This window comes from Oscillatoria sp. CS-180 (assembly GCF_028330965.1).
Lineage (GTDB): Bacteria > Cyanobacteriota > Cyanobacteriia > Phormidesmidales > Phormidesmidaceae > Halomicronema.
Map to the genome: position 1 here is coordinate 1 of NZ_JAQMUB010000092.1, position 57,671 is coordinate 57,671.

Genomic DNA, 57,671 nt, shown 5'->3' on the forward strand with positions numbered 1-57,671 from the left:
CAATTGCGTTGGAGGATGGCACAACCGCACCGGAGATGATGTTGTTGCCATACATCAGAGAACCTGCAACAGGCTCACGGATGCCGTCGATGTCGACGGGAGGGGCTGCGATGAACGCAATCACGTAGCAAGCGGTAGCAGTTACAAGCGTAGGAATCATAAGCGTACCGAACCAGCCTACATAGAGGCGATTCTCGGTGCTGGTGACCCACTGACAGTAACGCTCCCACAGGCCCGCATCATTGCGGGTTTGAAGTGTAGAAGTCATAGTGATGATTGCCAGATAAATACGACAAAACGAGTGAAAACGTGTAGCTATTAAGTACAGTTTTTCACCTATTGAACAGCGTAAAGATTCGTATTAGGCTTCTGTTCATTTTGTATAAAAAACTTCTACTTCTGACATATTCCGTAATTTCTTTCCGAGTAATAATTGATAGTCGTATGACTTCAAAGATTTCTGTCTCGATTTATTAAGGTGCTACCCACTTAAAGTGCAGGTCTATATTACGAAATCGCAACAGTAAATACTAAGTCAGATACCCCAATCCGTTTATTGAAGGGTCTTTCAGGCTTTTGGTTTAGCCTGGAGGCCATTGAAGCGATCGCCCACCTAACAAGTGCATATGCAAATGAAAAACTGTTTGCCCTCCATTCTTACCCGTGTTAATAACCACTCGATAGCCGTCCTCAGCAATTCCCATTTCTTCTGCTAAAGACTTAAGTGTCAGCAGCATATGACCTAACAATTCCTTATCGCCACTTTCAGCATCAGCAAGTTTTGGAATCGGTTTCTTAGGAATAACCAAAACGTGAGTCGGGGCTTGAGGAGCAACATCCCGAAAAGCAAGACACAAATCATCCTCATAAACAATATCAGCAGGAATTTCACGGCGAATAATTTTGCCGAAAATAGTGTCTTCACTCATAGGGCAGCGCCAATTCAAAGAATGTCCCTATTTTAAGGGCTGAAACGAAAAAGAAGATATAGCTTTAGCCCTCACCTATCCACCCTCTCCTCCCATTACTCCTTCACCCAAAGTGCCAGTCCACCTCCTCGCCCACGAGCCGCTATGTAGTCATTTGCTACCGCAAAAAAGGCAAAGAAAGGCAACTGCGCGATTGTGGTTTCCTCGAAGGGTTTGTCTGCTCGTTTTTGGCGGTTGACGGTCCCTTGGTAAGCTGTCAATCCAAAGCAAGTCACACGCAAGTGGGTAAAGTCGAACATCAGCAAGTTTTTCTTACCCAGATAACGGGCAGGTCCAGTAAAGCGAATGTGTAAAGGACCTACGTTGAGCTGATTAGCAATTGTCAACGGGGCGTCGTTGCTGTCGTCTGACGAAAAGGAGATGCGGGCGATCGCTAGCTTCGGCACATAGAAACCACTCCCTATCGGTTCACCAGACTGAAACTTTGCCTGCTTGCCCGCACTGAAACACAGCCGCCACGTTCCCAACAGTGACTCCAGCGAAATCGCCTGTTTCGCCTGCTTTGTTGATCGCTCCTGCTCTAGCAAAGCCGCTGTCAAGGTTCGACCGTTAGGCCGCTGAACGCCTGACCGAGTGAAACCTTGAACAGCTTTGTCGAGGATGGCAGCATGATGTAAGCCGGCAGTTGAAGACATGGTTGAGATGGTTATGGCAGTGATCGCTCCAGTTCCATCAGAAACTGGCAAAATTTTTGAACATCCTGAATGAATAAAGGATGACAATTCGCAAGCTGTTCAACTAACTCGCTCACGCGATTAGGACGAAGCTCAAAACCATAGCGATGCATGACACTGTTTGAGTTCATTTTGTAAGCGAGCAATAAGCACACGATACTGACTCATAAGAGCGTTCCTTGAGCGATCGCGGCTCGGATAGGGGGACTTGCCAACTCTACAGGCACCAAATCAATTGAAAATTCCGATAGCGCTAATAATTGGGCGACAGCGGCGAAGTAATGCTCAGGATCTAAGTTCCAGACGGCTAGATCCAAATCGGACTGCCCATGAAAGGCGGTCTCATCAAGCACTGAGCCAAACACAACAACATGGCTCACTCCGAATGCCTCCCGTAGCAGAGTAGCTGCTTCCTGAGCTACCCGTAATCCATGCAGACGCCTCTGACGCAGCTTTTCGCGCTGTTGCTGCTGGCGTCGTCGAGCGGTTTCGATATAAGGCTGCATGTCCACAGGCGATCAGTTCTTGGTACACCTCAGAAGATTGGAAAACTGTTTTGATTTGACTCGAAATACAGATGAAGATAAGCGTAAAGATGAAAACCGAACTCTCTCATCAGCATCACGCCAAATGTAGATGTTCGGTTTTCTCGCTACAGTTAGTCTCAGTTTGAACCTATACCAACTGGCAGGCACCACCTAAGCCACAACTCAATTCTTCCATGGTGACCTTGCCGTCATGATCCATATCTAAGGCATCAAAAACAGCATCAGTCCCCATCCATTCTTCGCGGGTGATGAGGCCATCTCCATCCAGATCATAAGCGGCAAAAAGATCCTGAGAGGCATGGTTTGCCAACTCCTCGCCCTTGCCAAGCTGATCCAAGCGATCAGCCAACAGCCCTTCCAAAGTCTCTAAAGCCTTGCTGAAGCCCTTAATGCCCTCGTCAAGTTTGTCAGACGCCATTCGATCTTCAGAATGCATCTTGTCGAAGGTCGCTTTGTCCATAGCAATCTTGTCGATGGCCATATCCTTGGCCTTAGCCGGATCAAGCTTGCGTTCCAGCGTGCCTTCTTTGTCCTGGAGTTGAGCTAGCAGCTTGGGGGAGATCGTCAGCAAATCGCAGCCTGCTAGTTCTTCGAGTTCGCCGACATTGCGGAAGCTGGCGCCCATCACCTCAGTCTCGTAACCAAACTTCTTGTAGTAGTTGTAGATCTGGGTAACGGACTGTACACCGGGATCTTCTGTAGGGGTATACTCCTTGCCCGTTTCTTTCTTATACCAGTCCAGGATACGACCCACGAAGGGTGAAATCAGAGTGGCTTTTGCTTCGGCACAGGCGATCGCCTGATGCAGCCCAAACAGCAGCGTCAGGTTACAGTGAATGCCGTCCTTCTCCAAGACTTCAGCAGCTTTGATACCTTCCCAAGTCGAAGCGATTTTGATCAGAACGCGATCGCGGCTCATACCCACAGCTTCATATTGAGCAATGAGATCACGAGCCGTGGCGATCGTTGCTTCAGTGTCGTAGGACAGCCTGGCATCCACTTCAGTAGACACTCGACCCGGCACAATCTCTAGAATCTTGAGGCCAAAAGCAACCGCCAATCGCTTGAAGGCCAAGTTAGCAATTTCTTTATCTGAAGCCCCTTCTCCGGCTTCTTGCTTCGCTTTCAGCAGCGTCTCGTCGACAATGCCGTGATATTGAGGCATTTGGGCAGCGGCGGTAATCAAAGAGGGATTCGTGGTGGCATCACGCGGCGTAAATTGCTCGATCGCTTGCAGGTCGCCAGTATCAGCAACTACAACAGTCATGTCGCGCAGTTGCTCTAACAGATTCTGAGCCATATCCCTTACCTCATGGTTGGAAAGCATAGATGCCTTTAATTGTAGAGACGAGGATTTAAGTTCTCATTAAACAAAAATAAGGAATCGCCGCTCAACTAACAAAAGACCATTAAGCAAAATGCAACTATTTGCATAAAAATAGTGGATTCGATAGGATATATGCAAATAGTTGAATAAGGTGGTTTCCATGGCTAACCCCTCACAACAGACTCTTCCGCAATCGGTACCGCTAGCAAGATCTCAACAGTATTCTCCTGAAGCAGTGCAAGGTATTTTAAGCAAAGCACTGGAACTACGCTCTCAAGAAAAGTATTCAGCTCAGCAGTTAGCAGAAATGGCAACTGAGCTAAACGTAACGCCGGAGTTATTGAAGCAAGCTGAAGCCGACTGGCGATCGCAGCAAATTGAAACCGCTTCTCGACAAGCCAAGAGTGCCGAACGTCAGCGCAATCGACGGGACTCTTGGCTGAAATATCTTGCTGGAAGTGCTTTGCTAGTCGGGATCAACGTCGCTACGGCTGGAACCGTTACTTGGGCAGTTTTCCCTGTGATGGGCTGGGGATTGGGCGTTGTATTCGGTGACTGCGATCAGCCCTGTTCTAAATCTCACAGTTCCAAATCTCATAAAAAGCCCTCATGAGCTAACTTAGAGATGTCTAAAAATATCCGGCTATAGTGCATTACGCTGCGCTAATGAGACCTTACCAACGGTAAATTCTTTCCTGGAGATTTCCTTCTTCGTGATTTTTGGTAAGCGCTACAGAGAACGGCTTTCAACTTGCTCTTGCAGTTGCTCAACGCGCGTTGCCGTCACCTGGGCCAGACAAGCACTATCATCACCACTCTCAAAGGCACAGTGAGCATTGCGATAGTCAATCCAGGCAAGCTGCGCATCAGTCAACTGGTCTTGATCAGCCGCATCCAAATAGGTCTGTAACTCCTGATAGACTGCATTAAGTTCTTCGTCAGCAGCCTCATAGCTGATGGCAGCACCTTTGTTTTGCTGCAACTCTGCTGTGCGATCGCTCGTCAACCGTTCCATACAGCTGTAGTAAATAGTAGGCTGAATCGAGCCTCCCTCAAACTGGGACTGAACAAACTCGCAGTAAGCATCCCGGTAAGCAATCCAAGCTCGCTCTGCTGCAATCAGCTGATCTTCTTTCTGTTCACTCAACGAAGCCTTAACAGCCTGATAGGCATTGTTTAGCTGCACATCGGCCTGATCGTATTCGGCCTTCGCACACTGATTCATGAGCGCTTGAGTTTGCGGCTCCGAGCATTCTGCGGGCAAAGGCGGCACTGGCTCAGGCTCGGGAGCAGCTTGTCCCGTTGTCGTTGATTCTGAGGCAGTAGGGGATGTCGTCTCTTCAGGGATTTCTTCTGGTGACTGAGCAGCGGACGGCTCCGGTGGCGTTGTCTGCTCTGGGACAGGCTCAGGAGAGACACCGGGCTGCTCAGCAGTATCAGTGGTTTGTTGACAGGCCGCGATCGCGCCTAAACATAAGCCGACCGCCAGTCCTAACCCTATTCTTCGAGTAACTCCCTGCATGTTTTTGCCCCTTCCCACGCTGCAATGTTATCAAGCATAGCTTGGGCTTTCTGCAAACAGATGGCCTCAAGCAGGTGCAATGTCTTAATGTCTTGCGGATATTTGCAAAATGCTGACGAATAATAGTTGGTGAGTAGACAAAACCCCAGCTAGACTACATCTGGTAATGAGGTATGGCCGTCGTCAGTTCCGTGAGGACAGACAGCGAGCCATTCGGCTATTGTGCTCAGCATTCAGATGCGATGGGTGCACTAGCCTAGACAGCTAAAGCTATACGTTGCGGTCGGCGCAAATTGTGCCATCAGCACGGCACGCTAAGGAGACATTATGATGACAGCTCGCATAGGATCCGCGATCGCGATCGGAGCCAGTATTGCATTCTCAGGTTTGCCTGCCCGTGCTCAATCGCCAGGGCTATATTATGCGTGGCGGTCCATTAATGATGACGTTATGGTCTGCCTTGATCGCTCTACGGCAGCACTAAGCAGCCAGGGAGTGGGTAACATTCAAGTTGAGGGCAATAGCGTCGCAGGCACCACGGACGAAGCCACCGCCGTTTTTGTGTGCTTAGACAATGCAGACGCCACAACAGTCATGATTATGGTGTCTAGCAACGACGATGACATTGCCTTTGATCTAAGGGAGACTCTGAAGACAGTCTTCTAACAGGCTGCTTTGGCTCTATCGGTTTCTGCTTTTTGCTGTAAGGTGAGTATCCTGGTCAATTGTTACTGCTAGGAGCGTTATCTGTGGCTGCTGTTCGAGTTCGACAACATGTGAATCCGCTCAGCAATAAATATCAGACAGACTTCTCCGCACCTGATTGGGCAAAACTATACGATAATCCAAATCAGCCATTACATATTGATATTGGCTGTGCCAAAGGCCATTTCGTGACCCAGATGGCAACGCTACAGCCTGACTGGAATTTTCTGGGATTAGAAATCCGGCTCCCCCTAGTTGATTACGCCCTACAGCAGCGGGATCAATTGGCACTGAAAAACCTGCACTTCCTATTCTGCAACGCCAACACCTCGTTAGCCGATTTGCTTGCGAACCTACCAGCAGGCGCTTTACAGCAGGTTAGTATCCAGTTTCCAGATCCGTGGTTCAAGAAACGTCACCAAAAGCGGCGGGTTGTGCAGCCTGAACTCGTCCAATCGCTTGCCCGATTTTTGCCGAATACCGGGCGAGTTATCCTCCAGTCTGATGTTGAAGAAGTCGCTCAGGACATGTGCGATCGCTTCAGCGAAAACCCAGCCTTTCAGCGAACCCATCCAGATTGGTTACCTGACAGTCCTTTTCCCGCTCAAACTGACCGCGAAACCTTAACGTTGAGCAAAAAGCTCCCCGTCTTCCGCGCTATCTTCATTAAGCCCAAACCCTAAAAACCGTCCCAGCGAGAAACCGACATGTCACAACCCGATCTTCGTTGCTATGCACCTGCGACAGAACGGAACCGAGAACCTATCCTCACCATCCTTAAATCAGTCCTCCCAGCAAATGGCACAGTTCTTGAAATCGCCAGTGGCACAGGACAACACGCCGTCTTTTTCGCCCCTCGCCTTACCCCTCGCCATTGGCTGCCCAGCGATCCCAATCCCTCCGCCCGCAATAGCATCACGAGCTGGATTGCAGCAGAGGACATAGAAACGCTGTATCCTCCTCTTGATATCAACGTCACTCAGCAAGATTGGGAACGGCAGATCATCGATTGGCAAAGCCATCATCCAAAGCAGGCCCCTGCGATCGCAGCCATCGTCAATATCAACATGATCCATATCTCCCCTTGGGCCGCCAGCGAGGGACTGTTCACGGGAGCCGAAAACCTTCTATCCCCAAATGGAGTGCTTTATCTCTATGGTCCCTTCAAGCGCAACGGGCAGCATACAGCGCCCAGCAATGAGGCTTTTGACGCATCGTTGCGATCGCAAAATTCACAATGGGGCGTTCGGGACCTGGAGAGCGTCACAGAATTAGCCCATCAGCACCATTTTCGTTTAGCTGATGTTTTTCCCATGCCGGCCAACAACTTCTCCTTGGTCTTTCAGTATGAGGGTTCACGGTCGTAGAGGATTGTGGGTACCCTATCGAAGAAGATTGAGTGTGGCGATCGCGGACTTTTGCAAAATCAGAGTAAAGCTTGAGGTCTCTCTAAAAAGCGGCCAGTTTCGGTCACTATAGTTAGTGAGAATTTCTAGCCAAGGCTTGTTTTCGAAAAACGAATCTCATTCTCAGAATTCAGGCCATTAAATAGACATTTCGTGTCACTCTGAGAACTCAAAAAAGGACTTTTAGCATGAAGTTTGTGCCCCTTAAAAGACGTTTTTTAAGAGCTGCTAGATTTTGGAGTAGACCCAGTTATCAAACTATTTGTGACGAAGCTTGGGCCTTGGCACCTGCGCCTGAAGCTCGTCAGGGGTATCAATCCGTTTATTTAGAGGGGCAACTAGACCGCGTAACAGGCGTTTTTACTAGCTTTGAAAAAGAGAACGAGCGCATCAACGGTGAGTGGAAAGAGTTCAGACCTACGATGGCCTATCGTCTGAGAAATGTGTGCTTGGCAAATGGATTTTTGTACAAAGGCGCCATGAAAGCGACGCTGTCACCGGAGAAAGAAAAGCTCATTATTTCTGCTGACTATGAAGAGATTGATCAAGCCTTCTTAACATCTACGTACTGTAGCAATCTCTACTTCGGACATTTTGTTTACGATGAATTGCCCGCAACGATGCTTGCTGAAAGCTTGGGCACTCCCATCATGACCAAGCGGCAGCCCTACTTTCATGAACCTGAATATCGGGACTTATTTGACCTCCAGGCTCGTTCGGTAGAAAGGGCCAAAATCAAAGAAGTCGTTATGACGGATGACTTTCCCTGGAATGACTTCAAGGTCGAGCGAATTCGGAAAATGCGGGCAAAGCTGCGGGAGCAGTTGGGAGCAGCCAATCCACCCGGCATCTACTATCGCCGGGGGCGTTCAGGTGCCTCTCGATTCATGGTGAACGAGGCAGAGATCGAAGCGTGTTTGGCCAAAAGAGGGTTTGCGATCGCCGATCCCCAAACCCAATCGGCTACCGAAATGTTCAAACAGGGCATCGGCGCAGAAATTGTTGTGGGTATCGAGGGCAGTCAGATGGCCCCTAGCCTGTTTTCAGTCAAAGACGGTGGCGCTTTCCTGGCACTCCAACCGCCCAATCGGTTCAACAACCATGCCAAAGATCGAACGGATGCAATGGGATTAACCTATGGCTTCGTTATAGGGCTACTCGAAGAAGAAGGCTTTAGGATTGACGTTGGAGAGCTAGAGCGCACACTGGATCTGCTCTACGCAAAAATACGTCCTGCCACCGTATAGCCTTAGGCAGAAGGTTGATAAGGAAACACCTACAGACATAACAGATTCATGAAGTCTCATAGAGGAAAGCACTTTCTGCCTTCACAATGAGAGTCAGCGAATTCTCAGTAACTCACATGGCGTATACCTGCGAAATCAGCTCAGGGCAGCGGCTCTATTTGGAGAACAGTGGAGAGCAAACAGCTGTAACTCTGGCTTCCAGCAGCACGGGGCAGCAGCAACAGTCCAGTAGTCAATTCACGACTGGAGCATGGACCGCACCACCTGAAGCCTTTCAAACCGCTGCAGGAGTTGTTATCAAACTCACGACGACTCAAGGTGTTCAGCATTTGCAAGTGCAGGGTAATCAAATGGGACTAGTGACGGACCATCCTGTTCCAGGCAGTGCTCAGCAGATGCAAATGAGCACCAATGTCGCTATGCCTAGCAACACTATGCCGCCGATGGAATCTATGCCGCCCATGCAGCCTATGCGAATGGGAGACATGGAAATGAGTCTGAATCCCATGCAGATGCGAATGGGCAATATGGAAATGCAGATGGGTAAGTCTGTTAAGCGTTCGCCTGGCAAAACCAACTTTTGTAGTCAGTGTGGAACGCCGGTAAAACCCAGCGATCGCTTCTGTGCTAACTGCGGCCATCAGTTACAGGACTAGCGATTAGGCGCGATCGCTCTTCATCTCTGCAATGACGGGGTCAAACCCATCGGGAAAATGAGTTTCAGCGGGATCGTAATCAGCACCGTGAAAGTCAGCATCAGTCAAGGTTGCCTGCCGCAAGTCCGTGCCAATCAACATGGACCCTCTGAGATTGGCACCGCTGAGATCAGCGCCGCTAAGCGAGGCATAGCTGAGATCAGCACCGCGCAAATTGGCTTGACTGAGGTTGGCTTCGTTCAATTCCGCGTAGCTCAAATCAGCCCCCTTTAGATTGCTTTCTTGCAAATCAGCCTGATTGAGACATAGGCCAGAAAAAGCACGTTGTCCGTAAGCGTAGGCTGCCAACAACGTTTCAGCCTCTTCAATCTCAGATACGTTTTTGAAGACAGACATCGGAAAACCCTCACAAAACAGACTTGTTCACTCGTTAGTAGTGATGTTTACCTCCAAGCCCGCCCCGTCCCCAGTTAAGGTAAATGATGAGCATAGGGCTGACTTAGAAACAGTGCTCGTTCGCCCCTGCGTCGCTTGACTAAGCCGGGCAAGGTTTGTCCACCAGCCTTGACCCACCGAGGAAACTCATCAGCCGCGCCTTGATAATCTCCGGCATTGAGCTTTCTCAATAGCGTGGACCCTTCCAGAGCACCTACTCCCAAGTTAAAGGCAAAGGAGACTAAAGCGGAAAACTGATTGCTATTGACAGGCACTTTGACCGCATTGCGAACGCCATTCTCAAAATACCGAAGATCTTTTCTGAGAATCGCCTCAGCTTCAGCTTCTGTGATGGTCTGTCCAGCATAGACTTGGGGATCCCCTGCCGCCGAGGTATGTCCATAACCAATCGTCCAAACGCCAACAGAGTCCTGATAAGCAGTCAGTTCCAACCCTTCAGAGCGTTTGACAATAGTCAGTCCATCATCGTTGATGCGGTCGGTTCCTGAAGTCGAGGCGGGCGGTGCCGGGGTGCTGAAAGAGTCCAGTACAGATGAAGGCGGGGGGGCAGGGGGAGGCGTTGGCGGTGTCGGCTTTTGCGGTGGCTCTGGCCCACTCAAAGAGACTGTCATCGCTCTAGGATAGTCAGGACGAGTAAACCATGAACGGATAGCGGATACGTTCAGAACTTGCTCTTGTGGGTTCGTCGAAGAGGGATATTTCGTGAGACGGGAAATCCAATAGCCGCCTTCCATTAAATAAATCGCTTTACTCGTTTCTTTAATCCAAGTACCCATGTAATTGTCCTAACTAATAGCGAGATCTGGCATTAACTATTTTGATGAGATGTTTCAGTGACCTTTAGTCCTGGGCGCAGTATCAAAATGGTTGGCAGCCTCGTCTTAGCTAAAGAAGCGACTGCTGTAGACCATCCCTGTATGCCGCGATCGCAACAATAGCCTTAATTCTCATATCAACAAACTTTCCCGAAAACTATCTTGAAATTGCGTCCATGCCCTTCCTGGCAATCGAAGTCGCTCTATAGGTAAACGGTGTAGTCCTGACTCAAGAACAAAGCTCTTTCGGCGTCGCGGCGACGAACCAACCCCAACAGCGTTTCTCCTCCAGCTTTGACCCACCGGGGCAGCTGATCAGCAGCACCCTGATAGTCTCCCGTATTGAGTAACCTCAAAAGTGTTGAGGTCCGCAAAGCGCCTACTCCGACGTTAAAGCTGAAGGAGACCAAAGCAGAAAATTGGTTGCTGTTGAGCGGCACCGTAACCACATCGCGAACGCCATTCTCAAAAATCCCCAGATCTTTCTTCAGGATGGCTTCCGCTTCCGCTTCTGTGATGGTTTGTCCGGCATAAACCGTTGGCGGCCCTGCGGCTGACGTATGGCCATAGCCAATGGTCCAAACTCCCACAGAATCTTGATAGGCTCTCAGCTCTAAACCCTCAAAATGTTTGATAATTCGCAGGCCATCGCGGTTGATTTGGTCATTCCGAGACACGGGTGGTGGTGTCAGCGGAGCCGGTTTTTGCGGAGGTTCTTTAGAGCTTTGAATGGAAACTGTCATAGCTCGGGGATAATCATCGCGGAGAAACCACGAGCGAATGGCTCCAATGTTGAGAACTTGCTCATTAGGATTTGTTGCAGAGGGATATTTGCTGAGACGCGAAATCCAATAGCCCCCCTCCATAAGGTAGATTGCTTTACTAGTCTCTTTGATCCAAGTACCCATGCGAATTCTCCCTGAAGCGTGTAACCAAACAAGTCGTTAGGGTTAGGATAAATAGCTTCTAATTGGCTTAACCATTAAAAGGATAATTGCCAGTCTGCAAGTATCCCAGTGACCTGAAGCTGCCTCAGTTTAGTCCACATGCATTGCAAATAGCGCACAACTGTGGCAAAAAGGCCCTGAATTCATTAGTGGAATCTGTAGTATAGGTGGCGGTCTACGCTTCGTATAAATAAAACAGCCACATTCTTGACAAAAGCGGCTGATTCTTGAATTTGCCCTTAAGTTCCGTCTCAAAACTTATGGATGGGTAAGAGTTTCTCTTGCACAGCCGTTAAGATAATTGAAGGCCTGAAAATCTGGAGTAGTCGCCTTATGACTTCCGCGATCGCCGTTAATTCTCCTCAACAGTCTTTAACGGCACCGACCGTTCGACGTTTGAGCAATGGGCTAACTATCATTGCTGAGCAAATCCCCGTCGAAGCTGTCAACCTCAGTCTTTGGTTCCGCGTCGGATCGGCGATCGAATCGGGCACTATCAACGGCATGGCCCACTTTTTGGAACACATGATTTTCAAAGGGACGTCACGGCTTCCGGTAGGGGAATTTGAACGACGGATCGAGGCCCACGGCGGTATCACCAACGCGGCGACTAGTCAGGACTATACCCAGTTTTTCATCACTTCCGCCCCTCAAGATTTTGCATCCTTAGCCCCTTTGCAGATCGAACTCGTGATGAACCCGTTGCTGACAGACGAGGAGTTCGAACGAGAGCGTTCTGTCATTTTGGAAGAAATTTCGCGAGCTAACGATAACCCGCGTCGCCGCACTTTTTATCGTTCAATGGAGGTGGCCTTTGAGCGACTGCCGTATCGTCGCCCTGTTTTGGGCCCTGAATCGGTAATCGAGCGTTTGACTGCGCAGCAGATGCGTGAGTTCCATGCTTACTGGTATCAGCCAGAGCGGATTACTGCTGTTGCTGTGGGTAACTTGCCAGTTGAAACCCTGATCCAAACCGTAGCTGATGGATTTGACCAGGCACTTGCTTTTCGCTCTGCGAACCCCATTACCCGCTACAGCGACGCCAATATCTATCGGTCTGCACCTGAAAGCCCTTTTACCACTGTGCAGCGCCATGACCACGTTGATCCGGCTTTTCAACAAGCTCGGCTAGTGCTCAACTGGCGTGTTCCTGGACTAGCGGACTTTGAGAAAACTAGCGTCCTCGACGTACTATCCTCCGTTTTAGGTCGGGGTCGTATGTCCAGACTGGTTCAAGATTTGCGTCAAGAGCAGCAGCTGGTTACCAGCATTTCCGCAAGTAATCTGGCGTATTGGCAGCAGGGTGTTTTTAGTATTGCTGCACAGCTGCCCGAAGAAAACTTAGAAGCGGTCGAGGCAGCTATTACCAACCACATTGCGGAAATCCGTGAGCGATCTATTACAGCTACAGAGTTACAGCGGATTCAGACTCAAGTTGCGAATCGTTATATTTTTGGGAGCGAAAGTCCAAGCGATCGCGCGGGGCTTTATGGTTACTATCAAACGCTGACAGGGCAGCTTAATCACGCATTGTCCTATCCTGAAAAAGTTCAGCGCCTGACCCCAGCCGATATCCAAGCAGCCGCACAGGAATATCTATCAGCCGATGCTTATGGTGTGGTGACGATTCGGCCAGGATCATAAAAATGCCTCTCCCATATCCCCGCCTATGTGGAACTCTATTGCCCAAGAGATTACCCGCGCTACTAAAAACCCTTTTGACATTCAAGACCGCCGTAGCATTGGTGGTGGCAGTATCAATCAGGCCTATCGCCTATCAGACGGCGATCGCAATTACTTCGTAAAACTCAATCGAGCAGCCCAGTACGGCATGTTTGAAGCGGAAGCTTTGGGCCTGAAGGAGATCGCTGATAGCAATACCATCCGAGTTCCCCGTCCGATCTGCTGGGGCACGGCAAACGGCTCAGCCTATATTGTGATGGAATATTTGCCGTTAGGGAATAGCAGCCGACAAGCTTGGTATCAAATGGGTCAAGATCTTGCGGCAATGCATCGCGTAATCAGCGATCGCGGTTTCGGCTGGCAGCGAGATAATACTATTGGCGATACCCCTCAAAAAAATCCTTGGATCGAAGATTGGGTAACGTTCTATACCGAATATCGTCTGCGCTACCAGTTTCAGCTAGCTAACCGTCGAGGTCATTTTCCTCAGCAGGATGCTTTATTGGCCGCAATCCCTTCTCTCTTATCAGGACATGACCCTGAACCATCACTCGTGCATGGCGATTTGTGGTCAGGCAATGCGTCGGTGATGGCGGATGGCACCCCAGTGATTCTGGACCCAGCTACCTATTATGGCGATCGCGAAGTCGATTTAGCTATGACCGAAGTATTCGGCGGCTTTCCAAATGCTTTTTACGAAGGCTACCAAGCGACTTATCCCTTAGAAGACGGGTATGAAATACGCAAGATACTTTACAACCTATATCACATACTGAATCACTTCAATCTCTTTGGAGGTGGCTATGGGTCGCAGGCTAGTAGTATGTGCGATCGTCTACTACGCTACATCTAAAACTCACTAGATAGAATTTCATACATCTAAACTATTGCTCTACTTGTAGAGTTGCTGAAGTAACGCAATCGTTCAGGGTTGGACTATGACAAACAGCAATATGATTTCAAATAGTGAAGTATCTGAGCTAGACAAAGATCACTTATCAAAAATAGATTCTGTCAAGAAAGACAAGAAAAAAGGGACTAAAAAGAAGAAAAGAAAAGATCACCAATACGACACTTTGAAGAATTCAGAACGCAAGGTTTTTCACCATATTTCCGAAGCAGAAGGTAGTTCAAAACTACCCAAAAAGTTTTATGAAAAAGAGCTAGCGCGGCTGCAAGTAGAACTGGTCAAAATGCAATATTGGGTGAAGCAGACAGGCACTCGCATTGTGATTTTGTTTGAAGGTCGTGATGCTGCCGGAAAGGGGGGCACTATCAAACGCATCACAGAACCCCTAAATCCCCGGGGATGCCGAATTGTGGCACTGGGAACACCGAGCGATCGCGAAAAAACACAGTGGTATTTTCAGCGCTATATCACTCATCTTCCTGCTGGTGGTGAAATCGTTTGCTTTGACCGCAGCTGGTACAACCGGGCCGGAGTAGAGCGTGTCATGGGATTCTGCACCGACGAAGAGTACGAAGAATTCATGCAGACTTGCCCACAGTTTGAACGAATGCTCGTTAGATCCGGCATTATCCTGCTGAAATATTGGTTCTCTGTCAGCGACGAAGAACAAGAGCGTCGGTTTCAATCGCGTCTGACCGATCCAGCTCGTCGCTGGAAGCTAAGTCCAATGGATGTCGAATCTCGCAATCGATGGGTAGAGTATTCTCGGGCTAAAGACGCGATGTTTGCCCGCACAAACATTCCAGAAGCCCCTTGGTTCACGGTCGAAGCCGATGACAAAAAACGCGCTCGTCTCAACTGCATTAGCCATCTTCTCAGCAAAATACCCTACGTGGACATGACGCCCGACCCCATAGAGCTACCTCCCCGCAAGGATGCTCCCGTCGATTACGTCCGCTCTCCCATTAACGAGCAGTTTTTCGTTCCTCGGAAATATTAAAAGCGCTTTACGCTTTCGCTTAATCCTAGCAGAAGAGAAATGGGATTTATATTGAAGTCAAAAAAGAGAAACAGTGGTTCCCTACTGATGCATCCAGGTCAAAATAGTGAGTCCTGTAAGTAGGTCTTAAACAAGAGAAACCCAACGACTTAATAGTTCCGTTGGGTTTCAAAATGTCAGCTCAACCTACATTTTTGGGGCTATCGCCATCAAGTCAATTCTTTAGCGATAAACGTCCCAATCACGGATGCCATTGTCGTTGAGAATAGTCTCAGCCGCTCGAATCTCTTGCTCCGTCCCTTCAACCATGACGAGGTACTCATTGTTGTTGTAAACGCGATCGTTGTAGTAGTTTGCGCGATCTTCAGGAATACCCCAGCCAATGAGTGCACCCAGCAAACCACCACTCGCAGCACCAATACCGCCACCAAGCAGCGTATTTGCTAACAAAAAGCCAATTTCAGCGGCAGGTCCAACACCCGGAATTGCCAGAATACCGAGACTACCAATTAGACCAATCGCACCACCTGTAGCAGCACCGGCAGTAGCACCGGCACCGGCACCGCCCTTTGCTTGTTCTGCCGAAGACTTGGCCTGATTATAAGTATCGTTACTGCCAGAAATTTCTCTCAGACCTTCACCAGCCTTGGCTACGACGGAAATATGATCCATGTTGAAGCCAGAATCCCGTAAGCGATGCATTGCTTGTTCCGCCCCAGAGCGATTTGAGAACAGTCCAACTGCACGCTGTTTTTGAACAGTGTTGGTAGCTACCATAAAGAGTTTCCTCCAATTGAAAACATCACATAGCAAGCGCGACTGTTCGCCGCGATCGCCTGTAGTCACACCTTGACAGGAACGCGGCTGTTATGCCTTCGCCCAACAGTTAGATGACGAATTGACCGTAAGGGGGAAACTTTTATGCCTTTGAAAAGGCTGGCTGTGCCGATTCCGCTGAACAAGACGGCAAGCACCCGTTTGAGAATGGCCGAGTTATTCGTCGGCCAAACGAATGACTCGACAGGGGTTTCCAGCCGCCACAACTCTATCAGGAATGGATTTCGTAACGACGCTGCCGGCTCCAATCGTACTGTTGGGGCCGATGGTGACACCGGGACAGATGATCGCACCACCACCAATCCAAACGTTGTCCCAAATGGTGACGGGCGCGGCCATTTCTACCCCCGTTCGGCGGATTTCAGGAACGGTCGGGTGATAGGCCGTATAGATCTGAACGTTCGGCGCAATCAGCACATCATCGCCAATGGTGACCCAGTTGCAGTCCAAAATCGTGCAGTTGAAATTGATGTAGAGATTTCGCCCTGCCTTAATATGGCTGCCGTAGTCACAGTAAAACGGTGGACGAATTTCGCAATTTGGCCCGATCGCACCAAATAATGCTTGAACAAGCTCAATTCGTTCTGCCAGGCTATCAGGCGGCAAGGTATTAAAAACCTGCAAATAGCGCTGAGCCGCCAAGTTCATCTCAACCAACTCCGGATCAGATGCTAGATAAGGCTCATTGGCAAGCATCTTTTCGCGTTCTGTTTTAGCCATCGTTAAAAGAGGGGCATAGTACCGACATATCACCGATATAGTATTGAAGAACCACTTACCTTTGTCAGTGAACTGCCTACGCCTGTATGTCCACTCGTTCCCAACCGCCTCAATTGCGTCCCTATCAGGTCGAACTGATTAACGACCTCTATCGCAAAATCAACGAAGGCCATACCAAAATCGCCATCATTGCGGGAACAGGGGCAGGCAAAACCATTATCAGCGGCCAAATTTGTGCCCATGCCGAAGCTGCGGGTAAGCGGCTCATGTTTTTGGTGCATTTAGACGTCCTGGTAGGGCAAACCTACGAAAAGATGAAGGCATTCGGCTTACACTGCGGCTTCATCAAGGCTGGTTGGGAAGAAGACCGAGACGCGCCGATTCAGATCGCCAGTGTCCAGACGATGGCTCAGCGTAAGTGGTGGCGCTCCTGGCCTGCTGATGTCGTCTTTTACGATGAAGCTCATACTACGCTGTTTAGTCGAGTGGGCAAGTCTGTTCTCTACAAAACCCATCCCCATTCTGTTCACTTGGCGATGACAGCTACGCCAGAGCGGCTAGGCAAAGACCAACTAGGCGAGCATTTAGACACGTTAGTTTCGGCTCCACCACCTGCTGAGCTACAGTCGATGGGCTTTTTATCTCAAATGAAGTACTTCAGTATGCCGCAGGATGGCATTGCTGACTTGAAAGGCGTGAAGACAGTACGGGGTGACTATGACGAAGCGGGTTTGAAGAATGCATGCGATCGCCCCGAACTCGTCAGTAAGATTGTTCAAGAATGGCAACGTCTTACGTTAGGCAAACGAACGATCGCGTTCTGCGTTGACATTGAACATGCTCGCCACGTTGCAGAAGAATTTCGCCGGTCAGGGATTCCCTCAGACACTGTAGAAGGGGGCACCCCTATCAAAGAACGTCAGCGCATGTATGCCGACCTGAGAGAAGAGCGCATCCTAATGCTGACCTCCTGCAATGTCATTAGCATTGGGTTTGACGAACCCAGCGTCGAAGTTGGACTCCTCCTGCGACCCACTCAGTCCAGTGCGTTACACATTCAGCAGATCGGGCGCATCATGCGAATTTCGCCTCAAACGGGTAAAGCCTGTGGCATTATTCTCGACCAAGCAGGTAATTTAGAGCGATTGGGCTTTCCTGAAGACATTGACGACTATCACCTGCCAATGCGAAAAGGCGGCGGCGGCAGCAGCAAACCACCCCCCACAAAGCCTTGCCCCAGTTGCGGTCGCATTGTCCTGAGTTTTGTCGTGCGCTGCCCTGAGTGCGCTCACCAGTGGATATCTGAGCGTCCGCTCAACCTCGAAGACATGGTGCAAATTTATTCTCGCGATCAAGCCCATACCATCCGCGACATTCCTACGCTGATTGAGATTTTTCATGGACATCGCCGTCGTGTTTTCAAAAGCGGATATGCGGTCACCTTGGCGGATCACAATTTCTTTGAGCACACGGGCAGAACGGCAAAAGAATCTTGGTGTCTGGGTTCCATCTTCGGACGGCGTCCTACCTCGGAGCACAAACAAGCCTTTCTGGAATACCTCCATCGCAGTGCTCGACGACTAGGCAAACGCGCTGATTGGATCATGCGCGAATTCGAGAAGGAGTTTGGCCCTGGCACCTGGGAACAAATGGCTCAGCAGCGACAATAGACCATATCCGGTCAAAATGTAAAGATTGCGAATTCGACCGTCGAGGCAAACAAGGTGTACTGGCTGAAACAGGGGTGTAGGTTAGCTAATAGCTGACGCGATATAGCCCCTCCAATTGATTCAGGGTAGGCATCATAGAGAAACTTCCAACATCAGGGCCTTAGATTACCCTCGTATCTCCCCGTCGTGCCATGAATTCTTCTGTTCTACGACAATACTGGTCTGTGCTGCTGCTGCTCATCGGACTCAGGCTGATCTTTTGGCTAGGAGCCTTTCCGAACCCGGATGAGGCCTATTACTGGCTGTGGGGGCAACATCTCGACTGGTCCTATTTTGATCATCCCCCGTTCCATGCCTGGGTACAGGGACTCTTTGCAGCAGCGTTGGGCCGATCGCGCTTTGTTCTGCGCCTCCCCACCCTCATCAGCACCGGACTTTTGTTTGGGCTTTATTGGGTCATTTGCCATCGACTTTGTGAACGCCAGGCCAGAAACGCCTTTTGGCTAACCGTCCTGCTGTTTCTGACTTCGCCGCTGTTTTTTCTATTCTCAGCGATGGCCTGGCATGACCACTGGCTAATCTGGTTTGGCACAGCGTCAAGCTATTGTCTGATTCGCTTTCTGAGCAGCGATCGCTCTACGTCCTATCCCTGGCTCTATGCAGCTGGAGTTCTCATTGGCTTAGCGGGGTTGTGTAAGTACGTTGCTCTATTTCTGGGGCTGGGGTTCTTGGTCGCGATCGCGTCCCATCCGCGCTGGCGATTGCTGTTCAGCACTGTTCACCTATACGGCGCGATCGTGCTGGCGCTACTGGTGCTCACGCCAGTGTTCTGGTGGAATATCCAAAACGAATTTTACTCCTTCCAGTTTTACTTAGGGCGTAGTGTGCAGTCAGAAGCTAGCGTTATTAACTGGCTAGGTCCAATCGGGTTTCTGCTGCTCAGCGCTCTCATTTTGGGTCCCATTCATGTTTGGGCGCTCTTAGCCTCCACTCGTCGAGGGTTCACCAAACCCTTCGGCATTGCTTATCAGCGGGTTGCGCTCATTGTTTTGGGCACCTCAACGGTTTTGCTTGCTCTACTGTCGCTAAGAGCGCCAGTGCTCTATTACTGGAATATTTTGGCCTACCCGTTGTCTTTTCCATTAATGGCTGTGGTTTTTCTCAATTTGCATCATCTAGCCAAACTGCGCCATCCCAGAGTTCTCAAGTCGACACTGGCATTAGGAACCTTAGCGGCTGTCGTCCTCGTGACACACTACACAGTCTTGCCGCTGTCGGCCCTAGTCTCGGAAACAGGAGATGACGATACGCGGATGCTCTACGGCTGGAACACCGTTGCCAGCGCTATCGAGCGCGAGATAGCAGCATTTTCAGAACAGCCATTACTGCTAACAACCGATTATCGGTCAGCGTCTGCTCTGGCGTACGTTCTCAACGATCCCTCTGTGATCGCTCTGTCAGGTCGAATTGACCAGTTCGATTTTTGGTATGACTCAGCGGCGCTGAATAATCAAAGCGGGATTTTATTGGGCGATCGCTGGCATCCTATTTGCCCGGCCCACCTGGCTCTGTTTGAGCGCACAGACCCGCCCATATCCGTGGCCGTCCAAAGATGGGGAGTGTTCATCAAAACCTATGATCTGGTCAAGGGGTATGACTTTAAGTCAACGGCAACCGTGCCTCATCCCCTGTCCCCTGACTACCCCCTGTCATTTACCTCGGACGGTGAGACGTGTTCTTGAATCAACTCATGAAGTCTTCATTTCTTGACATCTCTGGGCGTCTATCGTGTCTCATTCATGGCGGAGTGTAAAGCTATGCAACAAAAATGAAGCGTTTGTTTCGCTGGCGGAAGGCCAGAATGCCGAAAGGCTCTTATGTCGGACACTTTCAACCGCATTTGAAACGGTATCAAGCTTAACAACTCGTAAATTGCATCTGCCTGAGGGCAGTGTATATAAATTCTGGAGGGTTTAAATTTTGGAGCTGCAAAGCGAGTCAAGGTAACGGTTTCGTTATTGCGATCGTGGCAAATCCGAAGGTCTGTCTCTCTTATTCAGGTTGAACTTCTTTACTTCTGCACAAGCCTGGCTTTGTAAGGAAGCTTGAAGAAAGTTTAAGAAAATAAGAGACGACTGTTTCCTCTCTTTAAGATCCTCTCATATACGTCGTAGGCAGCGTGAGCTGATTAACTGCGATTCCAGTCAAGAAAAAAACGAACTCAAACTATTTAGGAGATTGAGGCGAATGTTTGACGCATACTCCAAGGTTGTTTCCCAAGCTGATGCTCGTGGCGACTTCCTATCTATGGACCAAATCGATGCTCTTCAGAAGATGGTTTCTGATGGCAACAAGCGTTTGGACTCCGTAAACCGCATCACTAGCAGCGCTTCCAAGATCGTTTCTGATGCTGCTCGTGCATTGTTTGCTGAACAGCCCCAGCTCATCGCTCCTGGTGGTAACGCTTACACTAACCGTCGTATGGCTGCTTGCTTGCGCGACATGGAGATCATCCTGCGCTACATCACCTACGCGGTATTCACTGGCGATTCCTCCGTGCTGAACGATCGCTGCTTGAACGGTCTTCGTGAGACCTACGTTGCTCTGGGTGTTCCTGGTGCTTCCACTGCAGCTGGCATTGAGAAGATGAAGGAGTCTGCTATCTCCATCGTTAACGATCCTAACAACATCACTCAAGGTGATTGTTCCAGCATCGTTTCCGAAATCGGCAGCTACTTCGACCTCGCTGCTTCCGCTGTTGCCTAGTCTTAGGCTGTTTTCAGTGCTTATTGCACGAATTCTCTGACTTAAACCAAGACCAAACTTGTACATCTTTTAGGAGATAGTTCCAATGAAAACTCCTCTGACTGAAGCAGTTGCTGCTGCTGATTCTCAAGGCCGTTTCCTGAGCAACACTGAAATGCAGGCTGCTTTTGGCCGCTTGGACAAAGCTGCTTCTGGTTTGGAAGCTGCTAAGGCTCTGACTCAGAAGTCTGATTCTTTGGTCCAAGGCGCTGCTCAGGCAGTCTACAACAAGTTCCCTTACACCACTCAGATGCAGGGACCTAACTACGCTGCAGATGAGCGTGGTAAGCAAAAGTGTGCTCGTGACATCGGCTACTACCTACGCATGGTGACTTACTGCTGTGTTGCTGGTGGTACTGGCCCTATGGATGAGTACCTCATCGCTGGCCTAGATGAAATCAACAGCACTTTCGAATTGTCTCCCAGCTGGTACGTAGAAGCTCTGCGTAACATCAAGGCAAGCCACGGTTTGAGTGGTGACCCTGCTGTTATCGCTAACTCCTACCTCGACTACGCAATCAACGCTCTTAGCTAGATTGTCCTAATTTGCCCGGAGGGGCAGACAGTTGTTAGCACCTGGTTAACAGTTGTTTGCCTGTCCGGGCATTGTTGTATCTGAAATATTGCCAAGGAGAAGGCAAATGGCAGTGACAACTGCAGCGGGACGTCTTGGGGTGTCCCCGTTTGACGAGTCGGAAAAGGTGGAGCTACGTCAAAACTGGTCGAAGACAAACGATATTGATGCGGTTATTCGTGCCGCCTATCGTCAGGTTTTTGGCAACCAGTACATCATGGCGAGTGAGCGTCAGACCAGTGCGGAATCCCTCCTGCGTCAAGGCGACATCTCAGTCCGTGACTTTGTTCGGGCACTAGCCTTGTCGGATCTGTATCGCGAAAAATTCTTCCAGTCAGGTCCACAAAACCGATTTATTGAGCTGAACTTCAAACATCTGTTGGGCCGTGCGCCCTATAGCCAAGATGAAGTAGCTGCTCATACTTACCTCTATCAGACTCAAGGATACGAGGCAGAAATCAATTCCTACATTGATTCTGAGGAATATTCTGAGACCTTTGGGGAAAATACAGTCCCCAAAAATCGTGGATATCTGACTCAGCGTAGCCAGAAGACAGTCGGGTTCCCCCGCTTCTTCAAGCTGTATCGGGGATACGCGACGAGCGATCGCTCCCAGAAAACAGGTGATCGTGCTCGTCTCGTACAAGAGATTGCCAAGAACGTTGCATCCCCTATATCTGAGGCTAGCACAGGTGCCGCAATCGTAGGTAATAACGGCGGTACTCGTGAGAAGCTCTATCGCATCCGCGTAGCTCAGGCAGCTGCACCTGGGCGACTTCCTCAAGTACGTCGCAGCAACACCGAGTATCTGGTGCCTTACGAGCAGCTGTCTCGTAAGCTTCAGCAAATCAATCGTGCGGGTGGTCGCGTAACGAGCGTTACTGAGGCTTAAACCTGCAGACAGCTGGAAAACGGCCTCGGTGGGAGTGACTGTTTCTGTAAAGGAATGGTCAATTTCATTTGGGCCGTTTTCTTGATCTTTGACGTTTTGAAAAAAGGAGGATAAGAGAGTGCCTATCACAACTGCCGCATCCCGTTTGGGAACGGCGCCCTTCGAGGAAACGGGTCGAGTCGAACTGAGAGCCGATTATTCTGCTGACGATGTCGAGCAGGTTATCCAAGCCGTTTATCGTCAACTGCTGGGTAACGACTATCTCATGCAGTCTGAGCGCCTTGGTAGCGCTGAGTCTTTGCTACGAAACGGTCAAATTAACGTTCGTGAATTTGTTCGAGCAGTTGCTAAGTCTGATCTGTATAAAAACAAGTTCTTTCATGGCAATTTTCAAACTCGGGTAACTGAGCTGCACTGCAAGCATTTGCTAGGGCGCGCTCCTTACGACGAGTCTGAGGTCATCGAGCACCTTGATCGATATGAAAACGCAGGATACGACGCCGACGTTGACTCGTTTATTGATAGTGAAGAATATCAGGCGAACTTTGGTGAGAATGTTGTGCCTTACTATCGCAGCTTTGTCTATCAGGCGGGGCAGCGGAGCGTAGGCTTCACTCGCATATTTCAACTGTATCGGGGATATGCGACAAGTGATCGCGCCCAAATGGGTAACGGCTTGTCTAAACTAGCTGAAGAATTGGGCCGTAACCAGGCCTCTTCCATCAAGCCGCCCAGCGCTGTAGGAAGCGCTACCACTCGCAAAGGCAACACAGTTCCCAACAAAGCTTTGGGAGGAACCACGCCTTTTGGTGGGCAGCCTGGTAAGGTTTATCGAGTTGAAGTTGTCGGTATGGCGGGCCCTGGATATCCTCGGATTCGTCGTGCTAATACCGCTTTTCTCGTTCCTTACGAGCAACTTTCTAATAAGCTTCAGCAGATCAACCGCATGGGCGGACGGGTTTCAAGCGTAACGCCTGCTGGTAACTAAGTTAGCTTTAGCAAGTAGTGGATTGCCCTGCCACAGGTGTCGGTTGGGTTACAACGTAACGAAATCTAGCGTAGCGACTGGATTGGCTGTGCTCGCGGCGTAGATTTCCTTTGTTAAGGGAATTTACCATAATCCTGGCCCGCGTTGGAGTTTGTTTTGCTCAACATTAGCCGACATAAACTGCTTGGGGCTGGATCAATCCACTCCATATCTCATCTCAATCTGTACCAAGATGCTGAATTCAAAGCATGAGCCAGCATTTTGATACTGAGAAAACAAAGCTCTACCCATTCTCTCGCTAGAGTAGAAATGCTGTTTTACATCGTGTAGGAGATATCTGTACATGATTGGCCAGAATGCTTTTGGCACATCAACCGCTTCCCCATCTAAGGGGCGTATGTTTTTGTACGAAGTGAGCGGCATGCGTCAGACTTGGGAATCTGACAAAAATAACTTTCCCATTCGGAATAGCGGCAGCACTTTTATCAAGGTGCCTTACAGCCGTATGAACGAAGAGATGCAGCGGATCACCCGCCTGGGCGGACAGATCGTTAGCATCAAACCGCTAAACAGTGATGGTTCTGTGGCAGAAGAAGGCTAAGGGCTGTGTAAGCCAGAGCTTTTAATTCTGCCCCACAATGGGTTTTTCTATCTTTCGACGAGAGACGCTGTTATGGGAATTTGAGTTTGGTAAGTGACGTCCATTGACCAGGTCGTTGCAGGCTAGAGCTTAGAATTCCATAAATGCGTCTCTTTATTTTGCTTAAGCGAATTCTTGATGACTGATATTGAAATTACGAGCGACTCGTTGACGACTGAGGAGGCGATCGCGAATCTGCAACAAACAGAAGATTCCAGCCTGCGATACTACGCCGCTTGGTGGCTAGGACGGTTTCGTGTCAATCAACCCGTCGTCATTGCGGCGCTTGAAGCGGCACTGCAAGATACCGACGATCGATCTCCCGATGGTGGCTACCCGCTACGCCGCAATGCCGCCCGTGCCTTGGGAAAATTAGGCGATCGCTCCGTCGTGCCCGCACTCATAGAGTGCTTGGCCTGTGAAGACTATTATGTGCGCGAGGCAGCGGCTCAAGCCCTGGCAGAACTGGAGGATACTAGCTGTGCGTCGGCTCTACTGACCTTGCTCGAAGGGGGCTTATCAGCTGCGACCCAAGTGCCCGACAAACCTCACCTCGTGCAACCCTATGGCGCAGTCATCGAAGCCCTCGGCATGTTGGGCGTCACGGATGCCATTGCTGCCATTCAACCTTTCTTAGATCACGAGTTCGCCACCGTGCAGAATGCGGCTGCCCGCGCCTTGTATCAACTCACCGGTGATGAGCATTATGCTGAACGCTTGATTACCACCCTGCGAGGCGAGAGTCTCCAACTGCGGCGCTCGGCCCTGATGGATTTGGGGGCCGTTGGATATTTGCCTGCCGCTGAGGCGATCGCTGCCGCTCTCACAGAAAACAGTCTCAAGCTCATTGCCATGAAGGGATTGATTGACACTCACCTCACCGCCCCTGAAGGATCGCCACCGGAACTCACAAACCCAACGATTGAAGTCATGAACCTGATGGATAATTTGCTGTAGGAGTGCTGTTGCTTGGGTTGCTATGTCATTTGTCCCTGATTCTTTTTCAGTTCCCACCACATTAGTCACTGAAACGTTTCGTCTGCATCCTCTGACCATTCACGATGTTGTTCGAGACTATGATGCTGTGATGACGAGCCAGCCTGAACTGTGGGAGCGATTTGGCACACTTTGGAGCTGGCCGAAACCTGACCTCTCCTTTGAGCAAGATTTAATTGATTTAGCTTGGCACCAGAAAGAGGCCCAGAGACGGCAAGCATTTACCTACGCTGTCCTTAATCCTCAAGGCACACAGCAGGTGGGCTGCGTATATGTAGACCCGTCGTCCACAGCCAAGTACGACGCTTCAGTGTTGTATTGGGTTCGTACCAGCGAATTATCATCTGGGATGGAGGCGGTTTTAGGAGAGGCGCTGCGTCACTGGTTCCAGACAGAATGGCCTTTTCGCCAAATTGAGTATCCCGGCAGAACAGAGTAGGCACAGGTGAACAACACACTTTCGATTCCAGAATTGCTACACGCGGTCAACACCGCCGATTCCGCTGCGGGGCTCATTGGTGCAGTGCGATCGCTGTCTGCGGTTCGATCTCCAGAAGCGGTCGAAACGCTGATCACGGTTTTAGGCTTCAACAATCCCGGAGCTGCCGTAGCCGCCGTCGATGGCTTGGTGGCTTTAGGCGATACGTCAGTTCCAGCCCTACTAGAACAGCTAGATGGCTACAACTACGGAGCACGAGCCTGGGCCATTCGCGCCCTGGCCATGATTGGAAACCCCCAGGCCCTAGACGTTCTGGTCGAAACGGCTAGGGGCGACTTTGCGCTCAGCGTGAGACGAGCAGCTGCAAAAGGTCTGGGATTTATTGACTGGCAGAAACTACCTGAAAACGAGCGAGCGATCGCCCAAAACCAAGCGATCGCTGCTCTTAAGGTCGCGCTTAATGACGATGAATGGGTTGTCCGCTATGCCAGCACTGTCGGCCTCTATGGCCTGGCTACTGCCCTGCTGCATCAAAATGACAGCATTGCAGATATTCGCGATTGCCTTTCTGCAACAGCCTGCCACGATACCGAAGTGGTAGTGAAGGCTCGGGCCAAACTCGCCCTTTCACAGCTTTGAAAACTGAGCTATGGCCGTCGTCAGTTCCGTCAGGGCAAGACGGCGAACTATATAGTCTCATCCCGAACTCAGATCATCTACGGTCCAACACTCTCCATGTTGGTAAACTCCACCGTTTGATCGTCTTGCCATTCACGAATGCGGAGTTGAGCCTCAGCATAGGCCTCCGTTCTAGGGGGGATTTGGCTAGCGATACTAATTGCTTCAGCCACATCTTGAGCCGCAGCAGACTCCGCCACGTCAAGCAAATTCCAACTCCATTGATTGGCGGCCTGCTGGGCCAGCGTCCAATCAGAGCTAGACTGCGGCACCGATTGAGCCAGAGCGATCGCACTCACCAGGCCGTCCACTGACCCAGACTGAGCCGTCACCAGCGCCGTTTGATACATCTCCTGTTCTTGCTGCGTCGATTCCCAATCCGCAATTGCACTTTGAGCCTCATCGTGGAGAGCTTGCCCCGGGGGAATTCGGGACGCAACGCTGATGGCCTGATCCAATTGACCATCCTCTGCCAACTGTCGAGCTTGAGTGAGCAGCGGTTGATTATCCATCTGCTGCAGCTGCCAGCGCCAGTCCGCGACGAGTTCTTCAGCCTCACCCCGCAGAGCACTATTACTGGGAACGTTTTGCGCCTCAGTGATTGCAGCCTGCAAGCTAGCGCGATCGCCCACCAACGCAGTGACTTTGGCACGGTCAATGATAGGTCGGTCTTCAATGAAAGCAATGTCTTCACGCCAGCGCTCAATTTGGCCCTGGGTTTCATCCCACAGCGGATTGTTGGGAGCAACCTCTTCCGCCTCAGTGATTGCTGCTCGCAGACTCTCCACAGTGCCGGGTCGAGCCACCTGCTTAGCCCAGTTCAGCTGAGCAAATCCTTCCAACTCCCACTGCCACTGTCGTCTTAACTCCTGTGCCCTAGCATATAACGGGCGATCAGAACCGATACTTTGCAATCGAATCAGCGCCGACTCGTAGCCCGTGGTGCTGCCAGCCCAAGTCAATTCGTAAGCATCAATCAGCGTCTTGAAGTCAGCAACTTCCGCCTCTAGTCCAATCCCCTTAGGAATTTTCTCCACAATATCGGTAGCCTCTGTGCTGTCTCGTCGCGTGAGGGCGGCTTCTGCCAGATCCAGCAGCTTGCGACTAATCGACTTCAACACAGTCTGAGCTTGAGCGTGAACGTAGCTTTCAGGCTTGATGGCCGCCACCTGCTCCAGTGCTTCCAGAATGTCGTCCACTGTGCCCCGCTGAGCCACTCTTTCAGCACTTGCCAAAATGTTGACTTCCTCTCGGGTCCGACTGATGAGACTCATCAAAGCTTCGTAGCGTTCGGTAGCCCAATATTCATTATCGACCGAGCGTAGCTTAATAGCCGCCGTGAACGCTTCACGAAAATTGGAGGCTTTCAGGCGTTCCTCAGCCTCTCGGAAAATAGATTCGGCTTGCTCCCATATTCTTTCCCAACCGTCGACCCGATCGCTGACCTTTTCCGCCGCCGAGGTATTGCCAGGAATTTTCTGCGCAATGGCGATCGCCTCTTCCAACTCCCCTTGATTAAACGTTTGGTCAGCAACATGAAGAATCTCATCTGCCCAAACTTCTACCCTATCGTTGATTTCAGTTCGTAGGGGATGATCCGCAGGGAGAGCTTCAACGAGAGCGATCGCAGCCAGCAAATCATCGACCGACCCCTGATCAGCATAGGCATCAGCACACTGCAAACGGGTGGCTGCTGAAGCCAACGGCCAAAAGATGGCGCGGCAGTTCGGCAAGTTAGGGATTCGCAACAAACTTACTGCAGAGGCCCCAGCAATGCCCCCTAAAGACGCCACCGTAAGCACGGCCCACACCATCCAACGATTGAATTTCTTCTGTTGAGTCGTCTGATGTTGAGTCGTCTGAGACGGCTCTGTCCCTGCCATGCTCTGAGTCAGAGGAGGGCCAGGCTGGGCCGCTCGGACCTCATCAGCCGGAGGTTCTCTGAAAGCCCGCAGGCGCTCACTGCTGGGGCGAGGGCGTTGATTCGATCGGCGCGGCGGTATTGCTCCTTGCCCAAATCTCCGACGGGAGGGAGGCGGAGTGGATCCTTGAGACCGATTAGGGCGTGGGTATTGGGAACTACTCATAAAATCCCTGGGAGAGGCGTTTCAACAAATCGCTAGCGCGATCTTCCAAAATTTGGAGGAGCCTGACGCTACATCTAGAGACATCCGTAAGACTTACATTATTCGGACAGTATATCGGTCAGTCCTGAAATTGATTTATTTCTTTAAGATCTATCGCGATTACTACTAATTTGCAAATGCAGGCGATCGCTCTGCCCCGTGCACACCCCATGTCTCACCTGATGTCTTTTGCATCATGCTTGTTTAAGGACTGTAATAATTCCAGGTCATTTTTTGGCGACGATACAGCGGATCATTCCATAGGCTCTGCCGATCCGGATTGGGATTGGACTGTTGATTTTGATAGATGATCAGTTCCGCATTACTGAGAACTATGATTTCCTCGCGCCAATCTCCCACCACATCGGCAACATAAAGCCGTTCAGTCCGGTTGGGAAATTGAGCAACGAGCTGTCCTGTAAGCGGATCAAAAATGCCGACATCACCGGCTTCATGCCGCTCCTTGGCAACAATATAATCTTGGTCTCCGCCTGACCAGCGAATAGGGGTAATCACCTCAAAACCTTTTTCAGTCCAGTTATCAGGACGATGATCACGAAATTTGTAGCTGGCAATGACCTCTCCTGCAGCATCCAAAGCGGTGAAATGTTTGGATTCATCTCCCCGAAACCACATTTCAAGGCCAGCCCTGGCTGGGTCAAAATCCCCAATTGCGACCTTATCACCGTTATAATCCTCTGCCCTGCGGCGATGGCCAGAGGTCCAGACGGTTCCCTGCTCGTCAAAAAGAATGACCCGTAAATCTCCCCGTTCCTCAGGAATGACGATCTCTAGACCTGGTCGCTCAGGATCAATATCGTCAACGGCGATCGCATCAATGTGGGGGAAATCCGTGTTTTCTAGCCCTGGATTGTACAACTCATTGCCATCGGGCCCCAAAACCATCGCGCCAACGACTTCATCCTTGCCATCCCCATCCAAGTCAAAAACTTTGGCCGAACCGTGGGACAGAGAGACAAAATCATTCGTCCGCCACAGCGGCTCTGCGGCTGACTCTACGGACAGAAGGTCTGAAATGGCAAATGCAGCTTGAATGCTGTCCCTTACATAGCTGTCAGAGTTCGTTTCCCGGCTAGCCTGGAGCAGCAGTTCTCCATCGCCCTTATCGGTGAAGTTAGCAACAACGGCATGTTCCCACTGGTTGTGAAGGGATTGAACCGCAGGCAGGTCCAACCGAGCTTTGACCTCTCCCGTCGTCCCATCTAAGATTTCCAAACGGTTGTTGGCAGCTACATAGAGCAAGTCAGTGTTGCCATCTCCATCCACATCAGCGGCCTGAATACCAGGAGCGTGCAGCCCCGGCAAACCTTCACTTTCAGTCTGTCCAGTTAGCCAAATGTCAGTTTCTCGCTGCCAGAGCTTGCCATCGGTCAAGCTATAGGCGGCAACGCGCCCTGGCTGGGTGACAACGATATCCAGTTGGCGATCGCCGTTCACGTCAGTTGCGATCAATCCCCCCTCTTTAGCGAACGCATCAGGCAAGTCTAAGGCAATCCGGTTAATCGTCACGTTGGGAGGAGGCATTGCGGTAAGGGAGTCACCATCAACCGTCGTCGCTAACTCCCTTGAGAAGGAAACCGTAGAGCAGCCTCCCAGAAAGATGGCGTAGGCGATCGCGGAGAGTCCCAAAGAGCATCGAAAGGGGTTGAATTGAAAATAGGCCATCTTCTTCAGGAGAGCGATGTGAACATCGAAAACTATCCTTGCGATCCTAGCTTTCACTCCTGGGAGAGCCTGATGGTGTGCCGAACCGCCATACACAATCTGCAAATTGCATCCAGAATGTTTGTCTACTCTTCACACTCTCCACTCCTTACTCTCACTCTCTACCTCTTATTCCCCAGCATTCTGCACAGTCCCAAATTCCTATCGAGAAAACCTGACAGCGGTATAGCCTGATGAAGGAGACTCACCGGGAGCAAAATCTGTGAAAGTTGCATTTATTGGCATGGGAACGATGGGTGTACCGATGGCTTTGAACTTACTTAAGGCAGGACATACCGTAATAGTCCACAATCGCACTCGTGATCGCGAGATCCCAGTAGCCGAAGCTGGAGCACAGAGAGCAGAAACACCACAGCTGGCAGCAGCGGATGCAGAAATCACTATCACCTGCGTCAGCGACACCCCAGACGTCGAAGCGGTCATTTTAGGTGAGCACGGCGTCATCCATGGAGCCCAGCCCGGATCGGTGGTAGTCGACATGTCCACCATCAGCCCAGTCTCGACTCAGCAACTAGCCACAGCTTTAGCTGACAAAGACATTCACATGATTGATGCTCCAGTATCAGGTGGTTCTGAAGGTGCACAAAACGGAACGTTGTCCATCATGGTGGGTGGCGAGGCAGCCACTGTAGACAAAGTGCGTCCCGTCTTAGAAGCCATGGGGACGACTATTACCCATGTGGGTGCGATCGGGGCTGGTCAAATGACCAAAGCTATTAACCAAATCATCGTAGCGGGCACCTATTGGGCTGTTGCCGAAGGCATGGCTCTAGGCATCAAGGCAAACCTAGATATGGAGCAAGTTGTGCAGGCTGTTGGGGGAGGTGCTGCTGGGTCTTGGGGGCTCACTAATCGCTCTGGCAACATGATTGCCAACGACTATCCGCTGGGTTTCCGAGTTCGCCTCCACCGCAAAGATCTTAATATCGCTTTGAGTGCAGCTCGTGAATTGGGCGTCACGCTCCCAGTAACCGCTTATGTCGAGCAGGTCGAAACCGGACTGATTGGTCAAGGCTATGGCGACGAGGACATTTCAGCGATCGCCCGGAGCATTCGCCAACAGTCCGGTCTTTGATTCCAAACCGATGTGAGAACGCAACATATCACGTTCTCACACCCCTAGCCCTCTAGATCCTCTGCCTGGCAAATGGCTTTCTCATCACCATCAGGGAAATGATTCTGCAGGAGATAATTTGATAACCACGCACAGCTGCTCTCCAACAGAGAATCAATATCGTCCATGCCCTCACGCTCCCAGATGATGACCCGAGCATCGCTACTGGCAGAAGCAACGTATCGTCCCTGAGGATCGATCGCAATATCACGGACCCCCTGTCTGTGACCTGATAGCGTTGCTAACAGATCGCCCTTTAGATTCCAGATTCGGATGGAGTTGTCGTTACTGGTGGAGATAATATATTCGCCATCAGGAGAGAAGGTGACCGACAGCACCCCGTCACCGTGTCCCTCAAAGGTTTCTAAATGTTCGCCGTCTGAGACCCGCCAAAGGTGAACCGTGTTGTCATAACTGGCGGTTACCAACTGCTGACTATCAGGACTGAATTGGGCATCTAGCACCCAACCTCGGTGGCCCATAAGGGTCACAGGCTCAGCCGTCTCAATCTCAGCAACCGGCCAGATTCTAACTAGGTGATCCCAACCCGTGGTCACTAGGTATTGCCCATCGGGACTGAAATCGATACCAAAGGCTCCGTCCCGATGGGCGGAAAAGGTATGCAACAAAGTACCGTCTGTCTCCCACAACCGCAGCGTGTGGTCTTCACCAACCGAAGCGAGTAAATCGCCATCAGGGTGAAATTCAACACCATTGACTCGACCCTCATGGCCTTCCAAGACTGTCGAGGTTGGTGTGGTCGTATTGAACTGCCGCCAAATCCTCGTGGTTCCATCACTACTTGCCGATGCTAGGAGATCCCCTTGTGCGCTGAAGGCTATGGCATTAACTGAATCCGTATGGCCACTAATGGGCTGTAATACGGCTTCCTCTTTGTTCCACAAACGGATAGTAGAGTCCACACCACCAGAGGCGATTAAACGACTGTTGGGTGAAATCGCCACTGTGTTCACCGGTCCTTGGTGGCCCAACAGAACATGTAAGTTGTCTCGATGGAGGTCCCACAGCCGGACGGCGCGATCGCCGCCCGAAGTCGCAATCATGTCTCCATCAGGACTAACCGCTAGAGCTGCAACCAACCCCGTGTGTCCGACTAAACTGCCTGAGGAGGTTCCATCGAGCTGCCACATGCGAATTACCTTGTCATCTCCTACCGTGATGAGCTGCTGCCCGTCTGGTGTGAAGCTGACGTTGTAGATAGGTCCGTAGTGAGCCTCAAAGGTGCGAATGAGAGTTTGATTTGAGAGATCATACAACCTGACTTGGCGATCAACGCTGACTGCCGCCAAAGTTTTCCCCTCTGGGTCAATGTCTAAAGCCGTAATCGCTGAGGACTGCTCTGTAAAGGTCGTCAGCAGTTGCCCAGAGCCTTCCCAAACGTAAATATCACCGCGTTCATCGCCAGCAATGAGTTGGCCCTGCTCGGTCCACAATAATGCTTGAAATCCACCAACTGCTCCGTCTAGGGTTGCAACCAGTTGTCCATCTAGACTCCACACCTTAACGGTGGCATCTTCGCTGGCCGTCGCAATGAAATTGCCGTCTGGAGAAAAAGCGACTGCTCGGGTGGGCTGCTGGTGGGCTGACCACTGGTTCTGAAAGGTGCCGTCGCTACTCCACGAATGAAGAGAGCCATCAGAATCAACTGCAACAATCTGTTCACCGTCGGGAGAAAAATCCAGATCTAGCAGGGGGTTACCGTTACATTCCAAAATAGCGATTTCGCTACCATCCAGCCCCCAGAGCCGAATATTACCATCAGCACTCACCGAGGCCAGCTTCTGTTCATCGGGACTGAAGGCAACCTGCCATACGGTTCCCGTATGGCCTTCTAGTCGATTGCGCTCCTGCACCCAAAACAGTGCCTGCTGGAGAACACTCAGCACCCGAGCCTTCAGTTCAGGTGTTTGCAGGTCGGGATCTAATGATTGAAACAGTTCTCCAGCCTGCGTTGCCACAATTAAAGAATCAAACCGCTGATCGGATAGGAAGAGTGCCTGAGCAGACTGATTCAATGCTCTTAGCTGGGCCTGCTCAGCCAGCCTTTGAGCTTGCTGCGCTCTACGGGATTGCCCCCAACTGACGATGCCCATCACAACAGCAATGATAGAAACTGCTGTAACCAGCTGTAGCCAGCGCTGTTGTCCAGCTAACGTCGTTTTCTGGCGCTCTAGTTCAGCATCTCGAATGGCTGCTTCGGCCTCAGCACTGGCCAGGACGTATTGGTGGTGCAGAGCCGTTGGACGAGGCTCCTGATCCTTACCTTGAGCTAAGTATTGATTAGCGCGATCCAAATCGGCCCCGCGCAGAAGATAGCTGCTGTCGCGATCGCTCCGGTCCCACTCTAGGGCACGAACCAAAAGACGAGTATGGGTGCGGACATAGTCCAGATCCTGGTCTAGGGCTTCTAAGAGACTTTGAAATCCTTTCTGAAAGTCATCTTGAGGGCGCAGGAAAATCCAGTTTAAGCGGGCCAGTTCAGGATGCACCTGATCAGGCTGAACGTCTTGACAGACAACAGGAACGAGGCGCTTGTTGTGCTTAAGGGCCTCTTCAATTTCTTGTCCACAGACTTTTGAAGCAACTGAGTCAGGACTCAACACAAAGACAAAAGTATCCGCCAGTTCAATGCCCAACTGGATCTCTTGCCACCAATCCACAGCCACAGGAATATTTTCCCAATCCACCCAAACTTCTCTGCCAGTAGCTTCTAGGGCAATGTGTAATTCTTGAACAAATTCTTTATTTCGCCGTGAGTATGAAATAAAAACGTTGGCTTGCTTGGTATTACCATCAAGAACCTGCCAAACGTCAGTGGGCATTTGCCGACCTGATTTTGGTGCTAGCTTGACTCGATAATAAGTACTACCGTTTCTTTCAACCGTTTTTAATAATCCTTGATCGATCAGTTTTTTAAGATTCTCTTGAATCTGACCAATATCCTGATTCGTCTTATCAGCAATCGTTTGAGGAAGCGCTTCATAGTTCCGCATCAGCCAATTCACAAGGGATTGCTGCTGCGGTGGCATGGTTAGAATATCAGCCATTTTCAGACCAGGTAGGCGCGATCGCCGTCTCCCAGACTTTCCTTTCAATAGAGAATCGAGTGCATCTTCTCCCATTAGCTCTCCTGGCGGGTAGCAGTATGGCTAAACCCTGACTGTATCAACTGTGCCCTTATGAGCCGTCCAGCTTCCATCATATCTAAGGAAATTAGTTGCTCAGATAGGTCATCACAACCCATGTCAGACCTTTACAAACAAGATTTACGTGGTTAAATCCAGCTTTGGTCCATTCATTCCCAAACAGGGGGAAGCCGATTTAACGTCTCTAGAACGGGGGATGCAAGTGAGCTATGCGTAAGTCCCAATCCAGTTCTTCCTCAACAGAACAACTTCCTTAACCTTCGTAAACCCAAGGTAGTAATCAGTCCTTATAGACAAGAACAATCCAGCCTTATTATTCCGACAGCAGAAGCTTCAGGTCTTGAATAAAGTCGCAGGGGCGATTATCTAGGTCGATAGCCGTCAGCAGTTCATCAGACTGATCTAACAATCGGGCGATTTTTGGATCGGCTATCTGCTTACCCTCAACAACCTTATATCTCAAGGCTTCTACAATATCGTCAGCAATTCGCCCTGTGCCAGCAATAATGACAATTTCCCGACCAGCATTGACGCTGGCATAGGCATCTTGAACGGTAACGGAGCCACCATTAATCAACACAGTCATTGATTCGCAGGAGCCAGATAGATGAGTGGCAACTTGTGAAATCCAAACGGACTCATCTCCCCATTTTTCTCCAGGAACCAAAATACAGTGCGTATGGTTAGGTTCCAAGGTAGAAGCATAAGGGTGGTCAACGGGTTGGTCAGGCAAGCTAACCAGCGATCGCGGAGCCACCCCAATTAGAGGAAACGTCCCCCCGATAGCAGTTCTAGCGTCCCCCATCAGACTCATGACCCCGGCATCTGTCCCCCCATCAACAACATAAAGCTGCATCTCTTCTGCAAGAGGGGCAAGAACCTTATGGAACAAACTTTCAAGCTGAGCCTGTCGGGCGCTATCCAGACCACTAGCTCCGCCAACGATGACCAAAGTCATGCGTGGCTCAGTCAAGCCCACATCCTTTAAATACTGAGTCAGACCATACAACTCGTTAATAAAGCCAACTTTGACTCCTCGATGTTCAATATTTTTGGAATCAAGTAGCTGATAGATCTGGACAGGGGATGTCATGAATAGCCGTAAAGCTGAATTTACAAAAGAATAACCCTTTTATTGAGAGGTAGAGTCTTCTGATACGGGAAGTGTTATGAGTGGAGACACCATAAACTTGCACAATCCAGATTCCAAGTTCCCCTCTCCCATGGGAAGCATACAAATTATCAATTTATAGAACGTCAACGCCTGCTTCAAAAAGTTGCGTTGTCGCTCATGTCCATTACATGTAATTCCTACCATAGTGGCAAAGATGAAGGCTAGAGAAGATGAAGTTCATCATCAAATCATATTAATTTCTAACGTTAATTCTTAAGGGTATGAAGCAGCTTGCGATCGCCCCTTTGACTAGCTCGACACACGACAGAGATGACTGCTCCAACCAACCGTCCGATGGTTTTGGGAAAGCATCCAATCCCAAAGTCAGCCATTACTTACAGGGCAGAAGTTGGAGAGCACATATTATGATGACAGTGAAACCTTAATTTTTGTAAAACACTTTGACTTCGGCTGCCAGACATCCTCAACACACTTCCTGTCCTCCCCCTGCCTGGTTTGCGCTGGATGTCCTTTGGCAAGGAGGAGATACGGATGTAAAGCGTGGTCTACCTCATGACCAACTTTCACCGGCTTGGCAAATCTTGATGCTGGGTGATGGCTCGCCCACCCGCCACTTACAGTTGCTCACTCGTGAGCGCACCGAGGTTGATGTCATTGATATGTCAGCAGTCGGCGTGGACTCTGATCGTGCCCCAGACATCATTCAAGCAGTCCCAGGGCCTCGCCTAAGACGACAGGTTTGGCTGCGGACCGCCTCAGGCCAGCGGTTAGCCTACGCTACGTCTTGGTGGGAAGCCAGTCATGTCGATGAGTATTTACAAAATAAGTCGCTCCCGATCTGGGCTAGCTTGACCCGTATTCGCGCAGAACTCTATCGAGATATCCGAGGCATCTACTACGGACATTCTCAACCGTTGGAAACCGCTTTTGGCGAACGCGGTCCCTTTTGGGGGCGTCACTATCTCTTTTGGCACAATGGCAAGCCATTAACCCTGATTTATGAAGTCTTCTCTCCCTACCTGACACGCTATCTTGGACCGATGCGATCAGAGACAGGGAGATGGAGTTAGAGCAATAGGACTTGCACAGAATAGCGACCCGTCAGGTGGGCAGCCTCGCACCACGACCGCTCTGGGGATTGCCTGCTTTCGTATTACAGGTCCTGATATAGCTCAAGAGATCAAGGCAATGAGGAGGACAGATGGAAAGGCAACGGTTTTCATCGGGTAGCCCTTGGGAAGCCAAGGTAGGCTACTGCCGTGCGCTTAGGGTGGGCACTCAAATTTTTGTATCAGGAACAGCCCCTGCGGATGGGAAAGGCGGAACCTATGCTCCGGGCGACGCCTATGCCCAAACCAAACGATGTTTCGAGATTATTCAGACGGCTCTTCAAGAACTCGGTGCTGACCTGTCAGACATTGTCCGCACCCGACTGTACATTACAGATTTTGCTCACTGGGAAGCGTTTGCCCGTGCCCACAAAGAATTATTTGGGGAGCATCCGCCCGCCAGCTGTATGGTTGCAATTCAAAGCCTCGTCAATCCTGACATGCTAGTGGAAATTGAGGCAGACGCCATTGTGTCCGATTAGTGCAATCGCATTCATGCAATCTAAGCTAATGCGATCGCATCAACTCTCGAACACATCACAGAGCTTCCAAATACTGCAGCAAATCTGCCATATCTTGAGCTTCGGGCTGAAATTGAGGCATAGGGGGAGTATTGCCACTGATGACCTGTTGGATCAACCTCACCTTCGACTTACGAGCTGATACCCCTAGCAAACTAGGTCCAACCTCACCGTTAGCCTCGATTCCATGGCAAACAGCGCAATTCATCTGGAAAATCTTCTGCCCCCGATCGGCATCCCCTTCGATGGCTAAAACGTCCTGAATGTAAGGATCAGCTGCCTGAAAGTACCGTATTCCTACCACGGCAATCAGAACAACAAGCGCAATCAGCACCATCATGCTGACAAGCTGCAAAACACTAGCTGAATGTGTTTGAAGGTCTTTATCGAGCGCGTTTTCAGTCAAGGCCAAAAGTCTGATTACGTTTCGTTATTAACATAGCTTAAAGATGTCTAAGGATTCATGACAAGTCACGTTCATTTAAGGTTTCGATATCAGGCAGGTTACTGTCAATGACTAAGAGTTTTGACATTTATCTTTAGACTTCTCAATAGAAATGGGATAATGAAGGTCAGTTAGAATTCATTACTGTAATTGAAAGGAGCCGTTTAGCGTGGTTGAGCCTCTTTTGAGCGGAATCGTATTGGGTCTCATCCCTGTAACACTAGCAGGGCTGTTTGTGGCTGCTTATATGCAGTATCGTCGCGGTGACCAGCTTGGTCTCTAGAACCTCATGCCAGGGGTTCTGACTATTTTGCAGCTGTAGCAATTGAGCTAAGGCCATTTTAGGGTGCAGGAATCTAGCCTGGTTGAGGACTAGATTCCTGCCTTTTGCTAGCACCGGTTTCAGCCCCTATCTGATAGATCGAGAGCGGGTGCAGCAATGCTTATGCCACAAGACTTTTAGGCTTAGTGGAAAACGCATCTTAGGGTTCACAGTTTCAGATTACTGAATTTTTAGCCAACCCTCTAAAGCCAGACAGGCACTTCCAAATGAAGCCTCCGTCGAGACGGCAGGCCGGATAGGAGAGGGCAACAAGCGCTGTCGGAGAGCTGTCCAAGCTGAATTCTGAGCACCTCCACCTGCTGTGAAGATGACTGTTGGAGCAGTAGCGCCTAAGCTCTGGAGCAAGTCATATCCTTGAGCTTCAATACGAGCAATTCCCTCCAGCAAACCATGGAGAAAATGAACCGGATCTGAGGGACGTGGGGTTAGACGGGGTGAATAGTCTGGATCATTGGTCGGAAAACGTTCTCCGGGTTTGATTAAGGGATAGTAGTCCAGCTGAGAAGGGCGATCGCTCGGTATCTGGGAGCTCAGTTTTTGTAATGCTTCGTCAGAGAAATACTGCTTGAGGACGGCCCCTCCTGTGTTCGAAGCCCCCCCTACCAGCCATAGATTTCCTAAACGATGGCTATAGATGCCATAGCGGCTGTCATCCACTCGGGTTTCACTCAGCAGCTTAATAACCAGAGTTGAGCCTAGCGAAGTCACAGCCTCTCCAGGCGATCGCGCTCCACTCGCAAGAAAAGCAGCAATACTGTCCGTCGTCCCCGCCGTTACAGCACAGGTACGAGGCAAACCGTAGCGCTCACTCGCCATCCTGGAAACATAGCCCAACAGTGAACCAGGAGCCTGAACCGTGGGCAAGGTTACAGGCAGGTCTAGATTCGCAAGCCATTGAGGATAAGCGAGCTGTCCAACGTCATATCCTAGTTTCAGAGCATTATGATAGTCGCTCAGCCTGAGCTTGCCATGGAGCTGAAACGCCAACCAGTCAGCCTGGTGCACCAAACAATCCGCCTGCTGTAGTGCTGAAGACGGTAACGTTTCTTGCCACCAGAGCAATTTCACCAAACTGGACGTTGCGCTGAGCACTGGACTCCCGGCTGGGGCGATCGCGGTCAGTGGTTCCCGATAGGCTTCACCACAGTCGTCGTCATAAAGCAAGGGTGGAGTAATCGGTTGGCCTACTGAGTTGCACAGCAACACCGTGGCTGATGTGCCATTGATCGCGATCGCCTTGAGCTTTGCACGAGTGGCTTCCGGCAAGTTTTGGATGAGTTGATCTAAAGCTTTTAACCAAAGCCTGTCCCAAGCAAGCTGACTTGCCGATGCATAAGGGGCTTTGTCTTCAACGATGATGGTTTGGGAAGCATCTATTACCGTAATACGTGCCCCAGAGGTCCCAAAATCCAATCCAGCAAAGTAGGCCATAAAAAAAGGGGTACTCAATGTACCCCTTACAGTTTCTCAAGTGGAATAAGCAAAGTTGAAGTTAGACGCTGACTTCGCTGAGTTCTCTCAGCATGTGGTCAAACGGCTGGTCAACAAAGCTGCTTTCCTCAATCCCAACATCAGCAGCTTTGCCTTTAATCATGGCCTTCATGATTTGGATGCCAACAACGGTAGGAGCAATGGGCACACCTAACGAGTTGTAAGTCTCGCGCAGACCCTGAAGGACACGCTCGTCCAACACGTTAAAATCTCCCGCCACCAGCGCATAGCTGCCATAGCGCAGGTAATAGTCCATATCGCGTAGACAAGCCGCGTAGCGACGAGTCGTATAGGCATTTCCACCCGGGCGAATGAGTTCAGGCACCGTCTCAAAAAGCTTGCTTGCAGCCCCTTTGACAATTTCAGCAGCATTTGCGCTGATCATCGTCGCCACCTGAACCCGAGCCATTCCGGTATCAAAATAACCTCGCAAAGAATCAAGAGCATCTTGATCCAGATAACGGCCCGTTGCATCGTAATTTCGGATCAAAGTCGTTACGGCATCCCGCATGAACGTTTTTCTCCCCAATCAGTCCTAAAAGGTCCCACGTTTTCTAAAAAAAGGAGTCGCGGGACAGCGATCGCGCTTATTAAAAACCACCCGTCTGCCAAAGCATTTTTGAGGTGTATCCCCGTGACAAAATCACCTAACCAAAAGTACCAAACAGCCCGTCTGGTCAGCTTTTTGAGTATCCAAGTGATCCACGAGCCAGTCTATCACGTCACCCATCGACAAAGGGGGCTCTCGTGAGAAAGATGAAGAACCTTGGCCTGTGATTGTTACATTCCGAAAACTTTTGAAACATAAGACAGCGATCGTCTCACTTAACCAGAAGTGGGGCACGGGAAAAAAGGTGTTGGGAATCTGAACGAATTCTTACGAAAACCAGCTTCTGGGGGAAGGTTTCTATTTTCGTAAAACTTGATACAAAAGCGACCAACCCCTATCCATAGGATGAATCAGACAACTTGAGGCAAGAGACGGGACATACGGAATGTATTAGTCATTCAGGATTTAAGGGCTTTTTTCAAAAGTTGAGAGCATTCTTGGTGCTTTTGAGAGCCTTGTCTACTTCACTAGCCGACTCAACCAAAGTTGCCCTTACAAAAACTGGAGAGTATTCAAGGAGTAATTCATGACGACTGCTGAAGAGATCTTGAAAAAGATTCAAGACGAAGACATTCAGTTGATCGATCTAAAGTTCATCGACTTGCCTGGTGTCTGGCAACATCTGACCGTTCATAGAAGCCAGATCGATGCCGATAGCTTCACCGCCGGAGTTGCTTTCGATGGTTCGAGTATTCGGGGCTGGAAAGCCATCAACGAATCAGACATGATGATGGTGCCCGATCCTGACTCTGCTTGGATTGATCCTTTCATGAAGGAGCCAACCCTAAGCCTGATTTGTACGATTAAAGAGCCACGCACAGGTGAACTGTACGAACGATGTCCTAGAGCGATCGCGACTAAGGCGATCGATTACTTGAAATCAACTGGCATTGGTGACACCGCTTACTTTGGTCCTGAAGCCGAGTTCTTCGTTTTCGATGATGTCCGTTTTGATCAAACCGAGCATTCCTCCTATTACTACGTAGACAGCGTTGAAGGCCGCTGGAATACTGGCCGTGAGGAAGAGGGAGGCAACCTAGGCTATAAGCCCCGCTACAAGGAAGGCTATTTCCCCGTATCACCAACCGATACCTTGCAAGACATGCGGAGCGAAATGCTATTGTCGATGGCCTCTCTGGGCGTTCCCATTGAAAAGCACCACCACGAAGTCGCTACGGGCGGTCAGTGTGAGTTGGGATTCCGCTTTGGTGAGTTGGTTCAGGCCGCTGACTGGCTCATGATTTATAAGTACTGCATCAAGAACGTCGGTAAGAAGTACGGTAAGTCAGTCACCTTCATGCCAAAGCCCTTGTTCAACGACAATGGTTCGGGTATGCATACTCACCAGTCCATCTGGAACGGCGGAGAGCCGACTTTTGGTGGGGACAAGTACGCAGGTTTGAGCCAGAATGCCCTGTGGTATATCGGCGGTATTTTGAAACACGCGCCTGCGCTTTTGGCGTTCACGAACCCCACGACCAACTCCTACAAGCGTCTGGTGCCGGGTTTTGAGGCTCCGGTCAACCTGGCGTACTCCCAAGGTAACCGTTCTGCTTCCGTACGGATTCCCCTTTCCGGTGACAGTCCTAAAGCTAAGCGATTGGAGTTCCGCTGTCCCGATGCAACGTCCAATCCCTACCTAGCCTTCGCCGCAATGCTTTGTGCCGGTATCGACGGCATCAAGAACAACATCGATCCGGGCGACCCCCTAGACGTTGATATCTACGATCTCAGCCCTGAGGAACTGTCGAAGATTCCTTCAACGCCTGGCTCTTTACTAGATGCGCTGAAGGCCCTTGAGGAAGATCACGATTTCCTCACCGTGGGAGGCGTTTTCACCGAAGACTTCATCCAAAATTGGATTGAGTACAAGCTAGACAACGAAGTGAACCCCATGCGTCTGCGTCCTCATCCCTATGAGTTAGCCCTTTACTACGACTGCTAAGTTCACTGGATGAGCTGACGGACGTCACGTATAGCTAACACATCGCCCCTGGTTGCTGCTCAGCAACCAGGGGCGATACTTTTATTTTTTGTCAGCGCTAACGTTATGGTCTCTGGGTCACAGGAATTCGCTTGACCTTTGTCGCCAACCCGAACCTTTGCAATAGCTGAATCGTGTGCCAAGTAACGTCAATCTCCCACCAGCGCCAACCCGTCTGAGCCGCTTTAGGGAAAGTGTGATGGTTGTTGTGCCAGCCCTCTCCATAGGTCAAAAGAGACACCCACCAAAGATTACGGGCATTATCGTCAGTGGCAAAGTTGCGGTAGCCCCAGCAATGAGTGGCTGAGTTAACAAACCACGTAGAGTGCCATAGCAGCACAGACCGAACAAAGATGCCATAAATGACAAACGACCATCCACCCATTGCATATAGGACGATCGCAAGTGGAACTTGCAGCAGCAGGAAGTAGCGATCGAGCCAGCGATAGTAAGCTTTTTGAGTCAAATCAGGCGCATATTTTTGATATCGACTGAAAGTAAAAATGGCGTGTTGAGGCTTTAGAATCCAGCCCATATGGCTCCACCAAAACCCTCGTTGAGCAGAGTAGGGATCTTTTTGCACATCTTCGGTGAAAGCGTGATGCTGACGATGCCCCGCGATCCAGAAAATAGGTCCTCCTTGTATCGCTAAAGCTCCTAACGTGGCAACGCCATACTCTAACCACTGAGGCACCTGGAAGCTACGGTGACTCAGCAAACGGTGATAGCCTAAGCAAATACCAATGCCGCCAAATAGCCAATGTAGCAACAACGCAACTGCTAGGGCTGACCAGGAAAAGTACCTGGGAGCCAATAGAGTCATTCCGTGAAATGAGCCGAAGAAGAAAACGGCTAACCAGTTCAGGGAGGTTGCTTGCAGAGTTAAGGATCTAGGTGAATTTGCGTTCATAGGGTGTACTGATTTAAGTGGGGTTAGAGGCCATAATGAATAGCCAAAGCAAGTATTACTTGCACCATTTAAGATAACTTTATTGCTTGCTCAAATGCAAGTGGCACTTTCAGATTTAATTTATGTCAACTTCGTCTTCTCGTGAGCGGCTGATTCAAGCGGCCTCAGAACTCTTTCTATCCCAAGGGATAAACCACACGACGACTCGCCAGATCGCGAATCTAGCGAAGGTCAACGAAGTCACTCTATTTCGGAATTTCGGGAATAAGTACGGTTTACTGCAAGCAGTACTTGAGGAAGCTCCAACATTCCGGACTCTGGATGAAACCCTCCAACAGCAAGCGATCGCAACTGAAGATGGCCGTGAAGCCGTACGCTTGTACGCCAGCAATCTGCTACATCTGCTAGAAGAAATTCCAGCCTTAGTGCGATCGCTGATTGGCGAAGCTGATCAATATCCCCAAGAAAACCGCCAGGCTTTGGGTCAACGGTTAGATGAAGCGAGTCACTACGTTGCTCGGTACTTAGAGCAGACAATGCCGTCCAATCTTTTCCCGCCGGTAAAGCTCGCTGGGCTTCTAGGCGCTACTTTGATCGGCTATATCGTGGTGGAATCATCCAGCGAGGAGCATCATCTATGGGAAAGCCGCGATGATTTTTTAACTGGGCTAGTTGACTTACTGTTGAAAGCCGCTGTTTCTTCTGAAATACCCAATAGACCAGAACTCAACGCTATGACCTCCGTAACAATCGTTCAGGATTTGCCTGAGCCTTGGGTCCATCAAACCCTGCAGCAGGCCCGAGCTGTGAGTCTTCAGGCACATGCTATGGCCTATGTCTTATTTGCAGCAGGGCTAGAACCGGATGAGATGACCAAGCTCACAAGGTCGCATCATTTGAGCGACAAAACCCAGCACACAGTGCAAGTTGGATCACGTCAGGTTTCAGTCAATCAATGGATTCTAGGCAAGCGCTATGGCTCTTTTGTCAATAATCCCCTGACCAAATGGTTGAAAAGCCGCAAAGATGAAACACCCTGGATTTTCTTAAAAGAGGGCGATATCCCCATTACGGTCAGTGATGTTCTTAAACAGTGGCAAACCTGGACAGAAGGAGTGCCGTCCGCTTCGGCAACAAGTCCCGTTCAGGCCAAGCAAACGTGGTGTGTAGAGATGCTGACGAGAGGCATAACGCTTGATAACCTCAGTATCTTGTCAGGGTGGAGTCCTGAGCAACTTAAACCTTATGTTTTGAGGGCCAAGGCTAAAGCCGCATTAGAGCAGGCGCGATCGCTCGACCAAAAGCAATAGCGTTCAAAAATTCATCTCTCGTCCAGGCTAGGAGTCAGCGGCTTCAATCATTACAGCTACATCAGCCACAGATACATCCGATATATCAGGGCAGAAATAAAAGCACCTCCCTGCTTGCGGCTTCAATCTTCGTTACAATTCATTCTATAGATATTCATGTTCATTCATATTCTGCATTCAATCCGATGCCTGACACATTGACAAAAATGGCTTACCAAGCCTTTCAAGATGGGAAGAATTACTTTGGTCTTGGTCACAAGGCGATCGCGACGCAACTTCGCCAGTGGCTCAGACCGGATATCAAAATAGAACTTGAGTCAATTAATCCCAATTTTTTGCAAGAAATTTCTCGCCGTCGGGATGCTTTGTTGGAAGTTGATTGGAAGGATGCAGAAGCAGGCATTTACTCAAAAAGCTTGCTGTTTGACAATCCTTGGGCGGATTTTTTCCAGTATTATCCGGCTATCTGGCTTGATTTACCGGCTATCTGGGAGCGTGTTGGAACCAACGACGTCTACAGTTTCGATGAAGACATCAACACCTCCATCTTCCCTCGCTACTATCTGCGTAACTTTCACCATCAAACCAATGGCTACTTGAGCGACCTGTCAGCTAATTTGTATGACACTCAAGTTGAGCTGTTGTTTGGCGGCACGGCTGACGCCATGCGGCGGCGTATTTTGGCTCCTTTACAGCAGGCTCTGCAAGTCAAGCAGGTGGTGGCTAATACGATTCAGCAGGCGCCTAGTGAACCTGTTGAGCCTTTGAAGGTGCTAGACGTGGCCTGTGGTACAGCTCGTACGCTCAAAATGTTACGAGAGGTATTTCCTGAGGTTTCCCTGTTTGGGATTGACTTATCGCCAGCCTACCTGCGAAAGGCTAACCAGCTGCTAGCAGAAACACCCGGGACCCTGCCTCAGCTTGTTCAAGGTAAGGCGGAGGACATGCCTTATCGAGAGAACTACTTTGATGCACTCACCTGTGTGTTCCTCTTTCACGAACTGCCCGCGCCCGTTCGTCAGCAGGTCATTGATGAGGCTTATCGGGTAACCAAGCCGGGCGGTACATTCATCATTTGCGATTCCATTCAAATGGTTGACACGCCGGAGCTAGAACCAATGATGGTGAACTTCCCAGCGCTGTTCCACGAGCCTTATTACCGCGACTATACTTACGACGATTTGAGCGATCGCCTAGCTAAGGCGGGTTTCGTCGAGATTGAAACTGAGGTTCACTTTGTCAGCAAGTACTGGGTAGCTCGAAAGCCTGCTTAGGTCCATACGGGCTAAACAGAACCCCTTAAATAGAGAGCGCAGGGTTTTTCCCTATCTGCGGTTAGCGATGGTGGGTTGTAATCTGCGCTCTTGCAAGTTCTTTATTCCTCAGCAGCCATCCACCGTTGGGTTGCTTTAGCGATGCGATCGCCAAAGCTGACACAGGTTAGGCGATCTCCTGCGTCAAGCTGCGCCTCTTCGTCACCCGAAACCATCGGGCTCTGCCCCATCACGCCCATAAATGCTCCCAAACGGTTGATGCCGTCTGATTTGCCTAGATAGTGGCTTGGCATATCGCCTGCATTAATCCAAGTCATCGAGTGCTGAGCAGCATTAATTGCCATATAAATTAGCGTCCCCTGCTTATCACCACTGAGAGAGCTAGAGTGCGTGAAGCCTGCGGCGATCTTATCTTTCCAACCTTGAGCAAACCAGACCTCACTAGCCGCATCGATGAAGGCCTTGAACTGAGCTGCAACTCCTCCCATGTAGGTCGGAGAACCGAACACGATTGCATCTGCTGCATTCAATTTCTCCATCACAGCGTCATCTTTCCAGCGTCCTTCGCTCATCTGATCGCCCGTGATCCGTAACAATTCAGCCTGATGTCCTGCCTTTTGTACGCCTTCTGAAATAGCCTCCGCCATGAGATGAGTGTGATTGTTGGCTGAAAAATAGACAATTGCAACCGCTCGCATATAGAACGCCATCTATAGTTTTACAATTAAACCAATACACCAGAACTAATCTATCAGAGGTTAAACCACAAACGTAAATTCTGGGTTAAGCTCTCCTGAGGAAATTTGAGCATAAAAATCGGCACATAGCCCGCCAGTTCTGTTAGGACAAAACGGTGAGCCATCTGGCCATACGAGGTTTTCACGGCCTTATTTTGGAAAAAATCCTGCCTGTCTTACAAAATTGTGGAAACAACAGTTAGATTTGGATGAGCAGTTATATCGGCATTGACCATGACAACGATATCGCCGGGTCAGGAAACCTTAGCAACCTTCGATGGCAATGAAGGGGAAGAAACACTGACAGCAAACCATCTTGAGGTTATCGAAACCGTGATCGGTAGCCTAGAGCAAGATCAAAGCGCGATGGTTAGCCATACCAAGGAAGGAACCTTTTGGAAATTCAAATACGGCAGTGTTGACGTTTTTGTCAAGCTGACAGGCACTAGCGATGAAGATGTCCTTACTGTCTGGTCTCCCGTTCTAGACCTACCTGCGAAGGATGAGCCAAAGCTGATGCGTCATATTCTTGAAATGAATTGTGGCGAAACCTTCGAAGCCTGCTTTGGCATTTTGGGCGAACAGGTCGTTGTCCTCGCCAGCCGTCCCCTCGCTGATATTTCCCCTGGAGAAATCTCTCGCACCATGACGATTGTTGCGACGATCGCGGACGACAACGATGAAACCCTACAGGCCGAATACGGTACCTAACTGGTGGACGAGGCTGTAACAAATCTGCAAGCCAATTTAGTTCAAGGCAACTTAGATGGACCAGTAGAGCGGGAGCAAGAAGCCCCGCCAGCCGTCTGGCATTGGATCCCTGAATACACTGCTTCCGGTGCTTTGCAGATGGCAACTGATATTGGGTTACTGGAGCAGTTGATTCAAGGCAAACAGCCGCCCACTCTGCGCTTCTATCGCTGGTCTCCGGTGGCGATTTCGTTGGGCTATCACCAAAAACAATGGCCTGACTATTGGCGATCGCTGACTTGGCAGGGGCAACCTGTTGAAATTGTTCGAAGACCGACAGGAGGACGGGCCGTGCTGCATCAAGGCGATTTAACCTACGCAGTTGTCATGCCGATGTCGGGTCAACGCCGCCAAGACTGGTATCAAACCCTCTGTGACGCCCTGATTGAGGCTTGGGCACAATTGGGAGTGACTTTGCAATACGGTACGGCAGGGCGAGGTTATCGAGATAAAACAAACTGCTTTGACCTTGCGACGGCGGCAGATCTCGTTACGCCAACGGGCTATAAATTAGTGGGAAGTGCCCAACTACGACGCGATCGCTATCTGCTACAACATGGCTCTATTCGGTTATGGCCCGATCCACAGCTATATGCTCAGGTCTTTGGGCAGGAATCCTCCCTATTGGAACCCCCAAAGGCCATTCCAAAGAGGGGTAATCAAAGCTGGCTGGACAAGTTATCAAGCTTGATTGTCCAAGAGTTAGAGCGATCGCTCAATATATCAGTTCAAACTGCCTCATTCAGCACGGAGAACATGGCGGAGATCAAAAGCCAGGAAGCCTCCTTTCAAATCACATAAACCAGGCTTTCCCGTTTATGTAGCTGTAGCGATCTAGGCTTGTGCCCCCAACAGTCATTGTTAGCTACGCTTCTCTTCCAAGCCTTTGGCCAGGGCAGGCAGCTTAAGACCAGGCGGATATTCCCCCTCGTCTTTGATGCGCTGAATCACAGCATCTGAGATAGACAAATTCATTTTTTGAGCGAGCGCTCGCACAATCTCACCGCGATCAATAACGCCAGCAACAGCATCCGTAGGTGTCAAAACGACAACGCGAGGCAGATCTTGCTTTTCTAAGAAAGTAATCACTTCGGGCAAAGAAGTTGACTCACGAACATTGGTTATCGATGTCAGCGGACGAGCAATACTCAGCAGTGTCCGACTTTCCCATTCGCTGCGCTCAACCTCTCGAACGTCGTCAATACTAACCATGCCTCGGTAGCGACCATCAGATGCAGCAAAATACATGGGCGCACGAGACGTCTGCAGCAAGTACTCATCAGCAAACTGCCGCAGAGTCATATTGGCATCAAGGACTCGAAAATCGCGGGCTAGGGCGTCAGCCGCTGTAAGTTCCGACAGCGTCTCTTGCAAATCTGCCACCCGACCATAATTAGACGCATTGCGGATGGCAAAGCCGCCAATCAAGACAATCCAAATGAGGTCTAAGCTAGGCTGCGCAAGATAGGCCAATAGACCAATTCCGACAGCCGACCAGCCTAAGACTTGTCCGGCTCTTGCAGCCCAACGAACACCCTTAAGGCGACTGTCAGTTGCTTTCCACACTGCTGCTTTCAGGACTTGCCCACCATCCAGCGGCAAGCCTGGAATCAAATTAAAGAGGGTCAGGACTAAATTGATTTGAGCAACGTTGCTGAACAAAACAGCCACGGGTTCCGGCAGAGAAAGAACAGCCACGCAGAAAGTTAACAAAAGATAGAGACCAAAGCTGACCGCAGGGCCGGCGATCGCAACCTGAAAGGCTTGCCCAGGTGTTTTTGATTCCTGGTCGATAGCAGCAATGCCACCAAACAAAAACAGCGTGATTGAATTGACCTCAATCCCTTGAGATTTGGCAATCAAGCTGTGACCCAATTCGTGGAGCAGCACTGACCCAAATAACAAGAGAGCCATTGCCAAACCAATAATCCAGGAAACATCTCCCCATCGTTCTTGCCATAGAGGATTGCTGCCGTAAACGAACGTTACCAACAGCACAATGACAAACCAGGAGGTGTCCAAGTAGAGAGGTATTCCGACAATGGAGCCAACGCGCCATCCAGACCGCATAGTTAAGCCATAAAAAGAGATGTGAACAATCTCCGGTAATATGTGCCAGAGACTTCTTCATTTTAGACAGGCCCTCGACCTGTTCACAGCCAAGAGTCGCGTCGCTGATGGAGAGATAACCCACCCATAAGTGATCGTGATTAGGATTCACTTAATCTTTTGCAGCTGAATTTACACTAACTGCTTGGCCCCTCTGCCTACCAATATTTGGGGGTTCTGAGGTCGAAATCCCCCAAACTTGGGGGATTTAAGAGGGCGAATGCAGGGAATAATGCTTCAGTGCAAGATCTGAGGATGACTGGTTTATCGCCGCCTTAGAGCAGTCCGGCGTTGCCGAGTCCTAAAATCATGCCAGCACCCAAAATGTGCCCCAGGCTCGTAGTCGCCAGCAGTTCAGGCACACCAAACCCTTCAAATAGACCTGGCAGGCTAAACGGCAATGTCGGGCCAGCTCCAGGCCGCTGAATTGCATAGCGCCCGATCGCAATGACAAACAAATTGCATAGGATCATAATCAGAGCAACTTGGAAAGACCACTCAGGAGTTTGCGGAGCCTGTTGAGCTAGCACCACTAGATAAGAAGACAGCAACGGTTTGCCTCCGAAAAAACGCAGCAGTTTACGCTCTGGATCATAAAGACCCGTAGAATCAAGTTTGGCGAATTGTTCAATAGAGTTAACAGGGTGACACTATCCCGTATAGATTCCTCTCTTTGGGTAAAGATTTGTGGATTGATGGTACCAGAGCAAGCGATAACGATCGCGCACCTTGGTGCAAATGCCATCGGTTTTATCAGTGTGCGATCGTCTCCTCGCTACGTCACACCATTACAAATTCGAGCCATTAGCGAATCTCTATTAGCCGAGTCACTCATACAGGTAGAGCGAGTTGGAGTTTTTGCCAATCCGACAGAGGCAGAACTGCAGGAAGCCGTCGATGTTGGACAGCTGACAACCCTGCAATTACATGGTCAGGAAACGCCTACAATCTGCCATCAGATTAGCGAAGCCTATCCGCGTCTGAGGCTTATCAAGGCCCTGCGTATTCGCTCAGATGCTGATCTAGCAATAGCCAAGACCTATGAAGATATCGTTGATGCGGTTCTACTGGACGCCTATCATCCCAAGCTTTTGGGAGGTACAGGAAAAACGTTGGATTGGCGATCGCTACACCATTTTCAGCTTTCAAAACCGTGGATTTTAGCGGGAGGGCTGACCCCTCAGAATATTGGAGAAGCTCTTGACACAGTGACCCCTCACGGAATTGATCTCTCTAGCGGCGTAGAAATCAGTCCTGGCAATAAATCCTTGGATAAGGTCAAAATTTTATTCAAGCAGCTAGCTTCAAGATCAAAAAACTCTGAGTACTCTTAGGCAGCTAGAACAGCTGTAGCAATTTAGAGCAAAGCTCTACAAAACTAAGGCAGATAAGCTTTCCCAGTGTTTTTAATGGTGAGCCTATTTCTGCGGTGGTGTACTAGTTATCCCCTGAGATGGTGAGTTACGTAGGTTGATATGGACACAGAGAAACCCAACGCTGATAGATGATTGGTGAGTTTCTTAGCGTCCATAGTCTACAGCTTTAGCGTAGCCAATCCACGAATAGTCAATTGACTACGCAGGCTTATTAGAAAATCGAGGGCTGATGACGGACCAAACTCAAGAACTCTTCGCGGGTCTTGGAATCTTCCTGGAAACAGCCCAACATGGCACTCGTGACGGTCCAAGATCCTGGCTTTTGAACTCCACGCATCGTCATGCACATGTGGCTTGCTTCAACCACTACCGCAACCCCTTGGGGATCCAAAATTTCCTGAATCGCTTCCGCTACTTGACGAGTCAGACGCTCCTGAACCTGTAAGCGGCGGGAAAACATTTCGACAATACGGGCCAGCTTGCTCAGACCCACTACGCGCTGTTTAGGAATATAAGCGACGTGAGCACGGCCCATGAATGGCAGCATATGATGCTCGCACAGACTGAATAGGTTAATGTCTCGCACAAGGACCATTTCATTGTGGCCTTCATCAAAAATGGCGTTGTTCACCAATTCTTCCAGAGACTGACTATAACCACTGGTCAAAAATCTCATGGCCTCTGCTACTCGCTTTGGCGTTTTGAGCAGGCCCTCACGGTCAGGATCTTCCCCCAAAGAAATCAGCATCGTTCTGACGGCATCCATCATGGCTAACTGACCTTCGTCGGACGCAGGTTTTGAAGTCGTGCTCCGACCATGGACAGTGCTGCGATCAGGACGGATGGTCGACATTCCATTTTGACGCAGGTCTACATCTGCAGGCGTACTCGACAAGCTTGCACCATTGTTGGCATTGGAAGACACGGTAGTCATAGTGAATCTATTGTTAACTCTCCTAACATCTAAAAACTCGCCGATTGATCGCTCTATCCACCGATCAAAGGGCACCACCACTGGGCATCAACGTGATTTCGTCAATGACCGCAGAATCTGGAAGCTGAACAGCGTTGAGGATAGTCTGAGCAACGATCGCGGGTGTCAGCATCTGCGATCGCGCAAAGTCAGCTTGTACTGTCTCGGTATCCCATAGAGGCGTATTAACGGCTCCGGGAGACACTGTCATAACTCGAATGCCATTCTCACTTTCTTCAGCGCCCAAGATGCGGGAAAGACTAACCAAGCCCGCCTTGCTAGCACTGTAAGCTCCCCAGGTTGGGAAGGCATTGTGAGCCGCGATCGATGCCACATTGACAATGGTGCCTCCGCCTTGAGCACGCATTTCAGGAATAACGGCTTGCATGACCAAAAAAACGCTGGTCAAATTGAGGTCCATCAGCTTTTGCCAATCAGCAAGCGGCATGCTGGCAAGCGAACCCGTATATCCCATTCCTGCGTTATTAATCAGAATATTGACAGAGCCAAAATCTTCAAGCAGAAGGCTCAAAGACGTTTGCAAAGTCTCGATCTGACTTAGATCGATGACGTATGGCTTGGCCTCAATACCCATTTGCAGAAGCTCTGAAGTCAAGGTCTCCAGTTTAGATTGAGAACGAGCAACCAATGCAACATCAATTCCGGCTTTAGCAAACGCGATCGCAGTTTCGCGACCAATTCCACTGCTAGCACCTGTAATCAGTGCACGCCGTTGCGTTTCAGAAGTCATGAGTTAATCACAATGCAAAGGGCTAACTGACAGCGGAGCAGGAGTAGCCCCTGCAAGCGTCACCTTCAAGCTGCCAGACAAAAATGAGGAACAACTGAATAGGAGCCTAGAATTTCTGCCGAAATACATATTAACAAATGTAAATTACTTTGGGAGAATCTCTCATTTGCCATCGCCTATCATACCAGTTCAATCAGAGAGCGGGGCGATGGGTACAGGTATGCCCCCCGGGCCGCATAGCCCGAACAATCGGCTAAAGCAAACCCTGGCCAAGAGTAGACCGGAGGGGTTTCAACTGCCCTAATTTCCTAGCTGCAATATTCACCAAAGCCTAGTACACTGCGGCAGAAATAGGCTCACCATTCAAAACACTGAGAAAGCTTATCTGCCTTAGTTTTGTAGAGCTTTGCTCTTCTCGCAGAGTATTTGAATTTTGAATTCCGCGTAGTGATACTAGTGAATAGAGACGCTTGAGTATTAGAAGCGTCCAAAAAAGAAATGACCCTAAAAAACCAAGGCGGTCGGTTGCAGTTACGTTAGGAAACCAACAAAATAGAGGCTTTGAGCATGTTAGGTCTTGTTCCTCGACACCAACCTACAGGGGGATATTCATTGCCAGAAAACGCCTTAGCTCTGTCCGTTTTGGGTCATTTCTGCAAAAACACCAATTTGACGGAATTTTTGATATCGCAGTTCTTTGCGTTCAGCAGGTGACAGGGTCAACAATGTTTCCAAATTTTCTCGGAGCGCTTCTCTTAGAATTTGGGTGGCCTTAAGCGGATCGGCATGGGCGCCACCCAGAGGTTCCGCCAGCATCACATCCAAAATGCCCAATCCTTTCAGGTCAGCAGCCGTAATTTTCAAGGCCTCGGCAGCTTCACCTGCTCGCCCAGCATCTTTCCACAAAATAGCCGCACAGGCTTCTGGACTCGCGACAGTATAGACGGAATGTTCGAACATCATCAGGCGATCGCCGATTCCAATTCCAAGCGCACCGCCTGACCCGCCTTCACCAATAACCGTACAAATAATAGGCACCTCTAAGGCAAACATCTCTCTGAGGTTGTAGGCGATCGCCTCTCCTTGTCCCATTTCTTCTGCTTCATAGCCCGGATAGGCCCCCGGCGTATCAATGAAGGCAAAGATTGGCATATTGAAACGATTGGCGTGATTCATCAATCGCATCGCCTTGCGATAGCCCCCCGGAGAAGCCATACCAAAATTACGGGCAACATTATCCTTGGTGTCGCGCCCTTTCTGGTGCCCTAGCATCACCACAGGACGCCCCTCAAAGCGAGCCACTCCACCAACCAAAGCCGGATCGTCTTTCCCAGAAGCGCGATCGCCATGGAGTTCAATCCACTCGTCGCTAATGGCCTGAATGTAGTCCAACGTGCTGGGGCGACGAGGATGACGAGCCACTTGCAAACGTTGAGCAGGCGTCAAACTTGCGAAGATCTCTTGACGTAGCTGATCTGCCCGAGCCTCTAGCTGTCGCAGCTGAGTTGACACATCGACGTCATTATCCTCAGCTAAATTTCTTATTTGGCTAATCCGTTCCTCTAGCTCGACCAAAGGCTTTTCGAAATCTAGCAGAATTGCTTTCCGTTGAGTGGTGGGCATAGTCTTAGCTTGCGTCAATGCAGGATGTGGAGTCTTGTGGTTTGACAATAGTATCGGTCAAGAGGGACCCCAGAGTAAAAAAACTAGACTATGGAAAGGTTTGAAAACCACTTATCAAAGCAGATGAACGCTTTACATCGAAAAGCATGGCGGTGTCGTGCAGAGACAAGGCAATGTGTAGTATTCTTAAGGTCATTTCAGATCGCGTAAACTTTCATTCAACCCTTATTCCAGAAGGTCAGTTGAGCAGCAGTCAAAAGAATTTCAGTCGATTCATCGTTGTTTTTTAAGAAATGGGTCAAAACGGTGCACCCTATAGGAATGTGTTTTCTGGTGAGGTGCTGGCGACAGGCTATTATCTAGCAAATGTGGGTTTGAAAAAATATCGATCTTAGCGATCGCTGAGATTGTGAAGGAGAAGACCGACAGCGTTGCAATAGCAGTAAAGTCATGACTGCTTCGAGTTCGGTGTCTTAAGCGCTTAACAACAATAGTCAAGGCGCACAGTATTCATGAGTAAGGTATGAGCAAGGTTTCTTCCAAGGCATTCAATCAAGTTGCAACGCTGGTCGATCTGCTAGAGTTCAGAGCTGATCATCAGCCCGAGGCGACTGCTTACGATTTTTTTGCTGACGGGGAAAATTGCACAGCTTCCATAACGTATCACGGTCTTGCTCAAGCTGTACGAGCTGTGGCGACCCTATTACAAGGGTTGGGTAGTAACGGAAAACCTGTCTTGCTGCTCTATCCACCGGGCATGGAGTACTTAGTTGCTTTTCTGGGCTGTAGCTATGCGGGTGCGATCGCGGTGCCAGCTTATCCCCCTCGCCCCAATCGTTCCCTAGAGCGGCTTCAGGTCATGATTCAAGACGCTGGTGCAGCCATCGCACTCACTCACAGCACTGTCTTGAACAGCCTGGAAAAACGCTTCTTAGACTATCCTTTTTTGAAGAAGCTTCACTGGCTAGCAACCGACAGTGTCGACACCACACTGGCCGCAAGTTGGCACCATCCACAAGTGGGCGCTGATGACCTGGCCCTCCTCCAATACACTTCAGGCTCAACGGGAAATCCCAAGGGCGTCAAAGTTAGCCAGGGCAACCTAATCCACAACTCTGCCAGAATCCATCGTTTCTTTGAGCATTCCGAAGCGAGTCGAGGCATGTCTTGGCTCCCGCCATACCACGACATGGGGCTAGTCGGTGGTATTCTGCAGCCTTTGTATGCAGGGATGAACATTGCCTTGATGCCACCCGTTGCCTTTTTGCAAAAGCCTGTACGCTGGCTTCAAATCGTTTCACGCTATGGCGCAACGACCAGTGGTGGACCCAACTTTGCCTACGACTTATGCGTCCAAAAAACCACTCCGGAGCAGCGAGCCGAACTGGACTTGAGCCAGTGGCAAGTAGCCTTTAGTGGTGCTGAACCTGTCCGCGCCAATACCCTGGAAGAATTTGCTGCGGCCTTTGAAGTCGCAGGATTTCACCCTGAAGCGTTCTATCCGTGCTACGGCATGGCAGAAACAACACTCATCGTTACTGGAGGAAATCCACGCGATATTCCAGAGGTCCACCATATTGACGAGGTCGCTTTACAGCACGGACAGGCCACTCCTGTTCCTGATGGTGAAGGACAAACTATTGTTAGCTGCGGCTATCCTTCTGAAGATCAGGAATTGTTGATCGTCAATCCAGAGACATGTCAAGTTTGTCCAGATGGGCAGGTGGGTGAAATCTGGGTCGCGGTCTCTGGCAGTGTGACGCAGGGCTATTGGCAGCAGCCAGAGAGAACGGCTGAAACCTTTCACGCTTTTACCCAAGGGGGACAAGGACCTTTTCTGCGAACGGGCGACCTGGGTTTTGTGCAGGCCGGTGCCCTGTTCGTGACTGGGCGACGCAAAGAGCTGATCATCATTCGAGGCCGTAACTATTACCCTAAAGATATTGAAACTACGATTGAAACTTCCCATGAAGCTCTTCAACCTGGAGCAGGAGCCGCTTTTTCTGTCATGATTGATCATCAGGAAAGACTGGCGGTTGTGCAAGAGGTGAAGCGGACCTATTTACGTCATTTTGACGGAGACGAAGTTTTGGGGGAGATACGGCAAGCGATCGCTGAACAGCACGATCTCCAACTTTTTGGGCTACAGCTCATCAAAACAGGTAGTCTTCCCAAAACGTCTAGCGGTAAAATTCAGCGGTTTCAGTGTAGAACCAGCTATCTCGACGGCCAGCTCCCTGTGGTCTACAGCTGGCAGATCAAGAATGCAAATTCCATATCCCCCCCGGCTGAAGGCGCTACCACTGAAGCGGTTGTGTCCCAGGAGGCTACACCAGAGGCTGTGCCAATTGCAGCCGATTCCCCCCAGGCTGCTGAAATGGAATCCTCGACTCATGAGGCGACAACAGTCCAATCTTCCGACGAGCTGCGTCGCCTCATGACTACTTGGCTAGCGCAGGAACTCAACATACCTGTCACTGATATTGATGTCCACCGACCCTTTGCTGAATATGGCCTGGATTCTGTGGCAGCCGTGGAGCTGACCGATGTTTTGCAGACCGCTGCTAATCGCTCCCTGTCACCAACGCTGGCATACGAATATCCAACGATTGAAGCCGTCGCAAACTACCTCGGAACGCAGTTTGAGCAGCCGATCTCTGAGGAGAAAGCAAAAGTAGAGGAGGACGACTTGGCTGCGTTGATGAATGAGTTGGAAGACCTCTCTGAGGCAGATGTCAAAAAACTGCTGGAACAGCAGGAAAGCTAAACGGTAAGGGTTGACCTGTGGATGATCTCGCACGGCGGATTGCGAAGTTGTCGCCCCAAAAACGGGCGCTGCTAGAAATTCAGTTACAGAAGAAGAAAGGCATACCAGAACCGATCGCAATCGTAGGTATTGGGTGCCGATTTCCTGGTGCTAACAATCGGGATGCGTTTTGGCAACTCTTGCAGGACGGCGTGGACGCGATCGCCCCTGTGCCTACTAGCCGTTGGGACGTAGATGCCATTTACGATGCAGATCCCCATGCCCCTGGCAAAACCTACAGTCGCGAAGGAGGATTTCTCGAACAAGTCGATCAGTTCGATCCGGCTTTCTTCGGGATTGCGCCCAAAGAAGCAAACTATATTGATCCTCAACAGCGAGTTTTTCTAGAAGTGGCTTGGGAAGCCCTTGAAGATGCAGGCATTCCCGCCAGTGCCTTGAGCGGTACGCGAACAGGCGTCTTTGTCGGTATCTCAACCAATGACTATGCTCACTGGCTACTGTCTGGTCCTGAAGCTATCGGCACCTACACCACGACAGGACTCGCTTCCACGATGGTGGCTAATCGACTGTCCTATTTAATGAACCTGCGCGGTCCCAGTCTTGCCATTGACACGGCCTGTTCGTCCTCACTGGTGACCGTACATTTAGCCTGTCAGAGCCTGCGAGAGGGTGAGTCCGACATGGCGATCGCAGGGGGCGTCAACCTAATTCTGCGCCCAGAAATCACCATCGGCTTCAGCAAACTCACAGCCCTTTCGCCTGACAGTCGCTGCAAGACGTTCGACGCCGACGCCAATGGCTTTGTTCGCTCGGAGGGAGCCGGAGCAGTCATCCTCAAACCACTATCTCAGGCTATTGAGGCCGGAGATCCGGTGTATGCCGTCATTCGGGGCACTGCGATCAATCAAGACGGACGCTCTAACGGTCTCACAGCGCCCAATCGAGAAGCTCAGGAAAAAGTTATTCAAGCGGCTTTCGAGCAAGCCGGACTTGCGCCTCAAGAGGTCGATTACATCGAAGCTCATGGCACAGGTACTTTGCTAGGCGATCCCATTGAAGCCAAGGCCCTAGGACAAGTGCTGGGAGCCAAAACGGATAAGGTCGCGATCGGATCTGTGAAAAGTAACATTGGCCATACTGAAGCGGCAGCAGGCATTGCGGGACTTATCAAAACGG

The 57,671-nt window shown here is 50.1% G+C and carries 56 protein-coding genes and 1 pseudogene (1 of these 57 running past the window's edge); 31 read left to right on the forward strand and 26 right to left on the reverse strand.

Going from position 1 to position 57,671, the window contains the following annotated elements; translation table 11 throughout:
* The 6 genes and pseudogenes from PN498_RS24530 to PN498_RS24555 form a co-directional block, all read right to left on the reverse strand.
* Positions 1–268, reverse strand: a pseudogene (locus PN498_RS24530) (photosystem II q(b) protein); the annotation flags it as partial.
* Positions 269–581: 313 nt separating this feature from the next.
* Positions 582–929 carry a histidine triad nucleotide-binding protein gene (locus PN498_RS24535; RefSeq protein ID WP_272066085.1) on the reverse strand — a complete coding sequence of 116 codons (348 nt, stop codon included), beginning with the start codon at positions 927–929 and terminating at the stop codon, positions 582–584.
* Between the two features lie 95 nt (positions 930–1,024).
* Complete coding sequence (locus PN498_RS24540) at positions 1,025–1,624, reverse strand: hypothetical protein (RefSeq protein ID WP_272066086.1); 600 nt, start codon at positions 1,622–1,624, stop codon at positions 1,025–1,027.
* Between the two features lie 11 nt (positions 1,625–1,635).
* Positions 1,636–1,794 carry a hypothetical protein gene (locus PN498_RS24545; RefSeq protein ID WP_272066087.1) on the reverse strand — a complete coding sequence of 53 codons (159 nt, stop codon included), beginning with the start codon at positions 1,792–1,794 and terminating at the stop codon, positions 1,636–1,638.
* Positions 1,795–1,827: 33 nt separating this feature from the next.
* Complete coding sequence (locus tag PN498_RS24550) at positions 1,828–2,169, reverse strand: nucleotidyltransferase family protein (protein ID WP_272066088.1); 342 nt, start codon at positions 2,167–2,169, stop codon at positions 1,828–1,830.
* 169 nt (positions 2,170–2,338) lie between these two features.
* Positions 2,339–3,511 (reverse strand): transaldolase, encoded by a 1,173-nt coding sequence (locus PN498_RS24555; RefSeq protein ID WP_272066089.1) that lies wholly within the window; start codon positions 3,509–3,511, stop codon positions 2,339–2,341.
* 187 nt (positions 3,512–3,698) lie between these two features.
* Here PN498_RS24555 and PN498_RS24560 point away from each other — a divergent pair, with 187 nt between their 5' ends.
* Entirely contained in the window at positions 3,699–4,151 is a 453-nt protein-coding gene (locus PN498_RS24560; protein WP_272066090.1) for a 2TM domain-containing protein, read from the forward strand.
* Between the two features lie 117 nt (positions 4,152–4,268).
* Here the strand turns inward: PN498_RS24560 and PN498_RS24565 are convergent, their stop codons facing one another.
* Positions 4,269–5,060 (reverse strand): lysozyme inhibitor LprI family protein, encoded by a 792-nt coding sequence (locus PN498_RS24565; protein WP_272066091.1) that lies wholly within the window; start codon positions 5,058–5,060, stop codon positions 4,269–4,271.
* Between the two features lie 327 nt (positions 5,061–5,387).
* On the opposite strand from PN498_RS24565, the gene PN498_RS24570 reads away from it, so the two are divergent.
* From PN498_RS24570 to PN498_RS24590, 5 genes are all read left to right on the forward strand, one after another.
* Positions 5,388–5,726, forward strand: a complete 339-nt coding sequence (locus tag PN498_RS24570; protein ID WP_272066092.1) for a hypothetical protein — start codon at positions 5,388–5,390, stop codon at positions 5,724–5,726.
* A gap of 83 nt (positions 5,727–5,809) precedes the next feature.
* Complete coding sequence (gene trmB / locus PN498_RS24575) at positions 5,810–6,448, forward strand: tRNA (guanosine(46)-N7)-methyltransferase TrmB (RefSeq protein ID WP_272066093.1); 639 nt, start codon at positions 5,810–5,812, stop codon at positions 6,446–6,448.
* 24 nt (positions 6,449–6,472) lie between these two features.
* Positions 6,473–7,132 carry a DUF938 domain-containing protein gene (locus PN498_RS24580; protein WP_272066094.1) on the forward strand — a complete coding sequence of 220 codons (660 nt, stop codon included), beginning with the start codon at positions 6,473–6,475 and terminating at the stop codon, positions 7,130–7,132.
* A 320-nt stretch (positions 7,133–7,452) separates the two neighbouring features.
* Positions 7,453–8,418 (forward strand): glycosyltransferase 61 family protein, encoded by a 966-nt coding sequence (locus PN498_RS24585; RefSeq protein ID WP_272066095.1) that lies wholly within the window; start codon positions 7,453–7,455, stop codon positions 8,416–8,418.
* 86 nt (positions 8,419–8,504) lie between these two features.
* Entirely contained in the window at positions 8,505–9,074 is a 570-nt protein-coding gene (locus PN498_RS24590) for a zinc ribbon domain-containing protein (protein ID WP_272066096.1), read from the forward strand.
* A gap of 3 nt (positions 9,075–9,077) precedes the next feature.
* Here the strand turns inward: PN498_RS24590 and PN498_RS24595 are convergent, their stop codons facing one another.
* From PN498_RS24595 to PN498_RS24605, 3 genes are all read right to left on the reverse strand, one after another.
* Positions 9,078–9,470, reverse strand: a complete 393-nt coding sequence (locus PN498_RS24595; protein WP_272066097.1) for a pentapeptide repeat-containing protein — start codon at positions 9,468–9,470, stop codon at positions 9,078–9,080.
* 74 nt (positions 9,471–9,544) lie between these two features.
* The gene (locus PN498_RS24600) at positions 9,545–10,306 is read right to left on the reverse strand and encodes a lysozyme (RefSeq protein WP_272066098.1); all 762 of its coding nucleotides are present in this window, start codon (positions 10,304–10,306) and stop codon (positions 9,545–9,547) included.
* Between the two features lie 242 nt (positions 10,307–10,548).
* Positions 10,549–11,253: a lysozyme gene (locus tag PN498_RS24605; RefSeq protein ID WP_272066099.1), complete on the reverse strand. Its 705-nt coding sequence runs from the start codon at positions 11,251–11,253 to the stop codon at positions 10,549–10,551.
* 372 nt (positions 11,254–11,625) lie between these two features.
* On the opposite strand from PN498_RS24605, the gene PN498_RS24610 reads away from it, so the two are divergent.
* The 3 genes from PN498_RS24610 (at position 11,626) to ppk2 (ending at position 14,885) form a co-directional block, all read left to right on the forward strand.
* Entirely contained in the window at positions 11,626–12,936 is a 1,311-nt protein-coding gene (locus PN498_RS24610; protein WP_272066100.1) for a M16 family metallopeptidase, read from the forward strand.
* 25 nt (positions 12,937–12,961) lie between these two features.
* A complete protein-coding gene (locus PN498_RS24615; RefSeq protein ID WP_272066101.1) occupies positions 12,962–13,828 on the forward strand; it encodes a fructosamine kinase family protein in 867 nt (288 codons plus the stop codon).
* A 223-nt stretch (positions 13,829–14,051) separates the two neighbouring features.
* The gene (gene ppk2 / locus PN498_RS24620) at positions 14,052–14,885 is read left to right on the forward strand and encodes a polyphosphate kinase 2 (RefSeq protein WP_272066102.1); all 834 of its coding nucleotides are present in this window, start codon (positions 14,052–14,054) and stop codon (positions 14,883–14,885) included.
* Positions 14,886–15,107: 222 nt separating this feature from the next.
* Here the strand turns inward: ppk2 and PN498_RS24625 are convergent, their stop codons facing one another.
* Both PN498_RS24625 and PN498_RS24630 read right to left on the reverse strand, forming a co-directional pair.
* Positions 15,108–15,662: a general stress protein gene (locus PN498_RS24625; protein WP_272066103.1), complete on the reverse strand. Its 555-nt coding sequence runs from the start codon at positions 15,660–15,662 to the stop codon at positions 15,108–15,110.
* Between the two features lie 216 nt (positions 15,663–15,878).
* The gene (locus tag PN498_RS24630; RefSeq protein ID WP_272066104.1) at positions 15,879–16,442 is read right to left on the reverse strand and encodes a sugar O-acetyltransferase; all 564 of its coding nucleotides are present in this window, start codon (positions 16,440–16,442) and stop codon (positions 15,879–15,881) included.
* A gap of 86 nt (positions 16,443–16,528) precedes the next feature.
* On the opposite strand from PN498_RS24630, the gene PN498_RS24635 reads away from it, so the two are divergent.
* From PN498_RS24635 to PN498_RS24680, 10 genes are all read left to right on the forward strand, one after another.
* Positions 16,529–18,112 carry a DEAD/DEAH box helicase gene (locus PN498_RS24635; protein ID WP_272066105.1) on the forward strand — a complete coding sequence of 528 codons (1,584 nt, stop codon included), beginning with the start codon at positions 16,529–16,531 and terminating at the stop codon, positions 18,110–18,112.
* A 191-nt stretch (positions 18,113–18,303) separates the two neighbouring features.
* Positions 18,304–19,854 (forward strand): ArnT family glycosyltransferase, encoded by a 1,551-nt coding sequence (locus PN498_RS24640; RefSeq protein ID WP_272066106.1) that lies wholly within the window; start codon positions 18,304–18,306, stop codon positions 19,852–19,854.
* Positions 19,855–20,359: 505 nt separating this feature from the next.
* Complete coding sequence (locus PN498_RS24645) at positions 20,360–20,878, forward strand: phycocyanin subunit beta (RefSeq protein WP_272066107.1); 519 nt, start codon at positions 20,360–20,362, stop codon at positions 20,876–20,878.
* An 85-nt stretch (positions 20,879–20,963) separates the two neighbouring features.
* Positions 20,964–21,452 (forward strand): phycocyanin subunit alpha, encoded by a 489-nt coding sequence (cpcA, locus tag PN498_RS24650; RefSeq protein WP_272066108.1) that lies wholly within the window; start codon positions 20,964–20,966, stop codon positions 21,450–21,452.
* A gap of 106 nt (positions 21,453–21,558) precedes the next feature.
* Positions 21,559–22,383: a phycobilisome linker polypeptide gene (locus tag PN498_RS24655; protein WP_272066109.1), complete on the forward strand. Its 825-nt coding sequence runs from the start codon at positions 21,559–21,561 to the stop codon at positions 22,381–22,383.
* 118 nt (positions 22,384–22,501) lie between these two features.
* Positions 22,502–23,371, forward strand: coding sequence for a phycobilisome linker polypeptide (locus PN498_RS24660; RefSeq protein ID WP_272066110.1), 870 nt, complete (start codon positions 22,502–22,504; stop codon positions 23,369–23,371).
* Positions 23,372–23,714: 343 nt separating this feature from the next.
* The gene (locus tag PN498_RS24665; RefSeq protein ID WP_272066111.1) at positions 23,715–23,972 is read left to right on the forward strand and encodes a phycobilisome linker polypeptide; all 258 of its coding nucleotides are present in this window, start codon (positions 23,715–23,717) and stop codon (positions 23,970–23,972) included.
* A gap of 177 nt (positions 23,973–24,149) precedes the next feature.
* Positions 24,150–24,968 (forward strand): HEAT repeat domain-containing protein, encoded by an 819-nt coding sequence (locus PN498_RS24670; protein WP_272066112.1) that lies wholly within the window; start codon positions 24,150–24,152, stop codon positions 24,966–24,968.
* Between the two features lie 22 nt (positions 24,969–24,990).
* Complete coding sequence (locus PN498_RS24675; RefSeq protein ID WP_272066113.1) at positions 24,991–25,446, forward strand: GNAT family N-acetyltransferase; 456 nt, start codon at positions 24,991–24,993, stop codon at positions 25,444–25,446.
* Positions 25,447–25,452: 6 nt separating this feature from the next.
* Positions 25,453–26,085 (forward strand): HEAT repeat domain-containing protein, encoded by a 633-nt coding sequence (locus PN498_RS24680; RefSeq protein ID WP_272066114.1) that lies wholly within the window; start codon positions 25,453–25,455, stop codon positions 26,083–26,085.
* Between the two features lie 77 nt (positions 26,086–26,162).
* Here PN498_RS24680 and PN498_RS24685 read toward each other — a convergent pair whose 3' ends face one another.
* Entirely contained in the window at positions 26,163–28,211 is a 2,049-nt protein-coding gene (locus tag PN498_RS24685) for a hypothetical protein (protein WP_272066115.1), read from the reverse strand.
* Positions 28,212–28,454: 243 nt separating this feature from the next.
* Entirely contained in the window at positions 28,455–29,936 is a 1,482-nt protein-coding gene (locus PN498_RS24690) for a rhamnogalacturonan lyase family protein (protein ID WP_272066116.1), read from the reverse strand.
* Positions 29,937–30,198: 262 nt separating this feature from the next.
* On the opposite strand from PN498_RS24690, the gene PN498_RS24695 reads away from it, so the two are divergent.
* Complete coding sequence (locus tag PN498_RS24695; RefSeq protein ID WP_272066117.1) at positions 30,199–31,071, forward strand: NAD(P)-dependent oxidoreductase; 873 nt, start codon at positions 30,199–30,201, stop codon at positions 31,069–31,071.
* Between the two features lie 44 nt (positions 31,072–31,115).
* On the opposite strand, the gene PN498_RS24700 is transcribed toward PN498_RS24695, so the two are convergent.
* Entirely contained in the window at positions 31,116–34,253 is a 3,138-nt protein-coding gene (locus PN498_RS24700) for a toll/interleukin-1 receptor domain-containing protein (RefSeq protein ID WP_272066118.1), read from the reverse strand.
* Positions 34,254–34,590: 337 nt separating this feature from the next.
* On the reverse strand, positions 34,591–35,370 hold the full coding sequence (locus tag PN498_RS24705) for a hypothetical protein (protein WP_272066119.1): 780 nt from the start codon (positions 35,368–35,370) through the stop codon (positions 34,591–34,593).
* A gap of 542 nt (positions 35,371–35,912) precedes the next feature.
* Here PN498_RS24705 and PN498_RS24710 point away from each other — a divergent pair.
* Both PN498_RS24710 and PN498_RS24715 read left to right on the forward strand, forming a co-directional pair.
* Positions 35,913–36,482: a chorismate lyase gene (locus PN498_RS24710; RefSeq protein ID WP_334312290.1), complete on the forward strand. Its 570-nt coding sequence runs from the start codon at positions 35,913–35,915 to the stop codon at positions 36,480–36,482.
* Between the two features lie 131 nt (positions 36,483–36,613).
* Positions 36,614–37,003 (forward strand): RidA family protein, encoded by a 390-nt coding sequence (locus PN498_RS24715; protein WP_272066121.1) that lies wholly within the window; start codon positions 36,614–36,616, stop codon positions 37,001–37,003.
* 55 nt (positions 37,004–37,058) lie between these two features.
* On the opposite strand, the gene PN498_RS24720 is transcribed toward PN498_RS24715, so the two are convergent.
* The gene (locus tag PN498_RS24720) at positions 37,059–37,448 is read right to left on the reverse strand and encodes a cytochrome c (protein WP_334312286.1); all 390 of its coding nucleotides are present in this window, start codon (positions 37,446–37,448) and stop codon (positions 37,059–37,061) included.
* A gap of 208 nt (positions 37,449–37,656) precedes the next feature.
* Between PN498_RS24720 and petG the strand changes: the two genes are divergently transcribed.
* Positions 37,657–37,770: a cytochrome b6-f complex subunit V gene (gene petG, locus PN498_RS24725; protein WP_272066122.1), complete on the forward strand. Its 114-nt coding sequence runs from the start codon at positions 37,657–37,659 to the stop codon at positions 37,768–37,770.
* Positions 37,771–37,989: 219 nt separating this feature from the next.
* Here petG and PN498_RS24730 read toward each other — a convergent pair whose 3' ends face one another.
* Both PN498_RS24730 and apcB read right to left on the reverse strand, forming a co-directional pair.
* A complete protein-coding gene (locus PN498_RS24730; protein WP_272066123.1) occupies positions 37,990–39,261 on the reverse strand; it encodes an FGGY-family carbohydrate kinase in 1,272 nt (423 codons plus the stop codon).
* 61 nt (positions 39,262–39,322) lie between these two features.
* Positions 39,323–39,832 (reverse strand): allophycocyanin subunit beta, encoded by a 510-nt coding sequence (apcB, locus tag PN498_RS24735; protein WP_272066124.1) that lies wholly within the window; start codon positions 39,830–39,832, stop codon positions 39,323–39,325.
* Between the two features lie 625 nt (positions 39,833–40,457).
* Between apcB and glnA the strand changes: the two genes are divergently transcribed.
* A complete protein-coding gene (glnA, locus tag PN498_RS24740; protein WP_272066125.1) occupies positions 40,458–41,876 on the forward strand; it encodes a type I glutamate--ammonia ligase in 1,419 nt (472 codons plus the stop codon).
* A 103-nt stretch (positions 41,877–41,979) separates the two neighbouring features.
* Here glnA and PN498_RS24745 read toward each other — a convergent pair whose 3' ends face one another.
* Complete coding sequence (locus PN498_RS24745; RefSeq protein ID WP_272066126.1) at positions 41,980–42,825, reverse strand: acyl-CoA desaturase; 846 nt, start codon at positions 42,823–42,825, stop codon at positions 41,980–41,982.
* Positions 42,826–42,947: 122 nt separating this feature from the next.
* Here PN498_RS24745 and PN498_RS24750 point away from each other — a divergent pair, with 122 nt between their 5' ends.
* Positions 42,948–44,135 (forward strand): TetR/AcrR family transcriptional regulator, encoded by a 1,188-nt coding sequence (locus PN498_RS24750; RefSeq protein WP_272066127.1) that lies wholly within the window; start codon positions 42,948–42,950, stop codon positions 44,133–44,135.
* Positions 44,136–44,320: 185 nt separating this feature from the next.
* Complete coding sequence (locus PN498_RS24755; RefSeq protein ID WP_272066128.1) at positions 44,321–45,409, forward strand: class I SAM-dependent methyltransferase; 1,089 nt, start codon at positions 44,321–44,323, stop codon at positions 45,407–45,409.
* A gap of 101 nt (positions 45,410–45,510) precedes the next feature.
* Here the strand turns inward: PN498_RS24755 and PN498_RS24760 are convergent, their stop codons facing one another.
* Positions 45,511–46,107: an NAD(P)H-dependent oxidoreductase gene (locus PN498_RS24760; RefSeq protein ID WP_272066129.1), complete on the reverse strand. Its 597-nt coding sequence runs from the start codon at positions 46,105–46,107 to the stop codon at positions 45,511–45,513.
* Between the two features lie 273 nt (positions 46,108–46,380).
* Here PN498_RS24760 and PN498_RS24765 point away from each other — a divergent pair, with 273 nt between their 5' ends.
* Positions 46,381–46,857 carry a YbjN domain-containing protein gene (locus tag PN498_RS24765; protein WP_272066130.1) on the forward strand — a complete coding sequence of 159 codons (477 nt, stop codon included), beginning with the start codon at positions 46,381–46,383 and terminating at the stop codon, positions 46,855–46,857.
* 3 nt (positions 46,858–46,860) lie between these two features.
* A complete protein-coding gene (locus PN498_RS24770; RefSeq protein ID WP_334312287.1) occupies positions 46,861–47,697 on the forward strand; it encodes a lipoate--protein ligase family protein in 837 nt (278 codons plus the stop codon).
* A 60-nt stretch (positions 47,698–47,757) separates the two neighbouring features.
* Here the strand turns inward: PN498_RS24770 and PN498_RS24775 are convergent, their stop codons facing one another.
* Together PN498_RS24775 and psaK are read right to left on the reverse strand one after the other, a co-directional pair.
* Positions 47,758–48,966 (reverse strand): site-2 protease family protein, encoded by a 1,209-nt coding sequence (locus PN498_RS24775; protein WP_272066131.1) that lies wholly within the window; start codon positions 48,964–48,966, stop codon positions 47,758–47,760.
* 314 nt (positions 48,967–49,280) lie between these two features.
* On the reverse strand, positions 49,281–49,556 hold the full coding sequence (gene psaK / locus PN498_RS24780) for a photosystem I reaction center subunit PsaK (RefSeq protein ID WP_272066132.1): 276 nt from the start codon (positions 49,554–49,556) through the stop codon (positions 49,281–49,283).
* 93 nt (positions 49,557–49,649) lie between these two features.
* Between psaK and PN498_RS24785 the strand changes: the two genes are divergently transcribed.
* On the forward strand, positions 49,650–50,339 hold the full coding sequence (locus tag PN498_RS24785; RefSeq protein WP_272066133.1) for a phosphoribosylanthranilate isomerase: 690 nt from the start codon (positions 49,650–49,652) through the stop codon (positions 50,337–50,339).
* 253 nt (positions 50,340–50,592) lie between these two features.
* Here the strand turns inward: PN498_RS24785 and folE are convergent, their stop codons facing one another.
* The 3 genes from folE to accA all read right to left on the reverse strand — a co-directional run bounded on the left by folE (position 50,593) and on the right by accA (position 53,728).
* Complete coding sequence (gene folE, locus PN498_RS24790) at positions 50,593–51,315, reverse strand: GTP cyclohydrolase I FolE (RefSeq protein ID WP_272066134.1); 723 nt, start codon at positions 51,313–51,315, stop codon at positions 50,593–50,595.
* A 64-nt stretch (positions 51,316–51,379) separates the two neighbouring features.
* Positions 51,380–52,105 (reverse strand): SDR family oxidoreductase, encoded by a 726-nt coding sequence (locus PN498_RS24795; protein WP_272066135.1) that lies wholly within the window; start codon positions 52,103–52,105, stop codon positions 51,380–51,382.
* Positions 52,106–52,732: 627 nt separating this feature from the next.
* Complete coding sequence (gene accA, locus PN498_RS24800; protein ID WP_272066136.1) at positions 52,733–53,728, reverse strand: acetyl-CoA carboxylase carboxyl transferase subunit alpha; 996 nt, start codon at positions 53,726–53,728, stop codon at positions 52,733–52,735.
* A 523-nt stretch (positions 53,729–54,251) separates the two neighbouring features.
* Between accA and PN498_RS24805 the strand changes: the two genes are divergently transcribed.
* Positions 54,252–56,495, forward strand: a complete 2,244-nt coding sequence (locus PN498_RS24805) for an AMP-binding protein (RefSeq protein ID WP_272066137.1) — start codon at positions 54,252–54,254, stop codon at positions 56,493–56,495.
* 17 nt (positions 56,496–56,512) lie between these two features.
* Positions 56,513–57,671: the start of a type I polyketide synthase gene (locus tag PN498_RS24810; RefSeq protein WP_272066138.1), read on the forward strand. It continues 5,201 nt past the right edge of the window; 1,159 of the gene's 6,360 nt are visible here — the first part of the coding sequence; it begins with the start codon at positions 56,513–56,515; its stop codon lies off the right edge, out of view.

What these genes read in the sequence shown, in the direction of transcription:
- PN498_RS24755 (WP_272066128.1), top strand. Translation starts at nt 44,321, where the DNA reads ATGCCTGACACATTGACAAAAATGGCTTACCAAGCCTTTCAAGATGGG.
- PN498_RS24635 (WP_272066105.1), top strand. Translation starts at nt 16,529, where the DNA reads ATGTCCACTCGTTCCCAACCGCCTCAATTGCGTCCCTATCAGGTCGAA.
- PN498_RS24745 (WP_272066126.1), bottom strand. Translation starts at nt 42,825, where the DNA reads ATGAACGCAAATTCACCTAGATCCTTAACTCTGCAAGCAACCTCCCTG.
- apcB (WP_272066124.1), bottom strand. Translation starts at nt 39,832, where the DNA reads ATGCGGGATGCCGTAACGACTTTGATCCGAAATTACGATGCAACGGGC.
- PN498_RS24595 (WP_272066097.1), bottom strand. Translation starts at nt 9,470, where the DNA reads ATGTCTGTCTTCAAAAACGTATCTGAGATTGAAGAGGCTGAAACGTTG.
- PN498_RS24535 (WP_272066085.1), bottom strand. Translation starts at nt 929, where the DNA reads ATGAGTGAAGACACTATTTTCGGCAAAATTATTCGCCGTGAAATTCCT.
- PN498_RS24750 (WP_272066127.1), top strand. Translation starts at nt 42,948, where the DNA reads ATGTCAACTTCGTCTTCTCGTGAGCGGCTGATTCAAGCGGCCTCAGAA.
- PN498_RS24630 (WP_272066104.1), bottom strand. Translation starts at nt 16,442, where the DNA reads ATGGCTAAAACAGAACGCGAAAAGATGCTTGCCAATGAGCCTTATCTA.
- PN498_RS24775 (WP_272066131.1), bottom strand. Translation starts at nt 48,966, where the DNA reads ATGCGGTCTGGATGGCGCGTTGGCTCCATTGTCGGAATACCTCTCTAC.
- PN498_RS24610 (WP_272066100.1), top strand. Translation starts at nt 11,626, where the DNA reads ATGACTTCCGCGATCGCCGTTAATTCTCCTCAACAGTCTTTAACGGCA.
- PN498_RS24600 (WP_272066098.1), bottom strand. Translation starts at nt 10,306, where the DNA reads ATGGGTACTTGGATTAAAGAAACGAGTAAAGCGATTTATTTAATGGAA.
- PN498_RS24760 (WP_272066129.1), bottom strand. Translation starts at nt 46,107, where the DNA reads ATGCGAGCGGTTGCAATTGTCTATTTTTCAGCCAACAATCACACTCAT.
- cpcA (WP_272066108.1), top strand. Translation starts at nt 20,964, where the DNA reads ATGAAAACTCCTCTGACTGAAGCAGTTGCTGCTGCTGATTCTCAAGGC.
- PN498_RS24640 (WP_272066106.1), top strand. Translation starts at nt 18,304, where the DNA reads ATGAATTCTTCTGTTCTACGACAATACTGGTCTGTGCTGCTGCTGCTC.
- PN498_RS24655 (WP_272066109.1), top strand. Translation starts at nt 21,559, where the DNA reads ATGGCAGTGACAACTGCAGCGGGACGTCTTGGGGTGTCCCCGTTTGAC.
- glnA (WP_272066125.1), top strand. Translation starts at nt 40,458, where the DNA reads ATGACGACTGCTGAAGAGATCTTGAAAAAGATTCAAGACGAAGACATT.
- PN498_RS24715 (WP_272066121.1), top strand. Translation starts at nt 36,614, where the DNA reads ATGGAAAGGCAACGGTTTTCATCGGGTAGCCCTTGGGAAGCCAAGGTA.
- PN498_RS24685 (WP_272066115.1), bottom strand. Translation starts at nt 28,211, where the DNA reads ATGAGTAGTTCCCAATACCCACGCCCTAATCGGTCTCAAGGATCCACT.
- PN498_RS24580 (WP_272066094.1), top strand. Translation starts at nt 6,473, where the DNA reads ATGTCACAACCCGATCTTCGTTGCTATGCACCTGCGACAGAACGGAAC.
- PN498_RS24805 (WP_272066137.1), top strand. Translation starts at nt 54,252, where the DNA reads ATGAGCAAGGTTTCTTCCAAGGCATTCAATCAAGTTGCAACGCTGGTC.
- PN498_RS24590 (WP_272066096.1), top strand. Translation starts at nt 8,505, where the DNA reads ATGAGAGTCAGCGAATTCTCAGTAACTCACATGGCGTATACCTGCGAA.
- PN498_RS24705 (WP_272066119.1), bottom strand. Translation starts at nt 35,370, where the DNA reads ATGACATCCCCTGTCCAGATCTATCAGCTACTTGATTCCAAAAATATT.
- PN498_RS24560 (WP_272066090.1), top strand. Translation starts at nt 3,699, where the DNA reads ATGGCTAACCCCTCACAACAGACTCTTCCGCAATCGGTACCGCTAGCA.
- folE (WP_272066134.1), bottom strand. Translation starts at nt 51,315, where the DNA reads ATGACTACCGTGTCTTCCAATGCCAACAATGGTGCAAGCTTGTCGAGT.
- PN498_RS24645 (WP_272066107.1), top strand. Translation starts at nt 20,360, where the DNA reads ATGTTTGACGCATACTCCAAGGTTGTTTCCCAAGCTGATGCTCGTGGC.
- accA (WP_272066136.1), bottom strand. Translation starts at nt 53,728, where the DNA reads ATGCCCACCACTCAACGGAAAGCAATTCTGCTAGATTTCGAAAAGCCT.
- PN498_RS24615 (WP_272066101.1), top strand. Translation starts at nt 12,962, where the DNA reads ATGTGGAACTCTATTGCCCAAGAGATTACCCGCGCTACTAAAAACCCT.
- PN498_RS24625 (WP_272066103.1), bottom strand. Translation starts at nt 15,662, where the DNA reads ATGGTAGCTACCAACACTGTTCAAAAACAGCGTGCAGTTGGACTGTTC.
- PN498_RS24665 (WP_272066111.1), top strand. Translation starts at nt 23,715, where the DNA reads ATGATTGGCCAGAATGCTTTTGGCACATCAACCGCTTCCCCATCTAAG.
- PN498_RS24605 (WP_272066099.1), bottom strand. Translation starts at nt 11,253, where the DNA reads ATGGGTACTTGGATCAAAGAGACTAGTAAAGCAATCTACCTTATGGAG.
- PN498_RS24700 (WP_272066118.1), bottom strand. Translation starts at nt 34,253, where the DNA reads ATGGGAGAAGATGCACTCGATTCTCTATTGAAAGGAAAGTCTGGGAGA.
- PN498_RS24765 (WP_272066130.1), top strand. Translation starts at nt 46,381, where the DNA reads ATGACAACGATATCGCCGGGTCAGGAAACCTTAGCAACCTTCGATGGC.
- PN498_RS24570 (WP_272066092.1), top strand. Translation starts at nt 5,388, where the DNA reads ATGATGACAGCTCGCATAGGATCCGCGATCGCGATCGGAGCCAGTATT.
- PN498_RS24730 (WP_272066123.1), bottom strand. Translation starts at nt 39,261, where the DNA reads ATGGCCTACTTTGCTGGATTGGATTTTGGGACCTCTGGGGCACGTATT.
- PN498_RS24675 (WP_272066113.1), top strand. Translation starts at nt 24,991, where the DNA reads ATGTCATTTGTCCCTGATTCTTTTTCAGTTCCCACCACATTAGTCACT.
- PN498_RS24545 (WP_272066087.1), bottom strand. Translation starts at nt 1,794, where the DNA reads ATGAACTCAAACAGTGTCATGCATCGCTATGGTTTTGAGCTTCGTCCT.
- PN498_RS24550 (WP_272066088.1), bottom strand. Translation starts at nt 2,169, where the DNA reads ATGCAGCCTTATATCGAAACCGCTCGACGACGCCAGCAGCAACAGCGC.
- PN498_RS24555 (WP_272066089.1), bottom strand. Translation starts at nt 3,511, where the DNA reads ATGGCTCAGAATCTGTTAGAGCAACTGCGCGACATGACTGTTGTAGTT.
- PN498_RS24565 (WP_272066091.1), bottom strand. Translation starts at nt 5,060, where the DNA reads ATGCAGGGAGTTACTCGAAGAATAGGGTTAGGACTGGCGGTCGGCTTA.
- PN498_RS24540 (WP_272066086.1), bottom strand. Translation starts at nt 1,624, where the DNA reads ATGTCTTCAACTGCCGGCTTACATCATGCTGCCATCCTCGACAAAGCT.
- PN498_RS24690 (WP_272066116.1), bottom strand. Translation starts at nt 29,936, where the DNA reads ATGGCCTATTTTCAATTCAACCCCTTTCGATGCTCTTTGGGACTCTCC.
- PN498_RS24795 (WP_272066135.1), bottom strand. Translation starts at nt 52,105, where the DNA reads ATGACTTCTGAAACGCAACGGCGTGCACTGATTACAGGTGCTAGCAGT.
- PN498_RS24670 (WP_272066112.1), top strand. Translation starts at nt 24,150, where the DNA reads ATGACTGATATTGAAATTACGAGCGACTCGTTGACGACTGAGGAGGCG.